Below are 55,053 nucleotides of genomic sequence, written 5' to 3' on the forward strand. Positions count from 1 at the left end.
CAGGCCGGCCTCGTTGGCCATCGGCAGGCCCGGGGTGAAGACGCCGCAGGGCAGGTGGAACAGCTCCGGCTCGGCGCCGACGGCCGCCGCCATGAAGTCGGCCTGGTTGACCGCCGAGAGCACCGCGCGCAGCAGCTTCGGATTGTCGAAGGGCGGGTGGAGGTGGTTGATCGCCAGCATGCCGACGACGCCGACCTTGTCGTGCACGGCGACCTTCACGTTGCGCATCTTCCGCATGCTGGCGAGGAGGTCGTAGTCGGGGCGCTGGATCCAGTCGACCTCGCCATTCTGCAGCGCGCCCATGGCGGTCGCGCTGTCCGGCATCACCAGCCATTCGACGCGGTCGAAATGCGCCACCTTGCCGCCGGCCATGAAGCTCGGCGCGCCGTCGCGCGCGCGATAGGCCGGGTTGCGGCGATAGACGGCGCGCGAGCCGGAGACCCATTCATCAACCGGGAAGGTGAAGGGGCCGCTGCCGATGTATTCGCGGATCTGCTGGAAGGGATCGGTTTTGGCGATCCGCTCGGGCATCATGAAGCAGCTGTCGGCCAGCGCCCGCGGGATCAGGCCATAGGGCTTGTTCAGCCGGATCTCGAAGCGGGTGTCGTCGAGCGGCACCATCGCCTCGGTGCGCGCCAGCAGGGTCTGGCCGAGCGGGCGGCGGCGGGCCCAGCGCTGGATGCTGGCGATGCAATCCGCCGGCCGCACCTTCTCGCCATCGCTGAAGGCCAGGCCGTCGCGCAGGGTGAAGCGCCAGGTCAGCCGGTTGTCCGACAGCTCGTGCCCGGCCAGCATCTGCGGCTGCGGCTCGAACTGCGCATCCAGCCCGAAGAGCGTGTCCCAGATCATCGCGCCGTGGTTGCGGGCGATGGTGGTGGTGGTCCAGACCGGGTCGGGATTGGCCAGGTTGCCCTCAGGCACGAAGCGCAGCACGCGGGCATTGCCCTGCGCCAGGGCGGGGGCGGCCAGGGACGTGGCGAGAGGCCCGGCCAGGGCCAGGGCGGCGCCGCTTCCCAGCAGGCGGCGGCGGGTCAGATCGGATGCGGGCATGGCTTCGCTCTCCTCGACTGCCCCGGATCATGCGCCGGCCTGCGACGGCTGGCGAGGGGGCATGCGGCGGCAGCCTCGCAATCGCCGTGCCACGCATTTGGTATTTGCCGCCGCCTCCGCGCCGAGCGGAGACTGCGCGCCGGCCTGGCGCGCCGACTCGATGCGCCTCCGCAAAGATGAACGAAAGTACAGGGAAGAACGTCATGAGGAAGTCCCAGGGGAAGCGCCTCTGGCTGGCCGCCACGGCGCTCGCGCTGGCCGCCAGCCTGCCGGCGGCGGCGGAGATCGCGGTCTCCGGCAACGACAACAAGCGCGCGCTGGTCGATGGCGTGAACACGGTGGTGCGCGACCCGAAGCCGGACACCATCGCGGTGATCGACCTGGCCGGCGGCGAGCCGCGCGTCATCGGCCAGCTGGCGGTGCCGCATTCGGTGATCGGTCCGCCCAACTCGATCGCCGTCAGCCCGGATGAGCGGCTGGCGCTGGCAAGCTCGGCCGAGAAGATCGACCCCGCCGACCCGGCGAAGACCGTGCCCGACAACCGCGTTTCGGTGATCGATCTTTCCTCGATGCCGCCGAAGCTGCTGGCCACGCTCGAGGTCGGCGCCGGGCCCTCGGGCGTGTCGATCAACCCGGCCGGGACGCTGGCGCTGGTGGCCAACCGCAATGGCGGCACGGTCTCGGTGCTGAAGATCGCCGGGCAGCAGGTCAGCGTCGTCGGCACGGTGACGATCGGGGCGGCGAATACCGGCGCCTCGCATGCGCAGTTCACGCCGGACGGACGGCATGCGCTGGTGACGCGCGACAATGACAGCATCGTCTCGGTGCTGCGCATCGAGGGCGAGACGGTGACCAAGCTGGAGCGCGACCTGACCGCCGGCGTCAGGCCCTATTCGGCGGCGGTGTCGCCGGGCGGCTGGGCGGTGGTCGGCAATGTCGGGCGCAGCGTCAACAACACCGGCGACATGGACACCGTCAGCCTGATCGACCTGTCGCGCGAGCCGTTCCGCACCATCGACACGGTGACGGTGGGACCGACGCCGGAGGGGGTGATGGCCAGCCCCGACGGCGTCCATGCGGTCGCGGTCGTGCACAACGGCTCCGGCCGCGCGCCGGCCGATCCGCTGCGCGGCCGCTCGATGGTGAAGCTGCTGAAGGTGGAGAATGGCCGGCTGTCGGTGGTGGCCGAGGCGCCGGCCGGCGACTGGGTGCAGGGCATGGCCTTCTCGCGCGACGGCCGGACGCTGCTGATCGGCAACATGGCCGACCGGCAGGTGGCGATCTACCGCATCGAGGGCGACCGGCTGGAGGCCACCGGGCGGAGCCTGCCGGTGGAGGGCGGCCCGGCGGCGCTCGGCACGGTGCCGGTGACGTTGCGGCGGAACTGACCGGACCAGGAAGAAGGCAGGGCGGTATTGCCCTGCCTGTTTTCGTGAATTACCGAGGGGTGCGGCGCGCGCCCGACTTGCGCGGGGCCGCCTTGCAGCGTCGAGGGCGGCATTTGACGAAAGGACAAAGTTTAATATAAGGCGGCGGTATCAAAATTACGGAAACGCCGCCATGCCGCATCCCCTTCTGTCGCGCCGACTGCTGCTCGCCGGGATGGGCATGGCCGGAATGGGCATCGGCCAGGCCACCGCCCAGGCGCCGGGACCGCAGCCCTCGGCCGAGCCGCGGCGCGGCGGCACGCTGACCGCCATCGTCCAGCCGGAGCCGCCGACCCTGGTCTCGGCGCTGAATGCCGGCGCGCCGACCGGCGTGGTCTCGACCAACATCTTCGACGGTCTGTTCTCCTACGACTGGGACATGGGGCTGAAGCCGGCGCTGGCGACGCGCTGGGAGGTCGCGGCCGACGGGCTGGCGCTCACCTTCCACCTGCGCCCCGGCGTGCGCTGGCATGACGGCCAGCCCTTCACCGCCGAGGACGTGAAGTTCTCCCTGGAAGAGATCTGGCGGAAGATCCACCCGCGCGGCCGGGCCACCTTCGCCAATGTCGAGGCGGTGGAGACGCCGGACCCGCTGACCGTGGTGCTGCGGCTGAAGCAGCCCTCGCCGGTGATCCTGGGCGCGCTCAACGCCTATGAATCGCAGATCCTGCCGAAGCACCTCTATGCCGGCGGCGATGCGCTGGCCAATCCGCTGAACCTGAAGCCGGTCGGCACCGGGCCCTTCCGCTTCAAGGAATGGGTGCGCGGCGAGCACATCATCCTCGAGCGCAACCCGGACTACTGGGATGAGGGCAAGCCCTATCTCGACCGCATCGTCTTCCGCATCGTGCCCGACGCGACCGCCCGCGCCGCGCTGCTGGAGACCGGCCAGGCGCAATACGCCCCCTACAGCCCGGTGCCGCTGACCGATGTGGCGCGGCTGCGGGCGCTGCCGGGCATCGTCATCGAGACGCGCGGCTATGAGTGGATCTCGCCCTGGCTGTTCCTCGAATTCAACCTGCGCAAGCCCGAGCTCGCCGATGTCCGCGTCCGCCGCGCCATCGCCCATGCGGTGAACCGCGATGTCATCGCCAGGACGGTGTGGCACGGCTTCGGCAAGGCAGCGGTCTCGACCATCCCCTCCACGGTCACCCGCTTCCACAATGCCCAGGTGCCGCAATATCCCTTCGACGTGAAGAAGGCCGAGGCGCTGCTGGACGAGGCCGGGCACAAGCGCGGCGCCGACGGCATGCGCTTCGCCCTCAGCCATGATTTTCTGCCCTATGGCGACGATTACCGCCGCACCGGCGAGTATGTGCGGCAGGCGCTGCGGCGGGTCGGCATCGACCTGACCCTGCGCAGCCAGGATACGCCGAGCTATCTGCGCCGCGTCTTCGGCGAGTATGAGTTCGACATTTCCAGCTCCTGGGCCTCCTCCTTCTCCGACCCGCAGATCGGCGTGCAGCGCTTCTACTGGTCGAAGACCATCAACAAGGGCACGCCCTGGACCAATGCCTCGGGCTATGCCAGCCCGGCGATGGACCAGGTGATCGAGGCGGCGCAGCGCAGCGCCGATCCGGCCGAGCGGACCCGCCTGTTCAACGAGATGCAGCGCCTGGCGGCCGAGGACCTGCCCTGCCTGCCGCTGATCGAGCTGAACTTCTTCACCGTGCACGCGAAGAAGCTGCATGACGTGGCGCTGGGGCCGGACGCGGTCTATGCCTCGCTGAAGCACGCCTGGCTGGAGGGCTGATCCGTCCATGGCAGTGCTGCGGCAGGCGGGCCAGCGCCTGGTCCAGGCGGTGCCGGTGCTGTTCGGCGTGGTCGCGGTGAACTTCCTGCTGATGCAGGCGGCGCCCGGGGACCTGGCCGACGTGCTGGCCGGCGAGCAGGGGGCGGCGACGCCCGAGATGATGGCGGAGCTGCGCGCCCGCTTCGGGCTGGACCAGCCGCTCTGGGTGCAGTTCGCGCATTACATCGGCAATCTGCTGACCGGCGATTTCGGCTATTCGCACCGGCTGGGGCTGCCGGTGCTGACGCTGATCCTGGAGCGGCTGCCGGCAACGCTTCTTCTGATGTTGCCGGCGGTGTTCCTGGCGGCGGGCTCCGGCATGGTTCTGGGCGGTTGGGCGGCGCGCAGGGCAGGGACCTGGCTCGACGGGGTGATTTCAGTCGGCGTGCTCATTGCCTACGCCACGCCGCTGTTCTGGGCCGGGTTGATGGCGATCGTCGTCTTCGCCGTGCAGCTGCAATGGCTGCCGGTGGGGGGGATGCGCGATCCTGCGGCGGCCTCGACCGGGCTGGCGCTGGTGGCCGATGTCGCGCGGCACATGGTGCTGCCGGTCTGCAGCCTGGCGCTGTTCTATGCCGCGCTCTATGCCCGGCTGATGCGGGCCTCGATGCTCGCTGCCCTGCAGCAGGACTATATCCGCACCGCGCGGGCCAAGGGGCTGTCGCCCTTCCAGGTCGAGGCGGTGCATGCCGGGCGCAACGCGCTGCTGCCGGTGCTGACCATGGTGGGGCTGCAGGCCGGCAGCCTGATCGGCGGCGCCGTGCTGGTGGAGACGGTGTTCAGCTGGCCCGGCCTCGGCCGGCTGGCCTTCGACGCCATCCTGCGGCGCGACCTGAACCTGCTGCTCGGCATCGTGCTGGTCAGCTCGATGACCGTCATCCTGGTGAATTTCGTGGTCGACCTGCTCTATGGCCTGGCCGATCCGCGGGTGCGCGCGGCATGAGGCGGCTGGCCCGCCTGCTGCTGCGGCCGCGTGCGCTGGTCGGGCTGCTGCTGGTGCTGGGGCTGGGCGCCATGGCGCTTGGCGCCCCCTGGCTCTTCCCGGACGATCCGATGGACATGGTGGGCAGCCCCAGCCTCTGGCCCGGGGAGGAAGCCGGCTTCTGGCTGGGCACCGACCTGATGGGCCGCGACATCGCCGCCGGCATTTTTCACGGTGCCCGGGTTTCCTTGCTGGTCGGGCTGAGCGCGGCCGGCATCGCGCTGCTGCTCGGCACGCTGGTCGGCGCGCTGGCCGGCTTCTGGGGCGGCGTCGCCGACAGCCTGCTGATGCGGTTCACGGAAATCTTTCAGACGATGCCGCCCTTCCTCTTCACCATCGCGGTCGTCGCGGTGCTGGGGCCTTCGATCGGCAACGTCATCTTCGCCATCGGCATCACCTCCTGGCCCGCCGTCGCCCGGCTGGCGCGGGGCGAGGTGATGGCGGTGCGCCGGCGGGATTTCGTCGATGCGGCGATCTGCTGCGGCACGGCGCCCTCGGGGCTGCTGCTGCGGCACGTGCTGCCCAATGCGCTGTCGCCGATCATCGTCACCGCCTCGGTGCTGATGGCCACCGCCATGCTGACCGAGGCCGGGCTGTCCTTCCTGGGCCTCTCCGATCCGAACCGGGTCTCCTGGGGCTCGATGATCGGCGGCGGGCGGGAGGCGCTGCGCACCCATTGGTACATGGCGGCCATCCCCGGCGTGGCGCTGGCGCTGGCGGTGCTCGGGCTGAACCTGCTGGGCGACGTGCTGGACGACGTCATGGACCCGCGGCGCGGCGCCTAGGCTCCCCAAACGGAAGCCGGGCCGGCGATGGGGGTCGCCGGCCCGGGGCCTTGCCGATCCTTTCCCGGTAGGGAGGGATCAGCTCAGATGGGCGGCCAGGTGCTTGTTCATCTCGAACATGGTCACCTTGTCCTTGCCAAAGATCGGCCGCAGCTTGTCGTCGGCGATGATCTCGCGCTTGTTCTCCGGGTTCTGCAGCGCGTTGGACTTGATGTAGTCCCACATCTTGCTGACCACCTCGCCCCGGGAGAGGGTGCCGCTGCCGACCACGGCGGCGAGCTCGGCGCTGGGCTTCAGCGGCGTCTGCAGCGCGTTCGGCTTCGCCTTGCCGGCGCTCTTCGCGGCGGTCTTGCCGTCGCCCTGGCTGGCACTCTTCGCGGCGGACTTGGTCTCGGTCTTCTCGGCGCTCTTGCCGTCGGCCTTCTTGGCAGCAGCCTTGGCCGGCTCGGCCTTGGCGGCGGATTTCGCGGGCATGCTCTGCTCCCCCTCTCGGCGGCGGGGCGACCGGCCCTCCGGTCTCTGCGCGCCACCCGCAGCAGCAGCGCTTCGCGGGGCGGAAAGTTTCCCGCCGGCCTGGCCAACGAGGTCGGCGCCCTGAACCGCAAGGGAGACCAGTCGGCCCAGTAAAATTTTTTCCCGTTACTGGCGCCTATTTGTCGGATTCGGATTCTATAGAACTCTGAAAATGAACCTATATGTCTTTCAGGAGTTTTCGTGAAAAAGAATAATAATGGGGAGAAAATGGCGGGCGGCGGCCGATTTGCAATGCTTGCCGGACTAAGGCTATAGTGTGAACGGAGTTTAATCCGCCCGGGACAGCCGGCCGGGGCGGATAGCGTTGCCCGCCTGCCCGACCGCCCCCGATCAATCAGGACGGGGCAGGGGACGGCACACAAGGTGACGATCCTGCCGTCGGTGCGGCCTCGCGCCGCCGCCCGCCCGCATCCGCTGCGGCGCCCGGGTCAGGCGGGGAGGCCGAGTTTGGAGAAGCCTATGGCCATTGCCGACCTGTTCCCCGCCGCCGAGGGCATCCTCTCCCTCACCGTGGCCAACAAGACCGACCTGATCGAGCAGCTGGGCGACCGCGCGGCCGACCGCCTCGGCCGGCCGCGCGAGGAGATCGTCGAGGCGCTGCAGGCGCGCGAGCGGCTGGGCTCGACCGCGCTTGGCCGCGGCGTCGCCCTGCCGCATACCCGCCTCGAGGGCCTGACGCGGCCGCTGGCCATCCTGGCCCGGCTGACCCGCGGCATCGAGTTCGACGCCCGCGATGGCGAGCCGGTGGACCTGGTCTTCATGGTGCTCTGGCCCGAGGAGGCCTCGGAGGGCTTCCTGCCGGCGCTGTCCACCATCTGCAAGGTGCTGCGCGACAATCAGCTGCCGCGCCAGCTGCGCCAGGCCGGCTCGGCCGAGGAGGCCCTGGCCATGCTGCAGGCCTCGGACCAGCCAGGAGCCTGACGGGGCGCGCCCCGTGAGACCGCGCCGGGGCGGGGCAGGAGGCCGCGCCTCTCGAGGGTGACCCAGCCATCCTCGTGGAAGACGACAAGACCAGACGAGGAGAGCCCGGCGCCCGATGCCTGACGCCCTGTACCTCTCGGCGGCGATCGCCCTGCCGTTCCTCGGCGCGCTGGTTTCGGCGCTGCTGCCCACCAATGCCCGGCGCTGGGAGGCCTGGCTCGCCGGCGGCGTCGCGCTGGCCGCGCTGCTGATGGTCTGGCTCTGCTACCCGGCGGTGACCGGTGGCGGGGCGGCGCGGGTCGAGATCCCCTGGGTGCCGCAGCTCGGCCTCAGCCTGGTGCTGCGGATGGACGGCTTCGCCTCGGTCTTCGCGGTGATGGTGGCCGGCATCGGCTTCCTGGTGGTGCTCTACGCCCGCTACTACATGTCGTCGGACGACCCGATCCCGCGCTTCTTCGCCTTCCTGCTCGCCTTCATGGGCTCGATGATGGGGCTGGTGCTGTCGGGCAACCTGATCCAGCTGGTCTTCTTCTGGGAGCTGACCAGCCTCTTCTCCTTCCTGCTGATCGGCTACTGGCAGCATTCGGCGGCCGCCCGCGACGGCGCCCGCATGGCGCTGACGGTGACCGCGACCGGCGGCCTGGCGCTGTTCGCCGGCATGCTGCTGCTCGGCCATATCGTCGGCAGCTACGACCTGGACGTGGTGCTGGAATCCGGCGACCTGATCCGCAACCACTCTCTCTATCTGCCGGCGCTGGTGCTGATCCTGCTCGGCGCCCTGACCAAGAGCGCGCAGTTCCCCTTCCATTTCTGGCTGCCGCAGGCGATGGCGGCGCCGACGCCGGTCTCCGCCTACCTGCATTCGGCGACGCTGGTGAAGGCCGGCATCTTCCTGATGGCGCGGCTCTGGCCGGTCATGGCGGGCACCGACGCCTGGTTCTGGATCCTGGGTTCCGCCGGGATGATTACTTTGGTTCTCGGCGCTTACGTCGCAATCTTCCAGCATGACCTGAAGGGCCTCCTGGCCTATTCGACGATCAGCCATCTCGGCCTGATCACCCTGCTGCTCAGCCTGAACAGCCCGCTGGCCATGGTCGCCGCGATCTTCCACACCATGAACCACGCGACCTTCAAGGCCTCGCTGTTCATGGCCGCCGGCATCATCGACCACGAGACCGGCACCCGCGACATCCGTCGATTGTCCGGGCTGAACAAGTCGATGCCCTTCACGGCACGGCTGGCCCTGGTCGCCGCCGCCGCCATGGCCGGCGTGCCGCTGCTCAACGGCTTCATCTCCAAGGAGATGTTCTTCACCGAGGCGCTGACCGCCTCGACCGCGCCGACCCTGCTGCACAGCCTGCTGCCGCTGGCCGCGACGCTCGGCGGCATCTTCGCGGTGACCTATTCGCTGCGCTTCATCCACGGCGCCTTCTTCGGCCCCGATACCGGCGATCTGCCGAAGACGCCGCACGAGCCGCCGCAATTCATGCGCGTCCCCGTGGAAGTGCTGGTCTTCGGCTGCATGGTGGTCGGCATCCTGCCGGCCGCCACCATCGGCCCCTTCCTCGACGTCGCCGTGCGCTCGATCCTGGGCGGCGAGACCCCGGAATACTCGCTGGCGGTCTGGCACGGGGTGAACCTGCCGCTGGTCATGTCGGTGCTGGCGCTGCTCGGCGGCGTGCTGCTCTACCGGCTGCTGCAGCGGCATTTCTCGACCGGGGTCGAGGGCACGCCTCTGCTGCGCGGGCTCGACGGCCGGCGCATCTTCGACCAGGCCATGGTCTTCCTCTCCTGGCGCTTCGCCCGCACGCTGGAGCGGCTGCTCGGCACCGCGCGGCTGCAGATGCAGCTGCGGCTGATGGTGGTGGTGGCCTTCGGCGCCGCGACCCTGGCGCTGCTGCCGCAGGGTCTGGCGCTGGGCGGCGTGCAGCTGACCCGGGTCGACCCGGTGGTGGCGCTGATCTGGGCGGCGGGCGGCGCCTGCGCCATCGGCGCCGCCTACCAGGCCAAGTACCACCGGCTGGCGGCGCTGATCCTGCTGGGCGGCGCCGGCCTCGCCGCCTGCCTGACCTTCGTCTGGTTCTCCGCCCCCGACCTCGCCGTCACCCAGCTGCTGGTCGAGGTGGTGACCACCGTGCTGCTGCTGCTCGGCCTGCGCTGGATGCCCAAGCGCATCGAGCGGCCGGGCAGCGACCGGCTGCTGGCCCGTCTCCGCCGCTACCGCGACTTCGGCATCGCCGTGGCGGCCGGGGCGGGGCTGACCGCGATCTCCTATGCTACCATGACCCGCACCTCGCCGGAGGGCATCTCCCGCCACTTCCTGGAGCGCGCCTATGTCGAGGGCGGCGGCACCAATGTGGTCAACGTCATCCTGGTCGATTTCCGCGGCTTCGACACGCTGGGCGAGATCGCCGTGCTCGGCGTCGTGGCGCTGACCGTCTTCGCCCTGCTGCGCCGCTTCCGCCCGGCGCCCGAGAGCATCGGCACCCCCGACCAGCAGCAGGAAGGCGAGGCGCGCGACTGGCTGGCGGTGCCGGCGGTCATCATGCGGCTGCTGTTCCCGGTGATCTGCCTGGTCGCCTTCTACCTGCTGCTGCGCGGCCATGACCTGCCGGGTGGCGGCTTCGCCGGCGGGCTGATGCTCTCGATCGGCATCCTGCTGCAATACATGGCCGGCGGCACCCGCTGGGTGGAAGACCACCTGCGCGTGCATCCGCTGCGCTGGATGGCGGCCGGGCTGCTGCTGGCGGCCGGCACCGGGACGGCGGCGCTGTTCTTCGGCAAGCCCTTCCTGACCTCCTACTTCGCCTATGCCGATCTCGGCTGGCTGGGCAAGCTGCCGATGGCCAGCGCCATGCTCTTCGACATCGGCGTCTTCGCGCTCGTCTTCGGCGCGACCGTGCTGATGCTGATCGCCATCGCCCACCAGTCGGTGCGCAGCCAGCGCGCCGCGCCGCCGCCGCCGCCTTCCTCTGGCCTGCCGGGAGACGATTGATGGAACTGATCCTGGCCCTCGCCATCGGCATTCTCGGCGGCTCGGGCGTCTGGCTGCTGATGCGGCCACGCACCTTCCAGCTGATCATCGGCCTGTCGCTGCTGTCCTATGCGGTGAACCTGTTCATCTTCAGCATGGGCCGCTTCCCGGTCGGCCGGCCGCCGATCCTGGAGCCGGGCACGCGCGGCGACCCGGCGGTCTTCGCCGATCCGCTGCCGCAGTCGCTGGTGCTGACCGCGATCGTCATCGGCTTCGCCACCACGGCGCTGTTCCTGGTGGTGATGCTGGCCGCGCGCGGCCTGACCGGCGGTGACCATGTCGACGGCCAGGCGGGGCGCGACCGCTGATGCTGGCCGCCCTGCAGAACCACCTGGCGATCCTGCCGATCCTGCTGCCGCTGCTGGCCGGCGCCATCATGATCCCGCTGGACGACCAGCGCAGCCGGCTGCGCGCGGGCCTCGGCATCCTCTCGGCCCTGCTGCTGCTGGGCGTGGCCATCGCCCTGGCGACGCAGGCCCAGACCGGGCCGGCGACCACCGTCTACCGCCTGGGCAACTGGCCGGCGACCTTCGGCATCGTGCTGGTGGTGGACCGCCTCTCGGCGCTGCTGCTGGTGCTGACGGCGCTGCTCGGCCTGGCCGCGCTGGTCTTCTCGCTGGCGCGCTGGCAGCGCATGGGCGCGCATTTCCACGCGCTGTTCCAGTTCCAGCTGATGGGGCTGAACGGCGCCTTCCTGACCGGCGACCTGTTCAACCTCTTCGTCTTCTTCGAGGTGCTGCTGGCCGCCTCCTACGGCCTGGCGCTGCACGGCTCGGGCATCGCCCGGGTCAAGGCGGGGCTGCACTACATCGCCATCAACCTGGCCGCCTCGCTGCTCTTCCTGATCGGCGTCAGCATGATCTACGGCGTCGCCGGCACGCTGAACATGGCCGACCTGGCCGCCCGCATCCCCGCCATCCCGGCCGAGGACCGCCGGCTGCTGGAGGCGGGCGGGGCGATCCTCGGCATGGCCTTCCTGGTCAAGGCGGCGATGTGGCCGCTCGGCTTCTGGCTGGCCAATACCTACACGGCGGCGAGCCCGCCGGCGGCGGCGATCTTCTCGATGATGAGCAAGGTCGGCGCCTATGCCATCCTGCGCCTGTCGATGCTGCTGTTCGGCGATGGCGCCGGCGCCTCGGCCGGCTTCGGCCATGAGTTCCTGCTGGTCGGCGGCATCGCCACCATCGGCTTCGGCGCGGTCTCGGTGCTGGCGACGCAGGACCTGGCGCGGCTGGCCGGGGCCAGCGTGCTGATCTCCTCCGGCACGCTGCTCGCCGCGGTCGGCGCCGGCCAGGTCGCGGTGACGGCCGGCGCGCTCTACTACCTGGCCAGCTCGGCGCTGGCGATCGGCGCCCTGTTCCTGCTGATCGAGCTGCTGGAGCGCGGCCGCGATGTCGGCGCCGACGTGCTGGCGGTGACGCTGGAGGCCTTCGGCGACGGCCATGACGACGAGGACGAGGTGGAGGACGAGGCGGGCGTCGCCATCCCCGCCACCATGGCCATCCTCGGCGCCTGCTTCCTGTGCTGCGCGCTGCTGCTGGCCGGGCTGCCGCCGCTCTCCGGCTTCGTCGCCAAGTTCGCCATGCTCAGCGGCATCCTCAACCCCGAGGGGCTGGGCCGCGGCCCGACCGACGTGGCCTGGGGCGGCTGGCTGCTGCTCGGCGCCCTGGTCTTCTCCGGCCTGGCCACGGTGATCGCCATGACGCGCGCCGGCATCCGCAGCCTCTGGGCGACCTCGGGCCGCGGCGTGCCGCGGGTGCGGGTGATCGAGATCGCGCCGGTGCTGCTGCTGATCGGGCTCTGCCTCGGCATGACGGCCGGCGCCGGCCCGGTGCTGCGCTACATGGAGAACACGGCGCAGGCGCTGCACGCGCCGCAGGACTATCTGCGCCAGGTCAATGGAGGGTCGCGCTGATGCTGCGCTGGATCCTGCCGCATCCGCTGGTCTCCGCGGGGCTCTTCGCCATGTGGCTGCTGCTGGCCGAATCGCTGCAGCCCGGCCCGGCGCTGGTCGGGCTAGTGGTCGCCCTGGTCGGCGGCCGGGCCCTGGCGCTGCTGCAGCCCGAGCCGGTGCGCCTCCGCCGCCCCGGGCTGATGCTGAAGCTGGCCGGCGCCGTGCTGGTCGATGTCGCCCGCTCCAACCTGGCGGTGGCCCTGGTGGTGCTGAAGCCGCGGCCGGAGCGGCATGCCGGCTTCATCCGCATGCCGCTGGCGCTGCGCGACCCGCATGCCCTGGCGATGCTGGCCTGCATCCTCACCGCCACGCCGGGCACCGCCTGGGTCGAGTTCGACGTCGAGGATGGCGAGCTGCTGCTGCATGTGCTGGACCTGGTCGACGAGGCCGAATGGATCCGCATCGTCAAGGAACGCTACGAGCAACCGCTGCTGGAGATCTTCTCATGAGCCCGTCGATGCTCAGCCAGGCGATCCTGGGCTGGTCGCTGCTGGTCGCCCAGGTGATGCTGGGCCTGGCGATGATCGGCCCGCTCTGGCGGGTGCTGCGCGGCCCCCGCGCCCAGGACCGCGTGGTCGGCCTCGACACCCTCTATGTCACCGGCATGCTGCTGCTGCTGACCTTCGGCATCCGCTCCGGCACGGCGCTGTATTTCGAGGCGGCGCTGGTGGTGGCGCTGCTCGGCTTCGTCTCCACCGCCGCGCTGGCCAAGTTCCTGATGCGCGGCGAGGTGATCGAATGAGCGCCGCGGGCGAGCTGCACCCCGCGGTGGCCATCCTGGTCGCCTTCCTGCTGCTGCTGGGCGCGGCGCTGGCGCTGGCCGGCTCGATCGGCCTGCTGCGGCTGAAGAGCTTCTACGAGCGGGTGCACGCGCCGACCATCAGCACCTCCTATGGCCTGGCCAGCGTGCTGCTGGCCTCGATGATCTTCTTCAGCGTGCTGCAGACCCGCCTGGTGGTGCATGAGATCCTGATCGGCATCCTGGTCGTGGTCACCACGCCGGTGACGCTGATGCTGGTGACGCGGGCCGCCCTCCATCGCGACCGGCTGGAGGGCAATCCGGAGGTCCCGCCGCCGGTGCCGCGCGCCGACGCCGGGGACTGATCCGCCGGGCCCCGCGATCGACCAGCAATACCGATCGGTAGTTTTTTCTTCGCAGCCGCAGCAAACCCCTCTTGCAATCGGCCGGGGCGGCGCCCACCCCTTGGGAGGACGGCCGCCACCACGGCCTCTCCCTTCCTGCCTGCCGCGGAGACCCTCCCGATGCCCAGCCTTTTCGATCCCGTGCGGATCGGCGCCTTCGAGCTGCCCAACCGCCTGGTGATGGCGCCCCTGACCCGCGCCCGCGCCACCGCGACGGACCGCGTCCCCACCCCCCTGATGCAGGAATACTATGTCCAGCGCGCCAGCGCCGGGCTGATCCTGACCGAGGCCACCTCGGTGACGCCGATGGGCGTCGGCTATGCCTGCACGCCCGGCATCTGGTCCGAGGCGCAGGTCGAGGGCTGGCGCCGCATCACCGACGCCGTGCATGCCGCCGGCGGCCGCATGGTGATGCAGCTCTGGCATGTCGGGCGGATCTCCGACCCCTCCTTCCTGGACGGCCAGCCCCCCGTCGCCCCCAGCGCCATCGCCGCCCGCGGCCATGTCAGCCTGCTGCGGCCGCAGCGGCCCTTCCCGCTGCCGCGCGCCCTGGCCACCGACGAGATCCCGGGCATCGTCGAGGCCTATCGCCGCGGCGCCGAGAACGCCCAGCGCGCCGGCTTCGACGGCGTCGAGATCCATGGCGCCAATGGCTACCTGATCGACCAGTTCCTGCAGGACGGCAGCAACCACCGCGACGACGCCTATGGCGGCAGCATCGAGAACCGCGCCCGGCTGATGCTGGAGGTGACCGATGCCGCCATCGGCGTCTGGGGCGCCGACCGCGTCGGCATGCACCTGGCGCCGCGCGGCGATGCCCATGACATGGGGGATTCCGACCTGGCCGCGACCTTCGGCTATGCCGCGCGCGAGCTCGGCAAGCGCCGCATCGCCTTCCTGTTCTCCCGCGAGAACGCGCTGGCGCCGCGCCTCGGCCCGGCCCTGAAGCAGGCCTTCGGCGGCGCCTATATCACCAACGAGAAGCTGACCATCGAGCAGGCCGAGGCCGACATCGCCGACGGCACCGCCGATGCCGTCAGCTTCGGCCTGAAGTTCATCGCCAATCCCGACCTGGTCGAGCGCCTGCGCCGCGGCGCGCCGCTGAACGAGGTCGACCCGACCCATCTCTATGCCGGGGGCGCCGAGGGCTATACCGACTACCCGGCGCTGGCCGCGGCGGCCGCCTGAGCGTGCTGGAGCTCGGCCTCGACACGTTCGGCGATGTGACGCAGGGCCCGGACGGCGCCCTGCAGCACCCCGCCCGGGTGATCCGCGAGCTGGTGGAGCAGGGGGTGCTGGCCGACCAGGCCGGCATCGACTTTCTGGGCGTCGGCGAGCATCACCGCGCCGATTTCGCGGTCTCCGCCCCGGAGATCGTCCTGGCCGCCATCGCCGCCCGCACCACGCGGCTCCGCCTGGGCTCGGCGGTGACGGTGCTGAGCTCCGACGACCCGATCCGCGTCTTCCAGCGTTTCTCGACGCTGGACGCGGTGTCGAATGGCCGCGCCGAGGTGATCCTCGGCCGCGGCTCCTTCACCGAATCCTTTCCGCTGTTCGGCTTCGACCTCCAGCAGTACGAAGAGCTGTTCGAGGAGAAGCTCGACCTTTTCGCCGCGCTGCTGCCGCAGCAGCCGGTGACCTGGCGCGGCCATCTGCGCCCGGCGCTGGACGCGGCGGAGATCCAGCCGCCCGTCGAGCATGGCAGGCTGGCCACCTGGGTGGGCGTCGGCGGCAGCCCGAAATCGGTGGTGCGCGCGGTGCATCACGACCTGCCGGTGATGTTCGCCATCATCGGCGGCGACCCGGCCCGCTTCCAGCCCTTCGCCGACCTCCATGGCCGCGCCTGCGACCAGATGGGGCGGCCCAGGCGGCCGCTCGGCGTGCATTCGCCCGGCCATGTCGGCGCGACCGACGCCGCGGCGCGCGAGGAATTCTGGCCGCATTACAAGGTGATGCGCGACCGCATCGGCGCCGAGCGCGGCTGGCCGCCGATGCAGCGCGCCGAGTTCGAGCAGGAGATCGAGCAGGGCTCGCTCTATCTCGGCAGTCCCGAGACGGTGGCGCGCAAGATCGCCCGCACCGCGAAGCTGCTGGGCCTCGGCCGCTTCGACCTGAAATACAGCGCCGGCCCGCTGCCGCATGCCACGATGATGCGCGGCATCGAGCTCTACGGGCGCCGGGTCATGCCGCTGGTGCGGGAAATGCTGGGCTAGCCGCCTTCAGGATCAGCCGCGCGGTGGTGCCGGCGCCGCGGGCGCTTTCCAGGGTCAGCCGCGCCTGCATCGCCTCGGCCAGCGCGCGCGCCAGATAGAGGCCGAGGCCCGGGCCGCCATAGCGCCGGTCATGGCTGCCCTCGAGCTGGACGAAGGCCTCGAAGGCCTGCTCGAGCCGCTCCGGCGCCATGCCGATGCCGTCATCGGCGACGCTGATCTCGACATGCCCGTCGCCGAGGTCGCGGGCGGCCAGGCTGAGGCGCCCGCCGGGCGGCGTGAACTTGATGGCGTTGTTCAGCAGGCTGAGCAGGATCTGCCGCAGCCGGCGCTCCTCCGCCCGGGCGCGCGGCAAGGCGGGCGGCAGCTCGAGGTCCAGCGCCAGCCCCGCCGCCTCGGCCGGGCCGCGCATCTGCCGCGCGATGCCCTCCAGCACGCTCGGCAGGTGCAGCGGCCGGGTCTCCACCTGCAGCCGGCCGCTGCCCATCTGCGCCACCGCCAGCACGGCGTCGATCAGCGCCAGCAGCTCGCGCCCCGCCTCCAGGATGGTGGTGGCGAATTCCTGCACATTGTCCAGGCTGCGCTCGTCGAGCAGCGCCTCGGCGAAGCCGATCACCGCGTGCAGCGGCGTGCGCAGCTCGTGGCTCATGGTGGCCAGGAAGCGGGTCTTGGCGAAGCTCGCCTCCTCGGCGGCGGTGCGGGCCCGCTCGAGATCCGCCATCGCCTGCCGTTCGGCGGTGACGTCGGTATAGACGCGGACGAAGCCGCCATCCGGCGTCGGGTCGGTGCTGACCTCGACGACACGGCCGTCCCGCATGTGGCGGGTGAAGCTGTCATGCCGCGCCACGCCGCCCGCCCGGTCACGGTACAGCGCCGCCCCCTCGACCGGGTCGCCCAGCGCGCCGCGCGCCAGCTGGATCAGGCCGAGATCATCGAGCTGCGCCCCGGGCACCAGCTCCTCACGCGTCAGCCCGGTCAGCGTGCAGGCCAGGGCATTGGCGGCGACGACGCGCCGCCCGGCATCGAACAGGCAGACGCCATGCCGCATGCTCTCCATCATCGCCTGCAGCAGGTCGGCGCGGCGCTGCGCCTCGGCCTCGGCGCGGTGCAGCGCGGTGACGTCGCTGACCACCGAGATATGGCCGCCATCCGGCAGCGGCGCGGTGCGGCCGGTCAGCACCCGGCCATCGGCGCGGCACCGCGTCGTCGGCGCGCGGGCGAAGTCGAACTGGCGGCGGAAGATCTCCTCCGGGTCCTGGCGATCGGCATATTCGCGCTCCGCCTCGCGCCGGCGGATCAGGTCGAGCAGATGCTCGCCGATGCGCACCTCGGAGGTGCCGACCAGCTCGCGGAAGGCGGCATTGGCCAGGCGCAGCCGGCGGTCGGGGCCATAGACGCAGACCCCGTGCGGCAGCGCCGCCAGCACCCCGTCGACCAGGGCGGCGCGCGCCTTGGCCTCCTCCTCCGCCGCGCGCAGCTGCGAGACATCCTCCAGCACGACCAGGAAGCCGCCCTCGGCCAGCGGCTGGCTGGTCCCCAGGACGGCACTGCCGTCCGGCCGCTGCCGCACCAGCTGGCTGCGCTGGCTGCGGTCGAGATGGCGCCGGGACCCGAACAGCGCCCGGCCGGCGGCATCGAGCGGCAGGTTCTCCAGCACCCGGTCGACCAGCCGGTCGAAGCTCATGCCGAGCTGGATGGTCCCGGCCGGCAGGTCGAGCAGCGCCTCATAGGCGTCGTTGAAGAACACCAGGTGATGGTCGCGGTCGTAGATGCCGATGCCCGAGGGGCTCTGCCGCAGCGCCGTGTCGGTCAGCCGCAGCCTCTCGCGCGCCGCGAACTCGGCCCGGCGGTGCTCGGTGACGTCGGTGGTGATGCTGGCCCAGCCGCCGCCGGGCAGTGGCAGGGAGGCCAGCTCGGACCACCGGTCGTCGCCCGTCTGCACCAGGCTGCGGTGCGGCTGGCGCCGGTCCAGGGCGCCGGCCTGCGCGGCCAGCCGCTCCGGGTCGCCGGGTCCGCAATGGCCGCGATCGGCCAGGCGGCGGATCAGCGCCCCGGCCGGCAGGCCGGTCGGCAGGGTGCCGGGCGGCAGCTCCAGCAGCGCGAGCGCCGCGGCATTGGCGACGACCAGGCGGTGGTCGGCGCCGAAGACGAGGACCGGGCCGGGCAGGGCCTGCAGCAGGGCCAGGGCGGCGTCGCGGCCATCCTCGCTCATGGCCAGGCGGCGCGGGGCTGCCGATCGGTCGGGAAGGGGGCGGCGGGGCGGCGCATGTCGACCGGGTGACATACCGCAGGGCCCGCAGCAAGGCGCAACCGGCGACCAGCGCCACTTTGCACCCGGCTGGTGGCGGGGCCGGACGCCGCCGGCCCCGCCACGGTCAGCGGCTCAGGGCATCACCGGCGCGACATAGGTCAGCGTCCGGCCGAGGAACCACAGCATGAACAGCACCAGCGGCGTGTGCACCAGCAGCTGCAGGAAGCTGAAGCCGACGATGTCGCGCGCCTTCAGCGACAGCACGCCGAGCAGCGGCAGCATCCAGAACGGGTTGATCAGGTTCGGCAGCGCCTCGGCGGCGTTGTAGACCTGCACCGCCCAGCCGAGATGCACCTGCAGCTCATTGGCCGCCTGCATCACGTAGGGCGCCTCGATGATCCACTTGCCGCCACCCGAGGGGATGAAGAAGCCGAGCACCGCCGAGTAGATGCCCATCACCACCGGGAAGCTCTCCGTCGTGTTGAAGCTGACGAAGAGATGCGCGATGCGATCCGACAGGCTGATGCCGTCCCAGCCCTTGGCGTTCGTCATGATCGCGGCGATCGAACCGTAGAGCGGGAACTGGATCAGCACGCCGGTGGTCGCCGGCACCGCGCGCGCCACCGCGTCCAGGAAGGAGCGCGGCCGCCAGTGCAGCAGCAGGCCGAGCATCAGGAACAGCAGGTTGTAGGTGTTCAGCCCGGAGATGGCGACCACGGCGCCGACGCGGGTGAATTCCTGCAGCATCCAGCCGGCGGTCATCACCACCAGGATGAGGGTCAGGAAGGGGCTGTATTCCATCCATTCGCCGGGCCGCGTGCGCGGCGGCAGCTGGCCCACCGGCACGCCGGGCTCGATGCCCATCTTCTGCGCCGTCATCGCCTGGTCGCCCTTCGGCGCCGACATCCAGCTGACGATGACCGAGACCACCATCAGCACCAGCGCCATGACGATCGACTGCCACAGGAAGATGGTCTCGCTGAACGGCAGCACGCCGGTGATCTTCAGCAGCGCCGGCGGCAGGCTGGCCGGGTTGGCCTGCAGCTGCGCCGCCGAGGAGGAGAGGCCGAGCGCCCAGGTGGCGCCGAGGCCCAGATAGCCGGCCGCCCCGGCGGCGCGGTAGTCCATCTGCAGCTCGGTCCGCGTCGCCATGGCCCGCGCCAGCAGCCCGCTGAACACCAGGCTGAGGCCCCAGTTCAGGAAGGACGCCGACATGCTGACGAAGGCGATGAAGGCGATCGCGCCCGGGCCGGTCTTCGGCATCATCGCCAGCCGGGTGATCAGCCGCGCCGCCGGCGGCGAGGTGGCGACGACATAGCCGGTGATGGCGACGAAGGCCATCTGCATGGAGAAGACGATCAGGCTCCAGAAGCCGTCGCCGAAGGCCTTGGTGACGGCGACCGGCGAGGAGCCGTTCACCAGCGCGGCAGCAGCGACGAAGACGACGGCGATGGCGGCGAAGACGAAGGTGTCGGGGAACCAGGTCTCGGCCCAGGCGGTGAAGCGCAGCGCCAGACGCGCCATGCCGCTTTGCTGTTCAGAACCTGCTCCGGTCCGGTGGTCAGGTGGCATCACGTGGAACTCCTCGATGTCGGCGGGCTGCGGACCGTGTGCATTTTCTTGTCCGGCAGGGCAGGCGATGCCGGCCCTGTTGTCCAGCCCTTTGACCGGGAAAATCTCAGGCGTCGAGGGTCAGGTCGGTGAAAGGCAGCGCCTGGCAGGTCAGGCAGGTGGCGGGATCCTCCTCGGCCGGCGGCAGGCGGTGATGCGCCTGGCCTTCCAGCACGGCGACGGCGCAGCTCTCGCATTGCCCGGTGCGGCAGCCGCTGGGCAGCGACAGGCCGGCGGCCTCGGCGAGCTCCAGCAGCGTCCCGGCCTCCGGCGTCCAGCGCAGTTTTCTTCCTGATTGCGCGAAGGTGACGGTGCGCGGGGCGGTCGGCGCCGCGGTGGTGTTGCCTGCCGGGCTGACGAAGCTTTCCGAGAAGATCTCGAAGGCAGGGACGCCGCGCGCCTGCAGCCCGGCGCGCATCCCGCTCAGCATCGCCGGCGGGCCGCACAGGAAGAAGCGGGCCCGGGCCTCGATCAGCGCCTGTGGGACATCGCCGGCGCTGACCCGGCCGAGGGCCCCGGCCTCGCCCGGCCGGGGCCGGCTGTAGCGCTCGACCAAAGTGAGGCCGGGCAGCAGGGCGGCCAGCGCCTGCAGCCTGTCGCGGAAGGCGTGGCTGGCGCCGTCGCGGTTGCCATAGAGCAGCAGCACCGAGGGCGGCGTCTGCGGCGCGGTCAGCAGCGCCTCCAGATAGCCGATGAAGGGGGTGATGCCGATGCCGGCGGCGACCAGCACCACCGGGTTGGGATGCGCCACCGGGATGACGAAGCGGCCGGAGGGGGCCGATGCCAGCAGCGTCGCGCCGGGCTGCAGCGCGGTGAAGCGCGTCGAGCCTTCACCCGACTGGCGGCGGATGCTGACGCGGTAATCCTCGCCGGGCGCGGCCGAGAGCGAATAGGCGCGCAGCGGCCCGGCCTCGCCAGGCTTCAGAGTCAGATGCTGGCCGGGGCGGAAGCCGGGCAGGGGGGCGCCGTCCAGCGGGGCCAGGTGCAGCGAGACCACCTCCGCTGTCTCCTCGCGCCGCGCCACCACGCGCATCGGGCGGAAGCCGGGCCAGGCCGGGGCGGGGTCGGGCAGCGCCGCGATGGCGCAGGGAAAGCCGCGATGCGCGACGGAGCCGCTGATCGGGTCGACTTGCCGCGTGTCGATCAGCGCGTTGTAGTTGCTGTCGCGCTCGGCGGGCAGGCCAAGATCGGCGCAGGCCTCCCACCAGCCGTAATCGGCGACCAGCACGTCGGCGGCCAGCGCCGCGCTGAAGCGCGCCTTGAAGCGCGCGCTGCCGGCCCGCGTCGTCAGCCGCAGCCAGCCGCCCTCCGCCACCCCGTGCCGGGCCGCCAGATCGGGATGCAGCTCCACCATCGGCTCCGGCGCGCGGCGGCGCAGCGAGGCGATGCCGCGATGCTGGCTGTGGCAGTAATAGCCGCTCTTCGCCGTGGTCAGCCGCAGCGGGAATCTTTCATCGGGTGCCGGCGGGTCGACATGCAGCGGCAGCGGTGCCTGGCCGATGCGCAGCAGGCGCTCGGAGAAGATCTCGATGCGCTGCGACGGCGTGGCGAAGGCGGGCTGCCCTTGCGCCAGACGCTCGGCGAATTTCTGCTCGACCTGGCGCAGCGGCAGGCGAATGCCTTCGGGCGCCGCCCGCAGCGCCTCGACCGTCAGGCCGGTGGGCGCCAGGATGTGGTTCCAGCCGGCCTCCGGGTCGCCGCCGAAGAAGTCGTCCCCGTGGCCGAGGCGGCAGGCCAGGTCGAAGACCACCTCCATGTCGGAACGCGACTGGCCGAAGGGCGCCACCATGCGCGGGCGCAGCTGCACCAGCTCCTCGGCGGCGGCATCGATCTCGAAGCCGACGCGCAGGCCCTCATGCTCCCAGGGGCTGTTCACCGGCAGCAGGAGATCGGCGAAGCGCGCCGTGGGGTTCTCGAAGAGGTCGCAATGGACGTGGAAGTCCAGCGCCGCCAGCGCCGCCGCCGAGCCCGCCGGATCGGCCTGGGAGACCAGCAGATTGGCGCCGAAGCTCATCAGCGCGCGGACGCGGTAGGGCTTTTCCTCGAGGATCGCCCGGCGCAGATCCTCGGCGGTGACCCAGCCGCGGGCGGCGGGGCCCAGCGGGCGCTCGGCGATCCCCAGCGCCTTGGCCGCCTGGCCGGGCGGCAGCAGCGCGTGATCCGCCACGCCGCGCACCGGCTGGCGGGTGTAGTGACGGTTGCCGCCGATGCGGTCCAGGCTGCCGGTCAGGGCATAGAGGATGGCGATGGCGCGGTCGGTCTGGGTCGCATTGGCGCTCTGCCCGACACCGGTCCAGCAGTAATAGGCGATGCGCCTGGCCGCACGGATCTCGGCGGCGGCCGCGCGGATGTCTGCCGCCGGGATGCCGGTGGTCGCTTCCACCGCCGCGGGCGTCCAGGGGGCCACCGCCTCGGCCAGGCGGTCCAGCACCGGGCGACAGGCGATCCCGCCCAGGCTGACGGCGCCGCGCAGCGCCAGCGCGCCGGGCGGATGGCCGCCGGCGAATTTCCCGGCGTCATAGGCGCGCGGCACCCCGTCGACCAGCACCACCGGCGCCTCCGCCGGGCCGTCCAGCCCGAGGTCGCCGGCGCGCAGCAGCCCGCCGCCATCCTCGCGCACCAGGAAGGGCGCGTCGGTCCAGGCGCGGACGAACTCCGCGTCGAAGCCTTCCTGCAACAGCAGAAAAATCAGGCCCAGGGCGAGAGCCGCATCCGTCCCCGGTCGCAGCCGCAGCCAGCGCTCGGCGCCGGCGGCATGGGCGTTGCGGCGCGGATCGACCACCATCAGCTTCGCGCCACGGCGGCGGCCCTCGGCGATCTCACCCGCCTCCGCCAGCCAGGCATTCGACGGGTTGTGGCCCCAGAGCAGAATAAGCTCGGCCTGGGCATAGTCGGGGGTGCCGATGGCGGCGCCCAGCGTCAGGGCGTGCGCATGGTCCTTGTGCCAGTTGCAGATCTCGGTGGCATAGACGGTGTTCGGGCTGCCGAAGACACGGATGAAGCGCTCGATCCAGTCGATGGCATCCGAGATCGGCGTGCCGGAGGGCGAGGTCACCGCGAAGGCAACGCTCTCCGCCCCGCTTTCGGCGCGGGCACGGCCGAGCTTCCCGGCGACCTCGGACAGCGCCTCCTCCCAGCTGACCGGCACCCAGCCGGGATCGGCCGCGCCCTTCGGCTGCGTGCGGCGCAGCGGCGTCGCCAGCCGGCGCGAGGCATGGGCGATCTCGGGTGCTGCACGCCCCTTGGCGCAGAGGGCGCGGCCGGTCGGATGCTCCGGCCGGGGGGCGACCTTGACCAGCCGGCCCTGCTCGACCGTGTTCCAGGTGCCGCAGCGCGAGCGGCAGAGGGTGCAGTAGCCGGGGATCTGGGTCAGGCGAAGGCTCCGGGGCAGGCAGGACAACCGGCCTAGCATAGCACCGAAGCCGCTGCAGCCATGCGGCCCGCCGCCGCGTTGCTGCTCGACCGGATGAAAGGGGTGGCAGGATGCGGCGACGGGGATGGCTGGCGGCGGGGGCGGGGCTGCTGGGGTCGGCCTGCTCGCCGGCGGCGCTGCTGAACCGCTGGGCGCCCGAGGCGGCGCGGCAGGAGGGCATCGCCTATGGCCCCGATCCGCGGCACCGGCTGGATCTCTACGCCCCGCTCCACCCGGCCCCGGCGGCGCCGCTGGTGGTGTTCTTCTATGGCGGCAACTGGACCGATGGCGAGCGGGCAATGTACCGCTTCGTCGCCGCCAGCCTGGCCGGGGCCGGCTGCCGCGTGGCCATCCCCGATTACCGCCTCTTCCCCGCGGTGCGCTTCCCGGCCTTCCTGCAGGATTGCGCCCTGGCCACCGCCTGGGCCTGCGACCAGCGGGCGGCCGGTGGCACCTGGCTGCTGGGCCATTCGGCCGGCGCCTACAACGCCGCCATGCTGGCGCTGCAGCCGGACTGGCTGGCCGCCGTCGGGCGGCAACCCCGGCGCGACCTGGCCGGCGTCATCGGCCTCGCCGGGCCCTATGATTTTCTCCCCCTGCGCGATGCCGAGCTGGAAGACATCTTCGCCCCCGACCCGGCGGTGGCCCAGCCGATCAACCAGGTGCGCGGCGACAACCCGCCGATGCTGCTGCTGCAGGGGCTGGCGGACGAGACGGTGCGGCCGCGCAATGCCGAAAGCCTCGCCGCCCGCATCGCCGCCGCCGGCGGGCCGGTGCGGACGCGCTTCTATCCGGATATCGGCCATGCGGCGATCCTCGGCGCCCTGGCCGGGCCGCTGCGCTTCATCGCGCCGGTGCGGCGCGACGTGCTGGGCTTCATGGGTCTGGCAGAGGGGGGGCTGGGCGGGACGGCCGCGCAGGGTTAAGCCGCCGGCAGCAACCCTGGCGAGCGGAGCCGCGCATGTCGATCACCGTCTTTGGCATCAAGAACTGCGACACGGTGAAGAAGGCCCGGGCCTGGCTGGACGCCGCCGGCATCGAATACGCCTTCCACGACTACAAGACCGCCGGCATCGATGCCGCCACGCTGGCATCCTGGTGCGCCGAATTCGGCTGGGACGCGGTGCTGAACCGCGCCGGCACCACCTTCCGCAAGCTGCCCGAGCCCGCGCGGGAAGGGCTCGACCAGGGGCGCGCCATCGACCTGATGCTCGGGCAGCCCTCGATGATCAAGCGGCCGATGCTGGTTGACGGGCCGCGCCGCCTGCTCGGCTTCAAGCCGGAAGCCTACGCCGCCTTCTTCAACCGCTAGCGCCGCCGCGCCGCCGGCAAGGCGCGGATCGCCGCCGCCATCTGGTCCGCCAGCTGGCCAAGCAGCGCGCCCTGGGCGGTCACCGCCTCGGCCGTGCCGCCGCCGGCGCCGGTGCCGCGCGCCTCGATGGCGCGGTCGGCCAAGGCCTCCTCCTCGCCGGGGCGGCGCAGCGCGAAGCGGCCCTGCAGCAGCGCGGTGCCGTCCTCCGCCACCTCGAAGCGGGCGACATCGAGGCTGGCGAGCAGGTCGAGCCGGCCGCCCAGCGCGCTGCGCTCCTCCCGCACCACGCTGCCGGGCAGGCGCTGGGTCAGGGCAGCGGCCAGCAGCCGGGTGACCATCTCCTCCAGCGGCTCGGCCCAGCGGGCATTGTCGGCCAGCACCAGCCGGGTCGCGCCGGCGCCGCGGAAGATCTCCGGCCGGTCGAGATAGCGCGCCAGCCGCGCCTGGCGCAGCTCGATCTGCAGCGAGGGTCCAGGCAGCGGCCGGCCCTCGGGGATCGACAGCCGGAAATAGCGCGGCTCGGCCGAGGCGCAGGCGGCGACCCCCAGCGGGGCGAGCAGGAACAGGCGACGGTGCATCTGAAAGGAACTCATTCGGTGCGGCCGCGGATCAGGGCCTCGGGGTGGCGTTCCAGGAAGTCGGCCAGCAGGCGGACCGAGCGCGCCGCCTCGGCGACCTGCTGCAGGGTGCGGTCGAGGTTGCGGTTGAAGGGCGAATCCCCGGCATAGCTGCGCTGCAGGCTGCTGATGGCCCCGTTGGCGCTGCGCACCGCCTGGTCCAGGTTGTCGGCGATCTGCGGCAGGCGGCGCAGCAGCGGCGTCAGCCCGCCATCGACCTTGCGCACCAGCTCCTGCACCTGCGTCAGCGCGCCGGACAGGCTGGCCATGGCCTGGCGCACCTCGGGCCCGCCGGCGAGGTTGTTCACCGCGGCCAGCGCGCCATTCAGGTTGGCGCCGATCTCGTCGAGCGGGAAGCGCTCCAGCTTGCCGGCGAAGGCGCTGGCGGCGGCCATGATGTCGTCGCTGTCGCCGCCCAGGCTCGGCAGCACGATCAGCCCGTCCTCCTGACGGATCTCGGCCGGCGGCGGGTTGTCGGCGCGGTCGAGGGAAATCACCTTCTGGCCGGTCAGCAGGCTGCCGCTGCGCAGCTGCACGCGATGCCCCTGCTGCACCAGCCGGGCGGCGGCGACCATGATCTCCTCCGGTGGCCGGCCGGAGGGGAAGGAGATGTGGCGCGGCTCGATGGCCAGGCGCACCGGCACCACGAAGCGGTCATGCGCCTTGTCATAGGCCAGCTCGACCCGGGTCACCGTGCCGATGCGGATGCCGCGCATCTCGACCGGCGCGCCGGCCGCCAGGCCGCGCACATTGCCGTCCAGATAGGTCAGGAATTCCAGCCGGTCGGCCGAGGTGGCGGAGATCGCCGCCTCCAGGCTCTCATGCACGAAGAAGCGGGCATCGTCGCCCGGCGGCGGCTCGTCGCGCAGCTCGCGCGGGGTGTTGAAGGCGACACCGCCGGAGAGCGCGGCGCGCAGGCTCTCCAGCTCCACCTTCAGCCCGTCGGCACCGAGATTGACGCTGATCCCGGAGGTGTTCCAGAAGCGCGAGCCGGGGCGGACATAGCCCTCGTAGGGCGCGCGGATGAAGGCGCGCAGAGTCACCAGCCCGTCCATCTTCGGCGGCTCGTAGGACAGGATCTCGCCCACCACCACGTCGCGGAAGAACACCGGCGAGCCGGCGCTGAGCGCGCCCAGCCGCGGCGTCTGCAGGGTGAAGACGCGGCCCGGCTCGTCCGAGCGCACCCCCGGCGGGTCGTCGAGCCCCTTGAACGTGCGCTGCTCCTCGGCCTCCGGCGGGCCGGGGTCGAACTCGATATAGGCGCCGGAGACGATGGTCTCGAGGCCGGAGATGCTGCCGGCCGTCAGCCGCGGCCGCACCACCCAGAACTGCGCGCCCTGGGTCAGGCGGTCACCGACGTCGCGCTGCATGCGCACATTCGCCGTGATGCGCGACAGGTCGGCGGTCAGGCGGATCGATTCCACCGTGCCGACGGTGACCGACTTGTAGCGCACCTGAGTCTGGCCGGCGGTCAGCCCGTCGGCGCTGGCGAAGTCGATGGTGACCAGCGGCCCGCGCGACTGCCAGGAATTGTAGCCGAGATAGAGGGTGACGGCCGCCGCCGCGATCGGGATCAGCCAGATCCAGGAGAAGCGGCGGCGATGCGGCCGCGCCTCGGCGATCTCGGGCGGCGGCGCGGGGTCGGTGCTGCTCATGGAGAAGGATCTTTCCGGGGCGCGGCGGCCGCGTCCCACATCAGCCGGGGGTCGAAGCTTTCCGCCGCCAGCATGGTCAGGATGACGACCGCGCCGAAGCAGGCGGCGCCGATCTCGGCATTGATCGAGGCGAGGACGCCGAAGCGCACCAGCGCGATCAGCACGGCGACGACGAAGACGTCGATCATCGACCAGCGGCCCAGCACCTCGATGACGCGGTAGAGCCGGGTGCGGCGCCGCAGCGCGGCCAGGCTGGCCGGCCGGCCGAGCTGCAGCAGCATCACCGACAGGCCGACCAGCTTCAGCATCGGCACCGCGACGCTGGCGGTGAAGACGATCAGCGCCAGCGGCCAGAAGCCGGTGTGCACGAACTCGATCACCCCGCCCATGATGGTGTGCGGCCCGCCCTGGCCCAGGGTGACGATGGTCATCACCGGATAGGCATTGGCCGGGATGTAGAGCACCACGGCGCCGATGATCAGCGCCCAGGCGCGGGCCACGGCGGCCGGCTTGCGGGCATGCAGCGTGCTGCCGCAGCGGGCGCAGGCGGTGCCGGGGGCGGCCTGCGCCACGCGGCGGCAGCAATGACAGCCGATGGGGGCGAAGAGGGGCGATTCCGCGCGGGCCGCCGCCGGGCAGGCCATCACGCCGCGATCCTCCAGCGCGTCCCAGGCGGCCTGCGGCTCGAAGGCGGCGTCGGCGGCGACCATCGCCACCACCACCGCGCCCAGCCCATAGACGGCGGGGCCGAACTCGACCTCCGCCAGATCGGCCAGCCGGGTGTAGGAGACCAGCGCGCCGAACAGGAAGACCTCGAGCATGCTCCAGGCGCCGAGATGCTCGTGCCAGCGCAGCGGCCGGTGCAGCCAGGCGGGCGGCACCGGCGAGACCAGCCCGGCCAGCACCACCAGCCGCAGGCTCAGCCGGGCCAGCGGCACCAGCATGACGGTAGCCACCAGCAGCACCGCCAGGATCAGCAGCCCGTCCTCCAGGAAGGCATGGGCGCCGGATTCCACCATGCTGCCGCGCATCCGGCCGAGCAGGCGGATGGTCAGGAAGGGCGTGGTCAGCGTCACCAGGCAGAGCAGCAGGCTGGTCACCACCAGGGCCAGCGGCGTCGAGATCATGCTCTGCCGATGCCGCCGCAGCACGGCGTCGCAGCGCGGGCAGCGCGAATCAACCCCCGGCGGCAGCGCCGCCAGCCGCACCAGCTGGCCGCAATCGTCGCAGGCGCGCAGCCGCGCCGCCCCGGCCAGGGGAACAGGAAGAGGAAGGGGCGCAGCCTCAGCCATGGGGCGGGATGACGGTCATGATTCCCGCCAGCAACCCGCCAGCCAGGCCAAAGGTTGTCGCCAGGCGAAAGGAAAGCGACATGGCGGTCAAGGCGGCGGCCCCCGCCGCCACTGCTCCGCATCCATCAGCCGGGCGAAGAGGCGCTCCCGCTCCTCCGCCGCCAGCGGGCTGACGCCCAGCAGCATGCCATGCACCAGCCCCTGCGCCGCCAGCCAGCGCAGGGTGGCGAGGTCCGGATCGGCCGCCTCGGCGCGGATCCCGGCCAGGCGTTCGGCGGCGCGGTCGCGGATGACGGAGAGCATGCCCGGCTCCTCGGCGGCGGCGGCCAGGATGGCGAAGGCGACCGAGCGCGGCATGGAGCTCGCCTCCCGCGCGGTCGCCAGATCGGCCGCCAGATGCGTCTCCGGATGGCCATCGCCCATTTCGGCCTGCTGCTCGCGGTGGAAGCCGTCGAAATAGTCCAGCTGGTGCTCGAGCAGCGCCTGCAGCACCGCGGCCTTGCTGCGGTACTGGTGCATCAGCCCGCCCTTGCTCATGCCGGCCTCGCGCGCCAGCGCCTCCAGCGTCAGCCGGCCGGGGCCGTCGCGGGCGATGATGGCCAGGGCGGCCTGCAGCACGGCGCTGCGCGAGCGGCGCGAGCGGGCGGGATTGTCCATCGGCCTTCCAGGGGGGCAGGGGGGGGACAGGGTAGGAGCGGAACCCTAGCCGCGCGGGCCTGCCGCAGCCAGGACAAAACAAGCCGGCCGGTTGGTTTTTTCGTGAGCCGGGAGAGCGGAAGGAAGTCGAACGGTGACATGGCCCCGACATGACTTACACAAGCTTGACAAACGGCTGATTGCTTAATGTCCCGTTGATATTTCTGCCGCTATGCCGCTGGCAACGAACCCAGGCGGGCTGCGTTTCGCCTGTCCATCCGCAAGGCCCGAAGGGACCGTCCGCTCCGATGCTGCATCGTACCGCCGAGGAAAAGCGGCTGGCTGCTTTCAAGGTGACGCAAGAGGATATCCGCACCTTGCAGGGCCTGGCGGAGTTCGCCCGCAACCGCCTGCCGGCGCTGCTGGAGGAGCTGCATGACGGGTTCGCCGACTGGCCGGAGATCCATGCCGCCCTGATGAAGCCGGAGGTGCACCGCGCCCGCGTCGCCCACTGGTGCCGGGTGGTCAGCGGTGATGTCGGTCCGGGCTTCACTGAATCGGCCGAGACGCTGGCCTCCGCCTTCTACGCCCATGGCGTGCCCGGCTATGCGGTGGCCATCTGCCACGCCTCGGTGATGCAGGGCATCCTGCAGGATCTGGGCCTCGAGGAAGCCGGCCGCCCGGCCAGGCGCCGGCTGTTCAGCCGCGGCGCCAAAGGCGTTCGGGCCGATGGCGAGGCGATCCGTGTCGCGCTGAACAAGGGCGCCTGGTTCGATCTGGAGCTGCTGCTGGAGACCTATGCCGCCGCCGAGCAGAAGAGCCGTGCTGCCGCGATGAACCAGATGGCCGAGGCGATCGAGCGCGAGGCCGGCATCGCCGTCGAGCAGGTCAATGCGCTGACCGGCGAGATGTCGGGCACCGCTGCCGACATGGCCGCCACCGCCGCCCGCACCGGGCAGAATGCCAGCGACGCCGCCGCGGCCGCCGACCAGACCCGGCAGACGGCCGAGACGGTGGCCGCCGCCGCCGAGCAGCTCACCACCTCGATCCACGAGATCGTCCGCCAGGTCAGCGGCAGCACCGCCTCGGCGCAGCGCGCCGTGGTCGCCGGCCGCGATGCCCGCAACAGCATCGAGGCGATGTCGCAGCAGGCGGCGCAGATCGGCAGGATCGCCGAGATCATCGCCGACATCGCCGCGCGCACCAACCTGCTGGCGCTGAACGCGACGATCGAGGCGGCGCGCGCCGGCGATGCCGGTAAGGGCTTTGCCGTGGTCGCCGGCGAGGTGAAGCAGCTGGCGACGCAGACCGCGCAATCGACCGCCGACATCACCCGGCAGATCGCCGCCGTCCGCCAGGCGACGCAGCTGGCCGCCGACGAGGTCAGCCAGGTGGTCGGGCTGATCGGCGAGATCGACACCACCACCTCGGCCGTCGCCGCGGCGGTGGAGGCGCAGGGCACGGCCACCGCCGCCATCGCCCGCAGCGTCGTCGAGACGGCCGGCGCCGCCAGCCGCATGTCGCAGCGCACCGATGACGTCCGCGCCGCCGCCGGCGAGGCCGACCGCCAGTCGGAAGCGGTGCGGCAGACCGCCGGCATCCTGGAGAAAGCGGTGCAGCAGCTGCGCCAGACGGTGATCCGCGTCGTCCGCACCTCCTCCCGCAGCGTCGACCGCCGCGAGGGCGACCGCATCGATGTCGATCTGCCCGCGCGCCTGGCGCTCGCCGGCGGCCCACCGCTGCCGGTGCGCCTGCTGAACCTTTCCGACAGCGGCGCCCTGATCAGCGGCGCCGAGGCCGGCCAGGGCCTGGCCGCCACGCTGTCCTTCGACGGGCTGGAGGTCGCGGCGGAGACCGTGGCCATGCGCGACCGCCGGCTGGTGCTGCGCCTGTCGCCCACCCCGCCGCAGCAGGAGAGGCTGGCGGCCCTGCTGAACCGCCAGGCGGCGGCCCGGCCCCTGGCGGCCTAAGGCGGCCGCCCGCGGCGCCGCCGGCCTGTGGCCCGATCACGGACTGGTCAGCAGCGGAGGCCTTCGGCGGCTGCCCGGTTGCATCGGCTGCCGCAAGCTGGCACCTGTCGCGCCATGCCAGATCGTCGTTCCTTCCTGCTCGGCAGCGGCGCGCTGCTCGCCGGCTGCTCCTCTGCCACCCCGCCCGGGGCGGCCCCTGCCGGCACCGCGCCGCTGGCGCCGCCGACACCGCTGGCGGGCCCGGCGCCCGTCGCCCCGCCGCCCGCCACCGAGGCGGCCGCGCCGGTGATCGACGAGGCCAGCTTCAACCGCTTCCTGGCCGGGGTGCGGCAGGAGGCGGCGCGCAACGGCGTCAGCCAGGACATCCTGCAGCGCGCCCTGGGCAATGCGAAGCCGATCCCGCGCGTGCTGGAGCTGGACCGCAAGCAGCCTGAGGGCGTGCTGACCTGGGAGCAGTATCGCGAGCGCATCGTCTCGCAGACCCGCATCACCAATGGCCGCCGCGTCTATGCCGAGAACCGGCCGCTGCTGCAGGCGATCGAGGCGCGCTACAACGTCTCGGCCCGCGTCGTCGTCGCCATCTGGGGGATGGAGACCAACTACGGCAGCAACACCGGCGGCTTCAAGGTGGTCGAGGCGCTGGCGACCCTGGCCTGGGAAGGCCGTCGCGCCAGCTTCTTCCGCAGCGAGCTGATGGCGGCGCTGCGCATCCTGCAGGCCGGCCACGTGGCGCCGGAGCGGATGATGGGCTCCTGGGCCGGCGCCATGGGCCAGCCGCAGTTCATGCCGACCAGCTTCGAGCGGCTGGCCATCGATTTCGACGGCGACGGCCATCGCGACATCTGGGACAACCGCGGCGACGCGCTGGGCTCGATCGCCAACTACCTGGCGCGCAGCGGCTGGACCCCCGGCGCCGGCTGGGCCATCGAGGCGCGGCCGCCTTCCGGCTTCGACATCCAGCGCGCCGACACCGAGACGCGGCGCTCGATGGCCGATTGGGGCCGCATGGGCTGGCGCCGCGCCGATGGCTCGGCGCTGCCGGCCAGCGGCGAGGCCTATGTCGCGGTGCCGACCCGCAGCAGCAGCCAGGTCTTCCTCGGCCTGCCCAACCTGCGGACCATCCGGCGCTACAACTCGCCGATGAATTACGGCCTGGCGGTGGGCCTGCTGGCCGACGCGGTGGCCTGACGTTTCTGCCCGCCCTGGTCGGAAGCCCGGCGATCCGCGAAGATCGCCGGGACCCAACCAGGCGGGAGACCATGCCATGGCCGATCTTTCGGGCTTTCCCATTGCCAGCCGCTGGCCGGCCGCGCATCCGGACCGCATCCAGCTCTATTCGACGCCGACGCCGAACGGGGTGAAGGTCTCGATCGCGCTGGAGGAGCTGGGCCTGCCCTACGAGCCGCATTTCGTCGATATCGGGCAGAACCAGACATGGACGCCGGAATTCCTGTCGCTCAATCCGAACGGCAAGATCCCGGCGATCATCGATCCGGACGGGCCGGGCGGGAAACCGCTGCCGCTGTTCGAATCCGGCGCCATTCTTCTGTATCTGGCCGAGAAGACCGGCCGGCTGCTGCCCGCCGATCCGGGGCAGCGCATCCAGGCCATCCAGTGGGTCTTCTTCCAGATGGGCGGCGTCGGGCCGATCTTCGGCCAGCTCGGCTATTTCCACAAATTCGCCGGGCGCGAGATCGAGGACAAGCGGCCGCTGCAGCGCTACGCCGCTGAATCGAAGCGGCTGCTCGGCGTGCTGGAGACGCGGCTGGCCGGCCGCCCCTGGATCATGGGCGACGAGTATTCCATCGCCGATATTTCCCTGCTGGGCTGGGTGCGCAACCTGATCGGCTTCTATGGCGCCGGCGAGCTCGTCGAATACGACAAACTGACAGAAATACCGCGCTGGCTGGAGGCGGGGCTCGCCCGTCCCGCCGTGCAGCGCGGCCTGACCATCCCGGCGAAGCCCTAAAGCCTCAGCGCCAGGAAGCGGGTGCCCTCGATCGGCGTCGGGTAATAGGCGTCGATCGGGGCGAAGCCCGCCTTGAGATAGAGGCCCTGCGCCGCCGCCATGCCCGGCAGCGTGTCCAGCCGGATTTCTGTCAGCCCACGCCTCCGGGCCTCCGCCAGCAGGGCGTCGAGCAGGGCCTGGCCCAGGCCCTGGCCGCGGCCCGCCGGCGCGACATAGAGGCGCTTCATCTCGGCCACCCCCGGCTGCGCCAGGCGCCGCAGCGCGACGCAGCCGATCGGCTGGCCGGCCTCGCCGCGGGCCAGCAGCAGGGCGCCGGCCGGCGGCGCGTATTTTCCCGGCAGCCCGGCCAGCTCTTCCGCAAAGCCCTGGAAGGCCAGGTCGACGCCAAGCGATTCGACATAGGCGGCGAACAGCGCGCGGATGGCGGCCAGGTCGTCTTCCGTCGTCGCGGGGGCGATGGTGAAGCCGGCCATCCGCGTCGCCCTCAGGCCGAGGCGGCGTCGAAGCCGTCCGGCACCACGCCGCGCGGCCGCGCCAGGGCATAAGGCCCGCGCGCCAGGAAGCGGCCGGAGCCCGGCGGGGCCAGCACCTCGCCATCGCGCACCGCGACCTCGCCACGGCGGATCGTCACCTGCGGCCAGGCCTTGACGGAAAAGCCCTCCCAGGGGGTGTAGTCGATGGCGTGGTGCAGCTCGGCCTGGCGGATGGTGCGCTCGGCATCGGGGTTCCACAGCACCAGGTCGGCATCCGCCCCCGGCGCCAGGCTGCCCTTGCGCCCGCCCAGCCCGAAGAGCTGCGCGGCATTGGCCGAGCTAAGGCGCACGAAGGTCGGCAGGTCGATGCGACCCTTGGAGACGCCCTCGGAGAACAGCACCGGCAGCCGCGTCTCGATGCCGGGCACGCCATTGGGGATGGCGTTGAACATCGGCGTGCCGTCGGGCCGTGCCGCCGCCGTGCCGGTGCCATAGGCGCTGCTGCCCGCCACCCGCTTCTGCGTCGCGAAGGAGAAGCCGCAATGGTCGGAGGTGACGACATCCAGCGTCCCGTCCTGGATCCGCTTCCAGATTTTTTCCTCCTCGCCCTTGGCGCGCAGGGCGGGGGAGCAGACCGCCTTGGAGCCGGCGAAGTCGGGCCCGACTAGGTCGTCATGCGACAGGGTCAGGTATTGCGGGCAGGTCTCGCCCCAGACCTTCAACCCGCGGGCCTTGGCGCGCGCGATCTCGGCGGCGGCCTCCTCGCAGGAGACATGGAAGACCTGGATCGGCTGGTCGACCAGCTCGGCCAGGGCGATGGCGCGATGCGTCGCCTCGCGCTCGACCACCGGCGGGCGCGACCAGGCGTGCTGCAGCGGATCGGTCAGGCCGGCCTTCAGCAGCGCCTCGATCCGCCAGCCGATGGCGTCGAAATTCTCGCAATGGACGGTGACGAAGGCGCCATGGCGCCGCGCCGTCGCCAGCACCTCGATGAACTGCCGGTCGTCGAGCCGCAGCGGGTCATAGGTCAGGAAGACCTTGAGGCTGCGGATGCCGCGGGCGATCAGCGCCGGGACCTCCTTCTCCATCACCTCCGGCGTCGGGTCGGTGATGATCTGGTGGAAGGAATAATCCGCCCGCGACGCCGCGGCGCGCGCCTCGTAGCCGGGGGCGCTGGCGGCCAGGGAATGGCCCTTCCACTGCGGCAGGAAGCAGATGAAGCTGGTGGTGCCGCCGGCCAGCGCCGCCGCCGAGCCGGAGGCGAAGCTCTCCTCCTGCGCCGAGCCGTCCTGGCCGAGTTCTTCCAGGTGGCAATGGGAATCCAGCCCGCCCGGGGTGACGATCATGCCCTTGGCGGCGATCTCTTGCGTGCCGCGCGGCAGGTTGCGGCCGAGCGCGGCGATCACCCCATCCTTGATGCCGATATCGGCCTCGAAGACCTCGGCCGCCGTGGCCAGCGTGCCGCCGCGCACCACCAGATCGTATTCATGCCCGCTCATCGCGCATCCCCACCGCATCGAAGCCGCGATCCCGCCCGGAAGCGGCTGCCCTGTCAACGGGCGGTCCGGCGGGAAAACCGCGGCGCCAGGCGGCCGGCTGCCTGCGGGCGCGGCGGCTGCCGCGCGAAGCGGCAACACCCCCGCTTCCGTACCGGTTAACAGATCATTGCGGTGGCCGGGTTACCGAGAGGCCATGTCCCGCATCGGCGCCCTTGCCCCGGCCCTGCCGTCCCCGGACCCGCGGCCTCCCGACCCGGCCAGGGCGCCAGTCGGGGCCGCGGCCCCGCCGCCGCGCCCGCCTGCCGTCACCCTCGACCTGCGCGGCGACCGGCTCGGCCTGGCGCCGACCCAGCAGGCGCGGCTGGACCGGGCGATCGGGCCGATGCTGCAGGCGCTGGACCCAAAGGACCGCGGCAGCCTGGTGGCCGGGCTCTATGGCCAGCTGGCCGACCGCCGCGCCCAGGGGCAGGACAGCATCGTCATCGGCATCGCCTATCCGGGCGGCACGGTCACCGCCAGCCTGCTGTCACCGGAGGCGCTGCACGAGGCCCTGTTCTCCGACGATCCGCTGTCGCTCGGCCAGGTGATCGACGGGGCGGGCGAGGTGCACAATGTCCGCGACCTGCTGCGCCGCGCGATGGGCCTGGCCGATCCGGGACAGGAGGGCGCGGTCGCCTGGAAGCAGGACATGACCCGGATGCTGGCCGCCATGCTGGCGGGCGAGGCCGTCATCGCCGAGCCGGCGGCGCAGGGCAGCCTCAGCCTGATCTCGGTCACCGCCCGCGGCATCGTCGGCGCCAGCCAGGCGGTGCTGACCTAGGCATCGCCGTATCGGCCGCGATAGAAAGCCGTCGCGGCACGAGGGGGCGGGCTTCATGCGCGTGGTCATCATCGGCATTTCCGGCGCCGGCAAGAGCACCCTGGCGCGGCAGCTCTCGGCGGCCTGCGGCCTGCGCCACATCGAGCTGGACGCGCTGTTCTGGGAGCCCGGCTGGCGCCAGGCCAGCCCCGAGGATTTCCGCGCCCGCGTCGCCGCGGCGACCGCGGGCGACGGCTGGGTGGTCGACGGCAACTACAGCGCCACCCGCGACCTGACCTGGGGCCGCGCCACGCATCTCGTCTGGCTCGACTATGAGCGGCTGCCGGTGATGCGGCGGGTGATCTGGCGCTCGATCCGGCGCGCCGCCACGCGGCAGGCGCTGTGGAACGGCAATCGCGAGCGCTGGCAGAACTTCCTCCATGCCAGCCACCCGATCCGCTGGGCCTGGTCGCAATGGCGCGGCCGGCGGGTGGCGCTGGAGGCGCTGCTGGCCGGCGAGGCCTGGGCCGGGCTGCCGCTGCTCCGCCTGCGCCATCCGCGCGAGGCGCCGGCGGCGCTCGCCACCCTGGTCCGCGCGGCCGGCGGCATCGAGCCGGGTGCCGGCCCGGGGCGCTGACCCGTCAGGCCAGGGCCAGCAGCGCGCCGGCCCCGGCGATCGCCGCCAGCACCGCCAGGCCGTTCAGCCGCCCGCTGACCAGCGCCAGAAAGCCGGCCAGGGCAATCACCGCGTCGCCCGGCCCCCGCAGGCTGGAGACCGCGATCGGATCGACCAGGGCGGCGGCCAGGATGCCCACCACCACGGCATTCAGCCCGAGCAGCCCGCCGCGTGCCGCCGGCTGCGCGCGCAGCCGCGCCCAGAGCGGCAGGGCGCCGTAGAGCAGCAGCAGCCCGGGCAGGAAGATGGCCAGCGTGCCAACGACCGCGCCGCCGACCCCGTCCACCGCCGCGCCCAGATAGGCCGCCAGGGTGAAGAGCGGACCCGGCAGGGCCTGCGCCAGACCATAGCCGGCGAGGAAGCGGTCGGCCGGCAGCAGCGCCGGCACCAGCGATGCCTCGAGCAGCGGCAGCACCACATGGCCGCCGCCGAAGACCAGGGCGCCGGCCTGGTAGAAGATCGCGCTGAGCGACAGCCAGAGCGGTCCGCCGGCCGCGGCCAGCAGCGGCAGGCCGAGCAGCAGCAGCGCGAAGGCCCCCAGCGCCACCAGCGCCGAGAGCGGGATCGGCGCCGCCGCGGGCCCGGGCTGCGGCACCTCGCGGGCCGGCCGCAGCATCGTCAGGCCGAGCACGGCGCCGGCCACCAGGCAAACGAACGGGGCGAGCGGAGTGGGAAAGGCCAGCAGGAACAGCAGCGCGGCCAGGGCGAGCAGGCGTCGCGGCGTGTCGGGGCAGAGGCTCTGCGCCATGCCGCAGACCGCCTGGGCGACCACGGCGACCGCCACCAGCTTCAGCCCGTGCACCAGCGCCGCCCCCGCGCCGCCGGCCCAGAGCCCGCCCGCCAGCCCCGCCGCCAGCATCAGCAGCGCCGAGGGCAGGGTGAAGCCCAGCCAGGCCAGCAGCCCGCCCGGCAGCCCGCCCTGGCGCAGGCCGATGGCGAAGCCGAGCTGGCTGCTGGCCGGGCCGGGCAGGAACTGGCTGAGCGCCAGCAGCTCGGCGAAGGCGGCCTCGGACAGCCAGCCGCGGCGGGTGACGAATTCGGTGCGGAAATAGCCGAGATGCGCGACCGGCCCGCCGAAGCTGGTCAGCCCCAGCCGCAGGAAGATCAGGAACAGCGCGGCGCGCCGCGGGCGGTAGGAAGCGGCAGGCGGCATCGGCGCATCCGGCAAGGATTGGGGAAGCCCGATCCTAGCAGGCTTCCTGGCCGCCTGCCGATGACAGAAGGATGACGGCCGCCGGCTGCCGGCGCGTCAGGGCCGGCCGCGCTGCGCCGCCCATTGCGTGAAGGCCACGACCAGGGCGCGCGCCTCGGGCGGCGCCATGTCGCGCGACAGCACGGTCTCGGCCAGGGCAGGGCGGTTCTGCGCCGCCAGGGCCAGGGCCAGGTTGTGGCGGGCGCGGCGCGGCGCGGCCGGGTCCTGCTCGGCGGCCGCCAGCAGGCGGGCGGCCTCGGCCGGCTGCGCCGCCAGCAGCCGCGACATGGCGTAATTCACCCGCACCGGCCAGTCCGCCGGGGCGGTCAGCAGCGCCGCCTGGTGCCAGCGCTGCGCCTCGGCCGGCTCGCCGGCCAGGTCGTGGCAGACGGCCAGCCCGCTCATCGCCGCGACCAGGCCGGGCTCGGCCAGCAGCGCCGCCTCGAAGCTGCGCCGGGCCAGCGGCAGATCCCCGGCCAGCAGCGCGAGGCGGCCACGCGCCGCCAGCCGGTCGGCCGAGCTGCCGCCCAGGGCGATGGCGCGCTCCTGCGCCGCCAGCGCCTCGGCCGGCTGGCCGGCGCGCTCGGCGGCGCGGGCCAGGCGGTCCTGCAGCGCGGCATCCTCCGGCGCCGCCTCGGCCAGGCGCCGCAGCACCGGATACTCGCCCGGCCCGCCGGCCTCCGGCAGCTGCGCCTCGAGCAGCCGCAGCCGGGCGGCGGCGGACAGTGTCGGCGGTTCGCTGGCGCGCGGCGCCGCGCAGGCGGCCAGCAGGGGGAGCAGCAGGAGAAGCCGGCAGATCTGGCGCATTCTGCGCTCCGGGTCGCGGGTGGGCGATCATCGCGTGAGGCGCAGCGTCACCAGCTCATTGCCGATCTGGGTGAAGGCCTGGCGCAGCGCCGTCTGATTCGGGCTGTTGAAGTAGCCCGTCATGGTGGATGCGCAGTTCCTGTAGAGACTCTGGGTTGCCGCATCGTTGAGATTGAAGGTGATGGTGTAGACGGTGATGCCCTGCGCCTTCAGCAGGGTGCACATCGCCTGCATCCTGTCAGAGATGGCGGCCTTGTTCAGCGCGATGGCGGCGGCGGTGCGCGCGGCGAGGGTGCCGGTGACGGGGGTGACGATCCCCAGCCGGTTCTCCGCCAGGCGGCCATAGCCGGTGTAATCGGCATCGACCGTCTGGCCGTCATAGGGAACGGGGGCGGCGCCCGGCGCGCCGGCCGGATAGTCGAACCAGTTGTTCTGCCCGTCGGTCATCAGCACCACGACCTTGCGGTTGCCCGGCACGCCGTCGTCGCGCGGCAGGCTGGCATCGCCCCAGAGGCCGCGCCAGCGCGGGCTGATGGTGAACCAGGCCGCCTGCAGGCCGAGATTGGAGATGGTGCCGCCGCGGAAGCTGACCTGCAGGGCGGCGATGCGGGCCAGCAGCGTCGATTTCTCGGCGGTCAGCGGCAGCACCGTGTCGACCGGGCAGCCGAGATTGGGCCCGACGGCGAGATTCTGCAGCGAGCGGTCGGCCTCGGTCACCCGCGTCAGCGACCAGTCATTGTCGCCGGCCACCACCGTCGTGCCGCTGTAGTAGCGGTTCAGCGTCGAGGCCCAGCGATAGGGCGTGAAGGGCGCGACCGAGGGCGGCGCATCGGTCGCGTCATGGCCGTTGCCCCGCGCCTCGACGCAGCCGGCCCAGCTGCTGGGCAGGTAGTCGGCGGCGCTGAGCAGCCCGGCCGCCAGCCAGTCGGCGTGTCCGGCCCCCAGATTGACGGTGGCCGCCCAGGGCACGATCGAGACCCGGAGGCCGGGGATGGTTTCCTTGTCGCCGTAGAGGATGCCCACCAGATCGGCCGCCGCCAGGCGCAGCGCCGCAATGCCGTTCGGAAACATCGAGCCGGTGATGTCGAGCGCCATGGCCAGCTCCATCCCGTCGGTCTGCACGGCGGCGGTGGCGCTGGCCCGCAGCGCCATGCTGGACTGGCCGAAGATCCGCATGAAGACCGTGGGCAGGCTGGCCCGGGCGGTGACGCGCAGCGTGTTGACGTCGGGCTGGTCGATCACCGGCGGCTGCGCCACCGCCCCCATGAAGCCCAGCGTGCTGCTGGCGCTGTTGATCTCCTGCCGGCCGAAATTCGCCCAGAACAGGATCAGCGCCGCCGCCTCGCGCTCGGCCGCCGGCCGGCTGAAGGCGCGACCGCCGGCCAGCGCCGCGGCATCGACGGCGGTCGCCAGCCGCGACTGCGCCAGCCAGCCGCGCGCCAGGTCCAGCGCCAGGCCGCAGGCGGCGAGCAGCGGCAGCAGGCTGAGGGCGATCGTCAGCGCCACGCCGCCGCGCCGGTCGCGCCAGCCCCGCCGCCTCATTGCGGCTCGGCCGCCAGCAGGTTGCCGCGCGGATGGTAGATGGCATGGACGGCGATGACAGCGGGCGCGGCGCTGCCGGCGAACAGCCGCCGCCCCAGCACCCAGGGCCCGCCGCTGGTGAAGAGCTCGGCGATGATCACCGTCTCGCCGGCGCGCACCAGCACCTGGCCGGGCAGCACCACCGCCGCGCCCGCCTTGCCGAAGCGGCTGGCGAAGCGGCTGCTGCCGGTGCGCTTCTGCCACAGCATGGTATTGGCCGCGCCGCTGCCCTGCACCGCGGAGATGATGGTGGCGCCCTGGTCGCCGGTGACGTCGATCCCGCCCGCCATGGCCTGACCGGCGGCGACGATGGCGGCCAGCCCGCCGGCATCCAGGCGGTCGCGCCGGGTGATGATGTCGGCGAGCTCGGCCGAGATGCGGTTCAGCCGCGACCAGCCGCGCAGCCAGAGGCCGAGATCGGCCATGCCCAGCAGCAGCAGCAGCAGGAACGGCGCCGCCAGCGCGAATTCGACCGCGGCCACGCCACGGCGGCCCCTAGGGAAAATTCTCATTCTGCACCATCACCACGGCGCGATGCTCGATGGCCTGGCCCCAGCCGGCGCGGCCCAGCGGTGTCAGCAGCGGCGCGCTGTAGCGCAGCCGGTATTCGACGATCGCGCCGGCGCCGCCCATGCCGCTGGTCGCCGTGGCGGCATTGCCGAGGCTGGCGAGGTCGCCCCAGAAGCGCAGCTCCAGCGTGAAGCGGGAGGCCTGCAGCAGCGGCACCCGGTCCAGCACCGCCCGCGTCAGCGCCTGCTGCGGCGTGCCCGCGCCGAGGCTGGCGCCGGTGACGCCGAGCCGCGCGGCGTAGCGGGCGCCGAATTCCAGGCCGGCATTGATCGCCAGCTGCCAGGCGAATTCCAGCATGGCGGTCAGGATCAGCAGCAGCGGCAGGGCGCAGAGCGCGAATTCCAGCGCCGCCGCGCCGCGCCGTCCGTCAGATCGTCCGCCCTGCCGCCGCCGCCTCACAGCGAGGGCAGGATCTGGATGACCGCCGGCCCGGCCAGCACCAGGAAGATGGTGGGCAGGATGAAGACGACCATCGGCAGGGTCAGCAGCACCGGCAGGCGGGCCGCGCGGGTCTCGAAGCGCACCAGCTGCTCCTGCCGCAGCTCGGCGGCGAGGCCGCGCAGCGCCTGGGTCAGCGGCGTGCCGTATTGCAGCGTCTGCACCAGCGTCGCCGCCAGCCGCTTCAGAGGCTCGAGCTGCAGCCGCGTGCCGAGCGACTGCAGCGCCAGCCGCCGGTCGGCGGCGATCCGCAGCTCCTGCGCGGTGACGGCGAATTCCTCGGCGACGGCGCGATGCGCCGGGGCGATCTCCAGTGCCACGCGCTCGATCCCCGCCTCCAGCCCGAGCCCGGCCTCGGCGCAGATCACCATCATGTCGAGCGCATCGGGCAGGCCGCGCTCCACCGCCTGCAGCCGGGCGCGGCGGCGCTGCGCCAGCATCGCATCCGGCAGCAGCAGGCCGAGCGCCGCGGCGGCCAGGGCGCCGAGCAGCAGCATGGCCTCGTCCTGCAGCAGCGGCGCCAGCAGCAGCCAGGCCGCCACCGGCAGAAGCAGCATCAGCAGCAGCTTGGCGCCGGCCAGCAGGGCGAGCGCCCGGTCCTGGCGGAAATGCGCTGCCACCAGCATCGCCTTCCAGGCCGCCAGCGTGTCGCGCGGCAGCAGGCCGGAGCGCAGCAGCAGCAGGCCGAGCCCGGCCAGCGCCCGCTGCGGCAGCGGCGCGGCCGGCGCCACGGCGGCTTCCTGGCGCAGCCGCAGCGCCGCCAGGCGGGCCTTGACCCGCGCCTCCCGCCGCAGCTGCGGCAGCAGCAGCGCGACGCCGCCCAGCAGCAGCAGGAGCAGCAGCAGCGCCAGGCCGAGGGCGAGCGGCGCGCCGGTCGGCATCCCCGTCATTCCAGCGCCTTCCGCAGCATGCCGCGCATCACCAGGATGCCGCAGAGCAGCAGCCCGGCGGCGCTGGCCAGGATGGTGTGGCCGGTCGGATGCTCGACCAGCAGCAGGATATAGCCGGGCGAGACGAGATAGAGCCCGCCCGCTGCCAGCAGCGGCAGGCAGCCCAGCACGATGGCGCTGGTGCGCGCCTCGGTGGCCAGCGCCCGGGCGCGGGCGCGGAGCGCGACGCGGCGGCGGATCACATCGGCCAGATTCTCCAGCGTCTCGTTCAGGCTGCCGCCGGTCTGGCTCTGCAGCACCAGGGCGACGGCGAAGAAGCGGTATTCCGGCAGGCCGGATTGTCGCGCCATGGCGGCCAGCGCCTGGTCCAGCGGCTGGCCGATGGCGACCAGATCGGCCAGGCGGGTGAATTCCTGCGCGGTCGGCGCCAGCGCCTCGCGGGCGACGACGCGCAGCGCCTCGGTCACCGGCACGCCGACCCGCACCGCCCGCACGATCATGCCGAGCGCATCGGGGAACTGGACATAGAGCAGGCGCCGCCGCTGCGCCTCGGCGCGCCGCGCCAGCAGGCGGATTCCGAGCAGCGCCAGCGCCGGCCAGGCCAGCCAGGCCGCGCCGCCCAGCAGCGGCGCCGCCAGCCAGCAGAGCAGCGCCGCCGCGGGCAGCGCCGGCAGCAGCGGCCGCCAGGCCTGCCGCCCCGGCCGGTGCGCCAGATAGGCCTCGAGCCCGAGCAGCGGCGACAGCCATTCCAGCAGCGTGCGCGGCCGCCGCAGCGGGGCCGCTGGCGCCGCCTGGCCGCGGGTCCGGTAGCGGCCGAGCACCGCCTGCCAGCGCCGCGCCTGGCGGCCGCGCCGGCGCGCCACCAGCAGCAGGGCCAGCCCGCCCAGCAGCAGGAGCAGCAGCAGGCCGAGCAGCAGGAGCGGCAGCAACAGGGACGGTCCCGGGAGCGGCGGCGGGCTCACCGCTCGGCCTCCCCCAGCGCGCTGGCCCAGGCGCGCTCCAGCCCGAAATAGGTCAGCCGGTCGTGGAAGGCGGGGCGCGCGCGGCTCACCTTGTAGTGCCCGGTGATGCGGCCATCCGGCGTCTCGCCGCCGAACTCGAACTGGAAGATGTCGTTCAGGATGAAAACATCGCCCTCCAGCCCGCAGACCTCGGTGACCTGCACCAGGCGGCGGACGCCGTCGCGCTGCCGCTCGGCCTGGATCACCAGGTTCAGCGCGCTCGCCATCTGCATGCGGATGGCGCGCGGGGCGAGGCCCAGATTGCCCATCTGCACCATGTTCTCGGCCCGCGTCAGCGCGTCGCGGGTGTTGTTGGCATGGATGGTGGACATGCTGCCGTCATGCCCGGTGTTCATCGCCTGCAGCATGTCGAAGGCCTCGGGCCCGCGCACCTCGCCGATGATGATGCGGTCGGGCCGCATGCGCAGCGCGTTGCGCACCAGGTCGCGCTGCGTCACCTCGCCGCGCCCCTCCAGCGAGGCCGGCCGCGTCTCCAGCCGCACCACATGCGGCTGCTGCAGCTGCAGCTCGGCGGCGTCCTCGACGGTGATGACGCGCTCGCCATGGTCGATCAGCCGGCTCATGGCGTTGAGCAGCGTCGTCTTGCCCGAGCCGGTGCCGCCCGAGATCAGCACGTTCAGCCGGCAGCGCGCGGCGATCTCCAGGATGCGCGCCGCCCCCACCGGCATCGAGCCCAGCTCCACCAGCGTGGCGAAGTCGATGGCGCGGCGGGCGAACTTGCGGATCGACAGGCAGGGGCCGTCGATCGCCAGCGGCGGGAAGACGATGTTGACGCGGCTGCCATCGGCCAGCCGGGCATCGACCATCGGGCTGCTCTCGTCGATGCGGCGGCCGACGCCGGCGGCGATGCGCTGGGCGATGCCGGCGATGTGCTGGTGGTCGCGGAACTGCACCGGCGCCAGCGTCAGCTGGCCGCGCCGCTCGACGAAGACGCGCTGCGGGCCGTTGACCATGATGTCGGCGATGCTGTCATCGTCCAGCAGCGGCTGCAGCGGCCCGAGCCCCAGCATGTCGTCGACCAGCTCCAGGGCGAGCTGGTGCTGCTCCCGCGCATTGAGCTGCAGGCGGCGCTCATTGGCGATCTCGGTCAGCAGGCGCTCGATCTCCGGGATCAGCCGCTCTGGGCTGCTGCCGGCGATCTGCGAGGGGTCGATCCGCGTCATGCAGAGCTGGCGCAGTTCCAGCAGCGGCGTCGCCAGCGGCGGCGGCGCGGCGGCCGGCGCCGCGGCCGCGGGCATGGCGCGGGGAGGGGTGGCGCCGGCGGGTGCCGCTGCCTCGCTGGGGCGGCGGCCGAAGCTGGCGGGCTTCATGGCCGGGCGCGGGCCGGGGTGGCGCCCGGGCCGCCGGCGGCATCGCGCGGCGCGGCGGCCTTCCCCGCCTCCGGCAGGGAGGAGCCCCGGCGGCGGCCGAGCCAGCCCAGCCAGCCCGGCCGGGAGCGTGCCAGGCGCTGCACCGAGCCGGTCTCCTGCGCCAGCTCGGCGATGGCCTCGCGCAGCGGCCCGCAGCGCTGCAGCGCCGGCAGCCCCTCGGCCTCGGCGGCGGCGAGCGGGCGCGGCAGATGCGGGATGACCACATCGGGCGCCTGCTGCAGCACCGCCTCGACCTGGGCGCGCTGCAGGCCGCCCGGGCGATCGGCCTTGTTCAGCACCAGCACCGGGCGGCGCGCCTGGTTCGGGCTGGCCGGCCAGGCGCCCAGCCGCAGCGTCTCGCGCAGCGCCGGCAGCGAGGGGTCGAGCACGATCACCCGCTGGTTCGCCAGCTCGAAGAGGTCGCCGAACAGCGGCTGCGGCCGGAACGGCAGGTCGATGACGATGAAATTGTAGCGCCGCTGCAGCAGCGCCAGCAGCCGCGCCGCGGCGCCCGGCACGGCGGGCAGCGCCTGCTGCAGCGCCTCCTCGGCGGCCAGCAGGCCGAGGCGGGGACCCACCGGCTGCACCGCGCGCTCGACATAGAGCTCGTCCAGCCGCTCCGGATTCTGCAGCGCCTCGCGCAGCGCCGGGCCGGGCTTGCCGCCCAGCAGCAGGGCCGCGGCGCCGCAATGCAGGTCGGTGTCCAGCAGCAGGCTGTGCCGCCGCTCCAGCTGGCCCAGATGCCAGGCGAGGTTGACGGCCAGGGTGCTGGCGCCGCTGCCGCCGCGCGCGCCGGTGACGGTGATGACGCGGCCGCCGCGGATGCCGCCCTCCGCCAGCGGGCTCAGCCCGCCCAGCGCCGTGGCGAAGAGCCGCGCCACGATCTCCGGCACCAGCGGCTTGAACAGGTATTCGTGCACGCCGAGGCCGCGGGTCAGGCGGCGGTAGAAATCCATGTCCTCGCGCTCGCCGACCACCAGCACGCGGACATCGGGCTCCAGCACATGCGCCAGATCCTCGAGCCCGGCCAGCGGCTGCGCCTCGCCGCTGACATCGACCAGCAGCAGCTGCGGCGTCGGCTCCTGCCGCATGGCGGCGATGGCGTCCTGCAGGCTGCCGCGGCGGATGTCGCTGCCGCCCGGCAGCGCCTCGGCGAAGCCCTCGCGCAGCGCCGCCTCGGTGGCGGCGTCGCGGGCGAAGCCGATCAGCGGCTTGCGGGCACGGCTTTCCTCGCCGCCGGAGCCCTCGCCACGCTCGCCGGCCATCAGGGGCTGCCCCCGCCCTGGCGGCCCAGCGTGATCTCCGGCAGCGGCCGCGGCTTGCCCTCGCGCAGCCGCTCGATGGCGGCGCCGGCCAGGGCGCCATCGGTCCCGTCCGCCGCCACGCCCCGGTCGCGATGCGCCGGATCGGCCAGCATCGCCTGCAGATTGGCCTCGTTCACCCGGCCCGGACGCCATGTGCCGGGCCGTTCATAGGGGTCCAGCGCGCCGCAGCCGGCCAGGGCGACCAGCAGCAGGACCAGCAGCGGCACCAGCGGCAGGAAGGGGCGCATGGCCATCGCCTCAGCGCAGCAGGAAGCCGGCATCGCCCGGCGGCGGCAGCACCGCCGGCGCGTCACGTCGGGCGAAATGGCGGAACAGCAGGATGCGCTCGGCATCATCGGCCGGGGTCTGGTCGGCGGCCGGGCCGCGCAGCGCCGCGGGGTCGCTGACCGGGCGCACCAGATAGGGGGTGACGACGATCACCAGCTCGGTCTCGCTGCGCTGGAAACGGTCGGAGCGGAACAGCGCGCCGAGCACCGGCACCTCGCCCAGCCAGGGCACGGCGCGGCCGGTGGTGCGCTGGCTGTCCTGCATCAGCCCGGCGATGGCGAAGCTCTGCCCGCTGCCGAGCTCGATGGTGGTCTCGGCGCGGCGCACGGTCAGCGCCGGGATCTGCAGGCTGGAATTGTCGGCCGACAGCCGGATCGCGCCCTGCTCGGACAGCTCGCTGACCTCGGGGCGGACGCGCAGGCTGATGCGGCCGGGCTGCATCACCGTCGGCACGAAGGCCAGGCTGATGCCGTACTGCTTGAACTCGATGCTGATCTGGTCGTAGCGGCGGCCGACGGGGATCGGGAACTCGCCGCCGACCAGGAAGCTCGCGGTCTCGCCGGAGAGCGCGGTCAGGTTCGGCTCGGCCAGGACATTGATCAGCCGGTCCTGCGCCAGCGCGTCAATCAGGCCGTTCAGGTTGACCGCCCCCGTATAGCCGGCGCCGTAGCGGCCCGGCAGGTTGGTCGGGTCGGCCAGGGAATTGTTGGTCGCCGCGCCGATGGCGAAGCGGCCGATCGCGCCCATCGCCTGCCAGTCCAGGCCGAATTGCCGCGTCACCTCGCGCGAGACCTCGGCCACCCGCACCCGCAGATTGACCTGGGCCGGGCCTTCCACGGTCAGGCGGTTCTCGACGCCCTGCCCGCCGGCGGCGAAGCTGCGCACCAGCGACAGGGCCTGCTCGGCCTCGGCCGGCTGCGCCACGCTGCCGGACAGCAGCAGGCCGCCCGGCCGCGCCTCGACCCGCAGCGCCCGGCCGGGCAGCAGGCGGTGCAGCGCCGCCTGCGCCTCCTCGGCGCCGAAGCTGCCGGGGCGGACCATCACCTGGTACTGCGCCAGCGGCTGGCCGGCGGCATCCATGGCGGCGATGGTGGTGCGGCCCGGCGCCACGCCGAAGACGAAGAGGCTGGTCGGGCTGGCCGGCCGCACCTCCGCCACCTTGGGATCGGCGGCGAAGAGGCTGGCGGCCGGGGCGGGCAGGGTGACCACGCGGCCGCCCCCCGCCTCCAGCAGCAGGGCGCCGGGCTGCGCCGGGACAGTGGCTTCCGGCGGCCGCGGCGCCGGGCCGCGCTGCGCCGCGCCCGGCTGCGGCATCAGCAGCACGACCAGCATCGCGGCGGCGAGGCGGCGGACCGGCGAGGCGGGCATCGGGCGCATCAGAAGCGGATCTCCTCGGTCTTGGCGGGGCCCTGGAACAGGCGCAGCATGGGCCCTGTCTGGTTGCCAGGGTCTTGCAGCGCCGCCGAGACATCGCCGCTCCAGGTCAGCGGCAGGCGCGGCGCGGCGCCGGGCGGCTCCGGCAGGGCGGCGCGCACCGTCAGCGCCAGCCGGCCCAGCCGGCCGGCGACGGCGACGCGCTCGGCCTGGGCCGGGGTGACCTCCAGCGTGACGGTGCGGTTGCCGCGCTCGACGCCGGCGGCGTTGTCCAGGCTGACCGCGCCCTGCACCAGCCGCTGGTCGATGGCGACGACGCGCAGATCGGCCAGCACCGTCTCGCCGGCGACGCGGCGGGTGGCGGGCAGGCTCTGCGCATCCAGCGCCTGGGACAGCAGCAGGTCGACGCGGTCGCCCGGCCAGATCAGCCCGGCGGTGCCGGTGACCGCGTCGACGCCGATGCTGACGGCGCGCATGCCGGGCGCCAGCACCGCCGCCAGGAAGCCGCGGTCGCCGGGGCGGATGACATCCTCGCCGGCGCGCAGCGGCTGCCCGGCCGCCATCGACTGGCGCAGCATGGCGCCGATCAGCTCGGCCCGCTCCGCCGGGGTGTCCGGGCGGGCGCCGGCGGGCAGGCTGGCGGCCGGCAGCTCCAGCCGCGACAGGTCGTCGGGTCCGAGCAGCGCGCCGGCGCGCAGCGGACGGCCGGCGGCAATCACCGCGGCCAGGACGGGCGGCGGCGCGGCGGGGGCCTCCACCAGAATTGGCGGGGCCGCGGGTTCCGGGCGCAGCGCCAGCCAGGCCAGGCCGCCCAGGCAGGCCAGCGCCAGGGCAGCGATCAGGCCGAGCAGGGCGCGCAGCATCAGGGCAGCCTCCCGCCGGCATGCAGCAGCGGCAGCAGCGCGCCGGCGGCGATGGCCACCGCATAGGGCAGCGGCCCGCCGCGGCGCAGCCGCCGGCATTCGGCGCGCCACAGCCGGTCCGTCAGGCTGGTCCGCGACCGGCCCGGCAGCGCCGCCGGCAGGGCCAGCCGCCGCCGCGCCAGCCAGTAGGGCAGGGCCAGCACGCCGCCGGCCAGGGCGATGGCCAGCAGCAGCCCGGGCAGGGCGTCCGGGGCAGCGAGGGGGATGATGGCGGGCAGCAGCTTGGCATCGCCGCCGCCGATCAGGCCCATCCGCCAGAGCAGCAGCGCCGGCAGGGCGACCAGCGCCGCCAGCGCCAGGGCCTGGCCGGCCTGGCCCTCGCCCAGCCGCAGCGCCAGGCCGATGCCCAGCAGCCCCAGGCTGGCGCTGTCGGGGATGGTGCGGAGCGCCAGATCGTGCAGCGCCACCAGCAGCAGCAGCAGCAGGGCCATGCAGACCAGCGGCGTGTTCATCGCCCGCATTTCCTTGTCACGCCGTCCCCGTCATGCCGGCCCGCCTGGCGCCGGCGGCGGCCGCACCCTCAGGACCCGCCGATGGCGGTCGCCACATCGTTGAACTTGGCGGCGATGTTGGTGCCGAGCAGGCGCACGCTGACGATGATGGCCACCGCGATCAGTGCGGCGATCAGCCCGTATTCCAGCGCGGTGACGCCCTGGCGGTCCTGGCGCAGCCGCCGCAGCCCGCGGCCGAGGCGCCGCACCGCCGGGCGAAGCCAGGAGGGGGAGGGAAAACGCATGGGTCTCGGCTCCTCGCGAAGGGGACGAAGCGCGGCCAAGGCGCCAGCGCGCCGACAGCCTGGACCAGAAGGGTGGATTTTTTACGAAGCCCGCCGCTCAGGGCCGCACCAGCCGCGGCAGGCGGGGCGGCGCCTGCAGCCAGACGACCACCGCCGCCGCCTGTCCCGGCCGCTGCACGGCCAGCGGCCGGGCCGTCGCCGCCAGGGCCGGCGGGGTGGCGGGCGGCAGCGTGCCCAGCCAGGCGGCGACACGGGCGCGATAGGCGGCGCCGCGCTGCGGATCGCCGGAATGGTAGCGCGCCACGGCCTGCATCCAGTCGCCGGTCTCGGCCTGCAGCCGGCGCAGGAAGCGCGCGGCATAGGCGGCGTTCAGCGCCGGGGAGAAGCCGTCCTCGGGGGTGGGAAAGGCCTGCGGATGGTGCTGCAGGTTCACCTGCAGGCAGCCGATGTCGATGCTGCGATGGCCGGCGGCCTGCAACTGCCGCAGCCGGGCCAGGGCCTCCTCGCGGCTCTCCAACAGAAAACCGGCGCCGCCGGCATTCAGCGCCCAGGGCCAGGGCTCGACGCCCATGGCGGTGCGGCGGCCGCTTTCCACCCGGCCGATGGCGCGCAGCAGGCCGGGGGGCAGGGCCTCCGCCCGCTCCGCCGCCTCGATGGCGGGGCCGCAGTCTTCCGCGGCCGCCGCGCTGGCCATGAGCAGGAAAACGGCAAGGAGGCGGGCGTGCATGCCCGCCTGCTTGCCGCAGGGTGGGTTAAGATCCCGCCTGCTGCCGCCTCAGATCGGCGAGCCCGGCGGCACCGGCAGCGTCGCCGGGTCGCGGAAGCGGGCCGGATCGACCATGAAGATGGCGAGGGCAGCGAGCGCCGCCTCGCGCTCGGCGGCGCCCAGGGCATCGGCCGGGGGCGGCGCCGTCTCCAGCCAGGCGGCCAGGCGGCGCAGCGTGGCGCGGACCACGGCGCGGACGCTGAAGGACGCCTCGGGCGAGGCGCCCAGCGCCATCAGGTGGCGCAGCGCGACCTGGGCGATGCGCAGCTGCACGGCGCGGGCCAGGCCGGTTTCCGCCGGCGCCTTCCAGACCTTCTCCAGCGTGGTGTCGAAGATTTCTTCCAGGGACGGCAGGGAGGCGTCGCGGTGGTGGTGCTCGATCAGCCGTGCCGCGCGCTGCGGATGGAAGACGAAGAAGAAGCCGTGGGTGGCGGCGGCCTCGGCGGCGCCCAGCGGGTCGAAGGCGGCGCCGGCCTGGCCGGGCAGCAGGTCGCGGGTGGCCAGGAATTCCGGCGGGCGCGGCGGGATGGCGCGCAGGATCGCCTCCGGCAGGGTCAGCGCGGCGGGCGACAGCGCGGCCAGCACGACGTCCAGCGCGCGGCGCTGGTCGGCGGCCGGGACCAGGGCGGTCGGCACCTGGCCGTCGCCGCGCAGGGCATAGCGCCAGTCGAGCCCGCCGATCAGCTTCACCGCCGCCTCCAGCTGGTAGCGGTGCAGCAGGAAGAGGCCGGTCAGCCGGTCGCCGAGCTCGGCCATCGGCCGGCCGGGCTTGATGACGCGCTCGCCGAAGCGGGACAGGGCGGCGGCGCGCACCGTCATCAGCCGGGTCAGCTCCTCGGCGGCATCCGATCCGGTGTCCCAGTGGTGGCCCTTGGGATGCATGCCGTTCTCGGGCAGCGCGTCCTGCTGGGCGAGGGTGTAGAGCCCCTCCTCGTGGAACGCCTTCTCGAGGATCGCGTCCAGGCCACGCTTCTCTTCCTCGGGCGTCGTGCCGGGCGGGAATTCGGAATAGCCCCAGGTGATGGAAATCTCGTCCCAGCGGCCGACGTCTGTCCCGTAGGCGGCGTCGAGCCTGACCTCGCCCGCCTCGTCCAGCGTCAGCAGCGGCGCCGGATAGTCGCAGACCGACATGTCCTGGCCGTGGTTGCTGGCGATGTGGTTGTGATCGAGCCCCAGCGTGTGCGAGACCTCATGCGCCGAGAGCTGCCGCAGCCGGGCCAGCATGAACTCCTCGACCGCCTTGCACGGCTTCGCGTCGTCATAGGGGGCGAGCAGCGCCTCGGCCAGGCCGCGCAGATGGCGGTCGCGCAGCGCGGTCAGCGTCACCTCGCCCTTGATGATCTCGCCGGTGCGCGGGTCCCAGATCATGGTGCCGTAGGAGAAGCCGCGGCTGCCGCGCGGCACCCAGGTGATGGTGTTGAAGCGGATGTCGAGCGGATCGGCATCCTCGGGCAGCAGCTCGACGCGGAAGGCGTCGATGAAGCCGGCGGCCTCGAAGGCGCGGTTCCACCAGCGGGCGCCATCCAGCAGGGCGCTGCGGATCGGCTCCGGCGCGCCGCGATCGACGTAATAGACCAGCGGCTTGACCGGGCGGCTGCGCGCGGCGGTCGGGTCGGCCTTCTGCAGCCGGTGGCGGATGGCGTAGTGGACGTCGAAGGGTTCTTCCAGCGAGCGGCCGAAATCGTGGAAGACGACGCTGTTGAAGAAGGAGCCGCGCGGATCGAATTCGCGCGGGCGGTAGCCGGGCTCGGGCAGGGCGATGAAGCAGTGGCGCAGCCGGATGCTGATGGCGCGCGGATCGGGGGCCAGCGCCGCCAGCCCCTCGCGCTGGCCATTGCCGTTCCAGAAGGGCAGTGTCTCGGCATCGGGGTTGGCGAAGGTCAGGATCGCCTCGGCCTGGCTGTTGCGCGGGAAGGCGCGGTGGCCTTCCTCCGCCAGCGCCGAACGGCGGGCATCCAGCGTGTAGCGGCCGCGCGTCGCGGCGCGCGACAGGGTGCCGGCGATGTCGCGGGCGTCGTGCAGCAGGAAGGCGGTCGCATCGACCAGCAGGGTGCCGCCGGCCTCTTCCAGGATGTCGAAGCCCCAGAGGATCGAGTCGGGAAAGGCCTGGCGCAGCGCGAGTTCCTGGGCCGGCTCGCCGCTGGAATTGCGCCAGGCATAGTTGACGGCGATCAGGAACAGGCGCGGGCCGCGCCGCTCGAAGCGCACCACCTGCGGCCGGCTCATGCCGCCGCGCTCCAGCCGCAGGTCGCCGATGCCCTGCGCCAGGCGGGTGATGTACAGAAATTCCTCGCCGAGGCGCGGCAGCTCCAGCAGCACGCGGCCGCCGGCCGCGTCCCAGTGCAGGGTGACGAAGCCCTCCATCCGGGCGAGGCCCGTGGTGGCGGCAAAGGCGGGGGCGGGGGCGGCGGTGGCCGGCAGGGCGGTCCGGGTCATCTCGGGCGGTGTCATGGCGGCGCGGACTGTTCTGCCGCGCGCGCGCCGCGTCAACCCGGGCGCCGCAGTCCCGTCTCGCGGCAGGCGGCGGCGGTCGCCGCCCCGAGCCGCTGCGCGGCCCGCTTCAGCGCGGCCGGCGGATGGCCGGAGAAGCCCAGGACGAAGCCATCCGGCTCGGCCGGCGCCATCCGGGTGTCGGAGAGCAGCCAGCCCTCCACCCCGGCGGCGGCGCGGATCGCGGCCGCGCTGCCCGGTGGCAGGCCGGCGGGCAGGGGGGTCAGCAGATGCAGCCCCTGGCCGGGCACCGCCGGGCGCAGCCAGCCCGCCGAGGCCTGCGCCAGGGTCGCCGCCAGCAGGTCGCGCGCGGCGCGGTAGCGCGGCCGCATCCGCCGCAGATGCGCGGCGTAGAAGCCGCCGGCGATGACGCCGGCCAGCGCCCCGGCGGTCAGGCTGGGCGGGAAGCGGTCGGTCAGCAGGCGGGCGGCGACGACGCGCTCCAGCAGCGCCGGCGGCAGCACGGCGAAGCCGATGCGCAGGCCGGCGAAGAGCGTCTTGGAGAAGGTCCCCAGATAGATCACGCGGCCGCCGCCATCGATCCCGGCCAGCGCCGGCAGGGGCGGGCCGGCATAGCGGAACTCGCTGTCGTAGTCGTCCTCCAGCACATAGGCGCCGGCCGACTGCGCCCAGTCCAGCAGCGCCAGCCGCCGCGCCATGGCCATGGCGGCCCCGGTCGGGAACTGGTGCGAGGGGGTGACATAGGCGAGCCGCGCCCCGGGTTCGCAGGCGATGCCGGCGGCGACGTCGATGCCGGCGGCATCCACCGGCACCGGCACCAGCCGGGCGCCGGCGGCCGAGAGGATGCGGCGCGCGGTGGGATAGCCGGGATCCTCGATCCAGGCGGCGTCGCCCGGCGCCAGCAGCGCTTCGGCGCAGAGCCGCAGCCCCTGCTGGGTGCCGCTGGTCAGCAGGATGCGCGCCGGATCGCAGACCACGCCGCGGCTGGCCGCCAGATGCACCGCGATCGCCTGGCGCAGCGCCAGGCTGCCGCGCGGATCGCCATAGCCGAAATGCTCGGCGGACGGGTTCTTCAGCTGCTGCCGCAGCAGCCGGGAGAAATGCCCGAGCAGCGCGGCATCGGGCAGGGTGCGGCCGAGCGCGAAGGGGATCTGGCCGGGCAGGGAAAGTGCCGGCGGCGGCGCTGTCTCGGCCGGGCCGCGCGGCAGCCGGGCCGCGACATAGGTGCCGGCGCCGCGGCGGCCCTCGGCCAGGCCCTCTTCCAGCAGCTGCTCATAGGCGGTGACCACGGCGTTGCGCCGCAGGCCGAGCTGGGTCGCCAGCGCCCGGCTCGACGGCAGCCGCAACCCGGCCGCCAGCCGCCCGCCCAGGATGGCGGCGCGCAGCGCGGCCAGCAGGCGCTGCGCCTGGCTGCCGGGGCCGTCCAGCTTCAGCGGCAGGTCGAGCAGCCCGGGAGAAGTGGTCGGCAAGATGCGCTCCGGATTGGTCCTCGCACCGACCACTTTTCCGGCGCCAGATGGCCGCGTCAATGGCCCGCCGCCCCGGGCCAGGCCGCCAGGAGATCCCCGCACCATGTCCGAGAGCTATCCCGTCGACGCCGTGAACCGCGTCAAGCGCCGCCACGATCGCGGCTTCTACGACCATGACACCGTGCATGCGCTGCTGGACACGGCGGCGCTGTGCCACGTCGCCTATGCCATCGACGGCCAGCCCTATTGCACGCCGACGCTGTTCTGGCGGGAGGGGACGCGGCTCTACTGGCATGGCAGCAGCGCCAGCCGGATGCTGCGCAACCTGTCAGCGGGCGAGCCCGCCTGCCTGACGGTGACGCATCTGGACAGCCTGGTGCTGGCCCGCTGCGGCTTCAACCATTCGGCCGACTACCGCTCGGTGATGGCGTTTGGCCTGGCCAGGCTGGTGACCGATCCGGCGGAGAAGGAACGCGCCCTGGTGATGATGGTCGACCGCTTCTTCCCCGGCCGCACCGCCGGGCTGCGGCCGAGCACGGCGCAGGAGATCAAGGCCACCGCGGTGATCTCGATGCAGATCGACCGGGCATCGGCAAAGATCCGCGCCAAGGGCGTCGCCGATGACGACGAGGATTACGAACTGCCGATCTATGCCGAGCGGCTGCCGGTGCGCACCATACTCGGGCCCGCGGAGCCCTGTCCGCGGCTGATGCAGGCGGTGGCGCGCGGCGCCGACCTCGCCCCCTATGCGCCCGGCCGCAGCCTGGACGAGGCGCTGACCGAGGCCTATGCCCTGGCCTATCCGCGCGGCTGACCTTCGGCCAGCAGACCCTCGGCCATGCGGCGGAAGGCGTCCACCGCGCGGGCGAGGGTGGCGGGCGGGTCGTCGCTGGCGGCGATCCACAGCGCGGCGTTCAGCGCGGCGCCGTTGATCAGCCGCGCCGCCGCCTCCGGGTCGACCGGCGCCAGGGTGCCATCGGCGACCAGCGCCTCGACCATCGCAATGCTGGTGCGCAGGCAGGCATTCTGGTTCGGCCAGCGCGACGGATCGCCCAGCACCGCCGGCCCGTCCAGCAGCATGATCCGCTGGATCTCGGGGTCCAGCGCCAGCTCGATATAGCCGATGCCCTCGGCCAGGAAGCCGAGCCAGGGGGTCGCCGCCGCGGCGCGCAGGCGGGCGGTATGGGCCAGCATCTCGGCGTCGATCTCGGCGATCACCGCCTGCAGCAGCCCCTTCTTGTCGCCGAAATGATGGTAGAGCGCGCCACGGGTCAGGCCGACCTCGGCGGTCAGCTCATCCATGGCGGCGGCCGCATAGCCTTTCTCGGCGAAGGCGCGGCGGGCCGCCCGGATCAGCGCGGCCCGGGTTTCTTCCATCTTCTCGGCTCGGCGGCCCGTGGCCATGCGCGCGGCTCCTGTTCACATACGTCGCGTATGTGAGTTGACATACATCGTGTATGCGACCACTTTCCTCACATACGCGGCGTATCTGAAATAGGCGCTGCGTCCCCGGAAAGGAACCCCCGCCATGCGTGACGCCATCTTCCCCGCCGGCCGCCAGGATCTCTACGAGATCAACAGCTATTCCGCCGCCATCCGCTCCGGCGATTTTCTGTTCATCTCGGGGCAGGTGGGCAGCCGGGAGGACGGGTCGCCCGAGCCCGACTTCGCCAGGCAGGTGGAGCTGGCCTTCGCCAATCTGGAGGCCGTGCTGAAGGCCGCTGGCGCCGGCTTCGACGACATGGTCGACGTGACCAGCTTCCACACCGACCCGAAGACCCAGTTCGAGACGGTGAACCGGATCCGCACCAAGGTCTTTGCCCGGAAGCCTTATCCGAACTGGACGGCGGTGGGCGTCACCTGGCTGGCCGGCTTCGACTTCGAGATCA

At 72.8% G+C, this 55,053-nt stretch carries 51 protein-coding genes (2 of these 51 running past the window's edge); 22 read left to right on the plus strand and 29 right to left on the minus strand.

All coding sequences use genetic code 11. The annotated features are described in order from the left end of the window. Positions 1-1,050, minus strand: the 5' portion of a protein-coding gene (locus WFI16_RS15405; RefSeq protein WP_419898710.1) for an ABC transporter substrate-binding protein. 555 nt of this gene lie to the left of the window's left edge; 1,050 of the gene's 1,605 nt are visible here — the first part of the coding sequence; it begins with the start codon at positions 1,048-1,050; its stop codon lies beyond the left edge, outside the window. Positions 1,051-1,253: 203 nt separating this feature from the next. Between WFI16_RS15405 and WFI16_RS15410 the strand changes: the two genes are divergently transcribed. The 4 genes from WFI16_RS15410 to WFI16_RS15425 all read left to right on the plus strand — a co-directional run bounded on the left by WFI16_RS15410 (position 1,254) and on the right by WFI16_RS15425 (position 6,036). Beyond that, positions 1,254-2,438: a lactonase family protein gene (locus WFI16_RS15410; protein ID WP_419898711.1), complete on the plus strand. Its 1,185-nt coding sequence runs from the start codon at positions 1,254-1,256 to the stop codon at positions 2,436-2,438. Between the two features lie 172 nt (positions 2,439-2,610). Further along, a complete protein-coding gene (locus tag WFI16_RS15415) occupies positions 2,611-4,230 on the plus strand; it encodes an ABC transporter substrate-binding protein (RefSeq protein ID WP_419898712.1) in 1,620 nt (539 codons plus the stop codon). 7 nt (positions 4,231-4,237) lie between these two features. Further along, positions 4,238-5,212: an ABC transporter permease gene (locus tag WFI16_RS15420; RefSeq protein ID WP_419898713.1), complete on the plus strand. Its 975-nt coding sequence runs from the start codon at positions 4,238-4,240 to the stop codon at positions 5,210-5,212. Then, positions 5,209-6,036 (plus strand): ABC transporter permease, encoded by an 828-nt coding sequence (locus WFI16_RS15425; RefSeq protein ID WP_419898714.1) that lies wholly within the window; start codon positions 5,209-5,211, stop codon positions 6,034-6,036. The genes WFI16_RS15420 and WFI16_RS15425 overlap by 4 nt, the downstream gene beginning before the upstream one ends. A gap of 78 nt (positions 6,037-6,114) precedes the next feature. On the opposite strand, the gene WFI16_RS15430 is transcribed toward WFI16_RS15425, so the two are convergent. After that, complete coding sequence (locus tag WFI16_RS15430; protein ID WP_419898715.1) at positions 6,115-6,510, minus strand: SWIB/MDM2 domain-containing protein; 396 nt, start codon at positions 6,508-6,510, stop codon at positions 6,115-6,117. A 519-nt stretch (positions 6,511-7,029) separates the two neighbouring features. On the opposite strand from WFI16_RS15430, the gene WFI16_RS15435 reads away from it, so the two are divergent. From WFI16_RS15435 to WFI16_RS15475, 9 genes are all read left to right on the plus strand, one after another. Next, positions 7,030-7,491 carry a PTS sugar transporter subunit IIA gene (locus tag WFI16_RS15435; RefSeq protein WP_419898716.1) on the plus strand — a complete coding sequence of 154 codons (462 nt, stop codon included), beginning with the start codon at positions 7,030-7,032 and terminating at the stop codon, positions 7,489-7,491. Between the two features lie 115 nt (positions 7,492-7,606). Beyond that, positions 7,607-10,486, plus strand: a complete 2,880-nt coding sequence (locus WFI16_RS15440; protein ID WP_419898717.1) for a monovalent cation/H+ antiporter subunit A — start codon at positions 7,607-7,609, stop codon at positions 10,484-10,486. Next, the gene (locus tag WFI16_RS15445; RefSeq protein ID WP_419898718.1) at positions 10,486-10,833 is read left to right on the plus strand and encodes a Na+/H+ antiporter subunit C; all 348 of its coding nucleotides are present in this window, start codon (positions 10,486-10,488) and stop codon (positions 10,831-10,833) included. Before WFI16_RS15440 ends, WFI16_RS15445 begins: the two co-directional genes overlap by 1 nt. Next, complete coding sequence (locus WFI16_RS15450) at positions 10,833-12,440, plus strand: monovalent cation/H+ antiporter subunit D (protein WP_419898719.1); 1,608 nt, start codon at positions 10,833-10,835, stop codon at positions 12,438-12,440. The genes WFI16_RS15445 and WFI16_RS15450 overlap by 1 nt, the downstream gene beginning before the upstream one ends. After that, the gene (locus WFI16_RS15455; RefSeq protein ID WP_419898720.1) at positions 12,440-12,928 is read left to right on the plus strand and encodes a Na+/H+ antiporter subunit E; all 489 of its coding nucleotides are present in this window, start codon (positions 12,440-12,442) and stop codon (positions 12,926-12,928) included. Before WFI16_RS15450 ends, WFI16_RS15455 begins: the two co-directional genes overlap by 1 nt. Continuing rightward, complete coding sequence (locus WFI16_RS15460) at positions 12,925-13,221, plus strand: K+/H+ antiporter subunit F (RefSeq protein WP_419898721.1); 297 nt, start codon at positions 12,925-12,927, stop codon at positions 13,219-13,221. Before WFI16_RS15455 ends, WFI16_RS15460 begins: the two co-directional genes overlap by 4 nt. Further along, positions 13,218-13,583: a monovalent cation/H(+) antiporter subunit G gene (mnhG, locus tag WFI16_RS15465; RefSeq protein ID WP_419898722.1), complete on the plus strand. Its 366-nt coding sequence runs from the start codon at positions 13,218-13,220 to the stop codon at positions 13,581-13,583. The genes WFI16_RS15460 and mnhG overlap by 4 nt, the downstream gene beginning before the upstream one ends. 159 nt (positions 13,584-13,742) lie before the next feature. Continuing rightward, a complete protein-coding gene (locus WFI16_RS15470) occupies positions 13,743-14,810 on the plus strand; it encodes an alkene reductase (protein ID WP_419898723.1) in 1,068 nt (355 codons plus the stop codon). A gap of 2 nt (positions 14,811-14,812) precedes the next feature. Further along, complete coding sequence (locus WFI16_RS15475; protein ID WP_419898724.1) at positions 14,813-15,835, plus strand: LLM class flavin-dependent oxidoreductase; 1,023 nt, start codon at positions 14,813-14,815, stop codon at positions 15,833-15,835. Here WFI16_RS15475 and WFI16_RS15480 read toward each other — a convergent pair. The 3 genes from WFI16_RS15480 to WFI16_RS15490 form a co-directional block, all read right to left on the minus strand. Further along, positions 15,804-18,044 (minus strand): PAS-domain containing protein, encoded by a 2,241-nt coding sequence (locus WFI16_RS15480; protein WP_419898725.1) that lies wholly within the window; start codon positions 18,042-18,044, stop codon positions 15,804-15,806. The genes WFI16_RS15475 and WFI16_RS15480 overlap by 32 nt on opposite strands. A 171-nt stretch (positions 18,045-18,215) precedes the next feature. After that, positions 18,216-19,607 carry a short-chain fatty acid transporter gene (locus WFI16_RS15485; protein WP_419898726.1) on the minus strand — a complete coding sequence of 464 codons (1,392 nt, stop codon included), beginning with the start codon at positions 19,605-19,607 and terminating at the stop codon, positions 18,216-18,218. Positions 19,608-19,761: 154 nt separating this feature from the next. Then, positions 19,762-23,094, minus strand: a complete 3,333-nt coding sequence (locus tag WFI16_RS15490) for a molybdopterin-dependent oxidoreductase (RefSeq protein WP_419898727.1) — start codon at positions 23,092-23,094, stop codon at positions 19,762-19,764. Between the two features lie 83 nt (positions 23,095-23,177). Here WFI16_RS15490 and WFI16_RS15495 point away from each other — a divergent pair, with 83 nt between their 5' ends. Further along, positions 23,178-24,032, plus strand: a complete 855-nt coding sequence (locus WFI16_RS15495) for an alpha/beta hydrolase (protein WP_419898728.1) — start codon at positions 23,178-23,180, stop codon at positions 24,030-24,032. Between the two features lie 35 nt (positions 24,033-24,067). Further along, positions 24,068-24,418, plus strand: a complete 351-nt coding sequence (locus WFI16_RS15500) for an ArsC family reductase (protein WP_419898729.1) — start codon at positions 24,068-24,070, stop codon at positions 24,416-24,418. Here the strand turns inward: WFI16_RS15500 and WFI16_RS15505 are convergent. The 4 genes from WFI16_RS15505 to WFI16_RS15520 all read right to left on the minus strand — a co-directional run bounded on the left by WFI16_RS15505 (position 24,415) and on the right by WFI16_RS15520 (position 28,639). Next, positions 24,415-24,996 carry a PqiC family protein gene (locus WFI16_RS15505; protein ID WP_419898730.1) on the minus strand — a complete coding sequence of 194 codons (582 nt, stop codon included), beginning with the start codon at positions 24,994-24,996 and terminating at the stop codon, positions 24,415-24,417. The genes WFI16_RS15500 and WFI16_RS15505 overlap by 4 nt on opposite strands. 11 nt (positions 24,997-25,007) lie before the next feature. Next, positions 25,008-26,690, minus strand: a complete 1,683-nt coding sequence (locus WFI16_RS15510; RefSeq protein ID WP_419898731.1) for a PqiB family protein — start codon at positions 26,688-26,690, stop codon at positions 25,008-25,010. Then, a complete protein-coding gene (locus WFI16_RS15515) occupies positions 26,687-27,982 on the minus strand; it encodes a paraquat-inducible protein A (RefSeq protein WP_419898732.1) in 1,296 nt (431 codons plus the stop codon). Before WFI16_RS15515 ends, WFI16_RS15510 begins: the two co-directional genes overlap by 4 nt. An 87-nt stretch (positions 27,983-28,069) precedes the next feature. Beyond that, positions 28,070-28,639 (minus strand): TetR/AcrR family transcriptional regulator, encoded by a 570-nt coding sequence (locus tag WFI16_RS15520; RefSeq protein WP_419898733.1) that lies wholly within the window; start codon positions 28,637-28,639, stop codon positions 28,070-28,072. 287 nt (positions 28,640-28,926) lie between these two features. On the opposite strand from WFI16_RS15520, the gene WFI16_RS15525 reads away from it, so the two are divergent. The 3 genes from WFI16_RS15525 (at position 28,927) to WFI16_RS15535 (ending at position 32,557) form a co-directional block, all read left to right on the plus strand. Beyond that, positions 28,927-30,588 (plus strand): globin-coupled sensor protein, encoded by a 1,662-nt coding sequence (locus WFI16_RS15525; RefSeq protein ID WP_419898734.1) that lies wholly within the window; start codon positions 28,927-28,929, stop codon positions 30,586-30,588. A 114-nt stretch (positions 30,589-30,702) separates the two neighbouring features. Beyond that, the gene (locus WFI16_RS15530) at positions 30,703-31,776 is read left to right on the plus strand and encodes a lytic murein transglycosylase (protein WP_419898735.1); all 1,074 of its coding nucleotides are present in this window, start codon (positions 30,703-30,705) and stop codon (positions 31,774-31,776) included. A 76-nt stretch (positions 31,777-31,852) separates the two neighbouring features. Further along, the gene (locus WFI16_RS15535) at positions 31,853-32,557 is read left to right on the plus strand and encodes a glutathione S-transferase N-terminal domain-containing protein (RefSeq protein ID WP_419898736.1); all 705 of its coding nucleotides are present in this window, start codon (positions 31,853-31,855) and stop codon (positions 32,555-32,557) included. Here the strand turns inward: WFI16_RS15535 and WFI16_RS15540 are convergent. Beyond that, positions 32,554-33,030: a GNAT family N-acetyltransferase gene (locus tag WFI16_RS15540; RefSeq protein WP_419898737.1), complete on the minus strand. Its 477-nt coding sequence runs from the start codon at positions 33,028-33,030 to the stop codon at positions 32,554-32,556. The genes WFI16_RS15535 and WFI16_RS15540 overlap by 4 nt on opposite strands. 11 nt (positions 33,031-33,041) lie before the next feature. Next, positions 33,042-34,529: a dihydropyrimidinase gene (hydA, locus tag WFI16_RS15545; RefSeq protein ID WP_419898738.1), complete on the minus strand. Its 1,488-nt coding sequence runs from the start codon at positions 34,527-34,529 to the stop codon at positions 33,042-33,044. 193 nt (positions 34,530-34,722) lie between these two features. On the opposite strand from hydA, the gene WFI16_RS15550 reads away from it, so the two are divergent. Further along, complete coding sequence (locus WFI16_RS15550; RefSeq protein WP_419898739.1) at positions 34,723-35,349, plus strand: hypothetical protein; 627 nt, start codon at positions 34,723-34,725, stop codon at positions 35,347-35,349. A 55-nt stretch (positions 35,350-35,404) separates the two neighbouring features. Next, positions 35,405-35,965, plus strand: coding sequence for an adenylate kinase (locus WFI16_RS15555; protein WP_419898740.1), 561 nt, complete (start codon positions 35,405-35,407; stop codon positions 35,963-35,965). Between the two features lie 4 nt (positions 35,966-35,969). Here WFI16_RS15555 and chrA read toward each other — a convergent pair whose 3' ends face one another. From chrA to pdxR, 17 genes are all read right to left on the minus strand, one after another. Continuing rightward, on the minus strand, positions 35,970-37,157 hold the full coding sequence (gene chrA / locus WFI16_RS15560; protein ID WP_419898741.1) for a chromate efflux transporter: 1,188 nt from the start codon (positions 37,155-37,157) through the stop codon (positions 35,970-35,972). 96 nt (positions 37,158-37,253) lie between these two features. Then, positions 37,254-38,003 (minus strand): hypothetical protein, encoded by a 750-nt coding sequence (locus WFI16_RS15565; protein WP_419898742.1) that lies wholly within the window; start codon positions 38,001-38,003, stop codon positions 37,254-37,256. Between the two features lie 27 nt (positions 38,004-38,030). Continuing rightward, on the minus strand, positions 38,031-39,545 hold the full coding sequence (locus tag WFI16_RS15570) for a vWA domain-containing protein (RefSeq protein WP_419898743.1): 1,515 nt from the start codon (positions 39,543-39,545) through the stop codon (positions 38,031-38,033). Beyond that, complete coding sequence (locus WFI16_RS15575) at positions 39,542-40,066, minus strand: TadE/TadG family type IV pilus assembly protein (protein ID WP_419898744.1); 525 nt, start codon at positions 40,064-40,066, stop codon at positions 39,542-39,544. The genes WFI16_RS15570 and WFI16_RS15575 overlap by 4 nt, the downstream gene beginning before the upstream one ends. A gap of 13 nt (positions 40,067-40,079) precedes the next feature. Then, positions 40,080-40,553 (minus strand): TadE/TadG family type IV pilus assembly protein, encoded by a 474-nt coding sequence (locus WFI16_RS15580; protein ID WP_419898745.1) that lies wholly within the window; start codon positions 40,551-40,553, stop codon positions 40,080-40,082. Beyond that, the gene (locus WFI16_RS15585) at positions 40,550-41,482 is read right to left on the minus strand and encodes a type II secretion system F family protein (protein ID WP_419898746.1); all 933 of its coding nucleotides are present in this window, start codon (positions 41,480-41,482) and stop codon (positions 40,550-40,552) included. Before WFI16_RS15585 ends, WFI16_RS15580 begins: the two co-directional genes overlap by 4 nt. Further along, positions 41,479-42,411, minus strand: coding sequence for a type II secretion system F family protein (locus WFI16_RS15590; RefSeq protein ID WP_419898747.1), 933 nt, complete (start codon positions 42,409-42,411; stop codon positions 41,479-41,481). Before WFI16_RS15590 ends, WFI16_RS15585 begins: the two co-directional genes overlap by 4 nt. 29 nt (positions 42,412-42,440) lie before the next feature. After that, positions 42,441-43,814 carry a CpaF family protein gene (locus WFI16_RS15595; protein WP_419898748.1) on the minus strand — a complete coding sequence of 458 codons (1,374 nt, stop codon included), beginning with the start codon at positions 43,812-43,814 and terminating at the stop codon, positions 42,441-42,443. Beyond that, entirely contained in the window at positions 43,811-45,118 is a 1,308-nt protein-coding gene (locus WFI16_RS15600) for an AAA family ATPase (RefSeq protein WP_419898749.1), read from the minus strand. The genes WFI16_RS15595 and WFI16_RS15600 overlap by 4 nt, the downstream gene beginning before the upstream one ends. Further along, on the minus strand, positions 45,118-45,405 hold the full coding sequence (locus WFI16_RS15605) for a hypothetical protein (RefSeq protein ID WP_419898750.1): 288 nt from the start codon (positions 45,403-45,405) through the stop codon (positions 45,118-45,120). The genes WFI16_RS15600 and WFI16_RS15605 overlap by 1 nt, the downstream gene beginning before the upstream one ends. Before the next feature lie 10 nt (positions 45,406-45,415). After that, positions 45,416-46,822 (minus strand): type II and III secretion system protein family protein, encoded by a 1,407-nt coding sequence (locus WFI16_RS15610; RefSeq protein WP_419898751.1) that lies wholly within the window; start codon positions 46,820-46,822, stop codon positions 45,416-45,418. Then, entirely contained in the window at positions 46,822-47,682 is an 861-nt protein-coding gene (gene cpaB, locus WFI16_RS15615) for a Flp pilus assembly protein CpaB (RefSeq protein ID WP_419898752.1), read from the minus strand. The genes WFI16_RS15610 and cpaB overlap by 1 nt, the downstream gene beginning before the upstream one ends. Beyond that, positions 47,682-48,194 carry a prepilin peptidase gene (locus WFI16_RS15620; protein WP_419898753.1) on the minus strand — a complete coding sequence of 171 codons (513 nt, stop codon included), beginning with the start codon at positions 48,192-48,194 and terminating at the stop codon, positions 47,682-47,684. Before WFI16_RS15620 ends, cpaB begins: the two co-directional genes overlap by 1 nt. Before the next feature lie 68 nt (positions 48,195-48,262). Then, positions 48,263-48,478: a Flp family type IVb pilin gene (locus WFI16_RS15625; protein ID WP_419898754.1), complete on the minus strand. Its 216-nt coding sequence runs from the start codon at positions 48,476-48,478 to the stop codon at positions 48,263-48,265. A gap of 97 nt (positions 48,479-48,575) precedes the next feature. Next, a complete protein-coding gene (locus tag WFI16_RS15630) occupies positions 48,576-49,205 on the minus strand; it encodes a lytic transglycosylase domain-containing protein (protein ID WP_419898755.1) in 630 nt (209 codons plus the stop codon). Positions 49,206-49,253: 48 nt separating this feature from the next. Further along, on the minus strand, positions 49,254-51,680 hold the full coding sequence (locus WFI16_RS15635; protein ID WP_419898756.1) for a zinc-dependent metalloprotease: 2,427 nt from the start codon (positions 51,678-51,680) through the stop codon (positions 49,254-49,256). 50 nt (positions 51,681-51,730) lie between these two features. Further along, positions 51,731-53,164: a MocR-like pyridoxine biosynthesis transcription factor PdxR gene (gene pdxR / locus WFI16_RS15640; RefSeq protein WP_419898757.1), complete on the minus strand. Its 1,434-nt coding sequence runs from the start codon at positions 53,162-53,164 to the stop codon at positions 51,731-51,733. A gap of 103 nt (positions 53,165-53,267) precedes the next feature. On the opposite strand from pdxR, the gene WFI16_RS15645 reads away from it, so the two are divergent. Continuing rightward, the gene (locus WFI16_RS15645; protein ID WP_419898758.1) at positions 53,268-53,978 is read left to right on the plus strand and encodes a pyridoxamine 5'-phosphate oxidase family protein; all 711 of its coding nucleotides are present in this window, start codon (positions 53,268-53,270) and stop codon (positions 53,976-53,978) included. Here the strand turns inward: WFI16_RS15645 and WFI16_RS15650 are convergent. Continuing rightward, positions 53,963-54,568, minus strand: a complete 606-nt coding sequence (locus WFI16_RS15650) for a TetR/AcrR family transcriptional regulator (RefSeq protein ID WP_419898759.1) — start codon at positions 54,566-54,568, stop codon at positions 53,963-53,965. The genes WFI16_RS15645 and WFI16_RS15650 overlap by 16 nt on opposite strands. 124 nt (positions 54,569-54,692) lie before the next feature. Between WFI16_RS15650 and WFI16_RS15655 the strand changes: the two genes are divergently transcribed. Next, positions 54,693-55,053: the 5' portion of a RidA family protein gene (locus tag WFI16_RS15655; protein ID WP_419898760.1), read on the plus strand. Its footprint extends 23 nt past the window's final position; 361 of the gene's 384 nt are visible here — the first part of the coding sequence; it begins with the start codon at positions 54,693-54,695; the stop codon falls past the right edge of the window.

This window comes from Roseomonas sp. USHLN139, from assembly GCF_037145735.1.
GTDB lineage: Bacteria > Pseudomonadota > Alphaproteobacteria > Acetobacterales > Acetobacteraceae > Pseudoroseomonas.

What these genes read in the sequence shown, in the direction of transcription:
- WFI16_RS15410 (WP_419898711.1), top strand. Translation starts at nt 1,254, where the DNA reads ATGAGGAAGTCCCAGGGGAAGCGCCTCTGGCTGGCCGCCACGGCGCTC.
- WFI16_RS15415 (WP_419898712.1), top strand. Translation starts at nt 2,611, where the DNA reads ATGCCGCATCCCCTTCTGTCGCGCCGACTGCTGCTCGCCGGGATGGGC.
- WFI16_RS15420 (WP_419898713.1), top strand. Translation starts at nt 4,238, where the DNA reads ATGGCAGTGCTGCGGCAGGCGGGCCAGCGCCTGGTCCAGGCGGTGCCG.
- WFI16_RS15425 (WP_419898714.1), top strand. Translation starts at nt 5,209, where the DNA reads ATGAGGCGGCTGGCCCGCCTGCTGCTGCGGCCGCGTGCGCTGGTCGGG.
- WFI16_RS15430 (WP_419898715.1), bottom strand. Translation starts at nt 6,510, where the DNA reads ATGCCCGCGAAATCCGCCGCCAAGGCCGAGCCGGCCAAGGCTGCTGCC.
- WFI16_RS15435 (WP_419898716.1), top strand. Translation starts at nt 7,030, where the DNA reads ATGGCCATTGCCGACCTGTTCCCCGCCGCCGAGGGCATCCTCTCCCTC.
- WFI16_RS15440 (WP_419898717.1), top strand. Translation starts at nt 7,607, where the DNA reads ATGCCTGACGCCCTGTACCTCTCGGCGGCGATCGCCCTGCCGTTCCTC.
- WFI16_RS15445 (WP_419898718.1), top strand. Translation starts at nt 10,486, where the DNA reads ATGGAACTGATCCTGGCCCTCGCCATCGGCATTCTCGGCGGCTCGGGC.
- WFI16_RS15450 (WP_419898719.1), top strand. Translation starts at nt 10,833, where the DNA reads ATGCTGGCCGCCCTGCAGAACCACCTGGCGATCCTGCCGATCCTGCTG.
- WFI16_RS15455 (WP_419898720.1), top strand. Translation starts at nt 12,440, where the DNA reads ATGCTGCGCTGGATCCTGCCGCATCCGCTGGTCTCCGCGGGGCTCTTC.
- WFI16_RS15460 (WP_419898721.1), top strand. Translation starts at nt 12,925, where the DNA reads ATGAGCCCGTCGATGCTCAGCCAGGCGATCCTGGGCTGGTCGCTGCTG.
- mnhG (WP_419898722.1), top strand. Translation starts at nt 13,218, where the DNA reads ATGAGCGCCGCGGGCGAGCTGCACCCCGCGGTGGCCATCCTGGTCGCC.
- WFI16_RS15470 (WP_419898723.1), top strand. Translation starts at nt 13,743, where the DNA reads ATGCCCAGCCTTTTCGATCCCGTGCGGATCGGCGCCTTCGAGCTGCCC.
- WFI16_RS15480 (WP_419898725.1), bottom strand. Translation starts at nt 18,044, where the DNA reads ATGAGCGAGGATGGCCGCGACGCCGCCCTGGCCCTGCTGCAGGCCCTG.
- WFI16_RS15485 (WP_419898726.1), bottom strand. Translation starts at nt 19,607, where the DNA reads ATGGCGCGTCTGGCGCTGCGCTTCACCGCCTGGGCCGAGACCTGGTTC.
- WFI16_RS15495 (WP_419898728.1), top strand. Translation starts at nt 23,178, where the DNA reads ATGCGGCGACGGGGATGGCTGGCGGCGGGGGCGGGGCTGCTGGGGTCG.
- WFI16_RS15500 (WP_419898729.1), top strand. Translation starts at nt 24,068, where the DNA reads ATGTCGATCACCGTCTTTGGCATCAAGAACTGCGACACGGTGAAGAAG.
- WFI16_RS15505 (WP_419898730.1), bottom strand. Translation starts at nt 24,996, where the DNA reads ATGCACCGTCGCCTGTTCCTGCTCGCCCCGCTGGGGGTCGCCGCCTGC.
- WFI16_RS15510 (WP_419898731.1), bottom strand. Translation starts at nt 26,690, where the DNA reads ATGAGCAGCACCGACCCCGCGCCGCCGCCCGAGATCGCCGAGGCGCGG.
- WFI16_RS15515 (WP_419898732.1), bottom strand. Translation starts at nt 27,982, where the DNA reads ATGGCTGAGGCTGCGCCCCTTCCTCTTCCTGTTCCCCTGGCCGGGGCG.
- WFI16_RS15520 (WP_419898733.1), bottom strand. Translation starts at nt 28,639, where the DNA reads ATGGACAATCCCGCCCGCTCGCGCCGCTCGCGCAGCGCCGTGCTGCAG.
- WFI16_RS15525 (WP_419898734.1), top strand. Translation starts at nt 28,927, where the DNA reads ATGCTGCATCGTACCGCCGAGGAAAAGCGGCTGGCTGCTTTCAAGGTG.
- WFI16_RS15530 (WP_419898735.1), top strand. Translation starts at nt 30,703, where the DNA reads ATGCCAGATCGTCGTTCCTTCCTGCTCGGCAGCGGCGCGCTGCTCGCC.
- WFI16_RS15535 (WP_419898736.1), top strand. Translation starts at nt 31,853, where the DNA reads ATGGCCGATCTTTCGGGCTTTCCCATTGCCAGCCGCTGGCCGGCCGCG.
- WFI16_RS15540 (WP_419898737.1), bottom strand. Translation starts at nt 33,030, where the DNA reads ATGGCCGGCTTCACCATCGCCCCCGCGACGACGGAAGACGACCTGGCC.
- hydA (WP_419898738.1), bottom strand. Translation starts at nt 34,529, where the DNA reads ATGAGCGGGCATGAATACGATCTGGTGGTGCGCGGCGGCACGCTGGCC.
- WFI16_RS15550 (WP_419898739.1), top strand. Translation starts at nt 34,723, where the DNA reads ATGTCCCGCATCGGCGCCCTTGCCCCGGCCCTGCCGTCCCCGGACCCG.
- WFI16_RS15555 (WP_419898740.1), top strand. Translation starts at nt 35,405, where the DNA reads ATGCGCGTGGTCATCATCGGCATTTCCGGCGCCGGCAAGAGCACCCTG.
- chrA (WP_419898741.1), bottom strand. Translation starts at nt 37,157, where the DNA reads ATGCCGCCTGCCGCTTCCTACCGCCCGCGGCGCGCCGCGCTGTTCCTG.
- WFI16_RS15565 (WP_419898742.1), bottom strand. Translation starts at nt 38,003, where the DNA reads ATGCGCCAGATCTGCCGGCTTCTCCTGCTGCTCCCCCTGCTGGCCGCC.
- WFI16_RS15570 (WP_419898743.1), bottom strand. Translation starts at nt 39,545, where the DNA reads ATGAGGCGGCGGGGCTGGCGCGACCGGCGCGGCGGCGTGGCGCTGACG.
- WFI16_RS15585 (WP_419898746.1), bottom strand. Translation starts at nt 41,482, where the DNA reads ATGACGGGGATGCCGACCGGCGCGCCGCTCGCCCTCGGCCTGGCGCTG.
- WFI16_RS15595 (WP_419898748.1), bottom strand. Translation starts at nt 43,814, where the DNA reads ATGAAGCCCGCCAGCTTCGGCCGCCGCCCCAGCGAGGCAGCGGCACCC.
- WFI16_RS15600 (WP_419898749.1), bottom strand. Translation starts at nt 45,118, where the DNA reads ATGGCCGGCGAGCGTGGCGAGGGCTCCGGCGGCGAGGAAAGCCGTGCC.
- WFI16_RS15605 (WP_419898750.1), bottom strand. Translation starts at nt 45,405, where the DNA reads ATGCGCCCCTTCCTGCCGCTGGTGCCGCTGCTGGTCCTGCTGCTGGTC.
- WFI16_RS15610 (WP_419898751.1), bottom strand. Translation starts at nt 46,822, where the DNA reads ATGCGCCCGATGCCCGCCTCGCCGGTCCGCCGCCTCGCCGCCGCGATG.
- cpaB (WP_419898752.1), bottom strand. Translation starts at nt 47,682, where the DNA reads ATGCTGCGCGCCCTGCTCGGCCTGATCGCTGCCCTGGCGCTGGCCTGC.
- WFI16_RS15620 (WP_419898753.1), bottom strand. Translation starts at nt 48,194, where the DNA reads ATGAACACGCCGCTGGTCTGCATGGCCCTGCTGCTGCTGCTGCTGGTG.
- WFI16_RS15625 (WP_419898754.1), bottom strand. Translation starts at nt 48,478, where the DNA reads ATGCGTTTTCCCTCCCCCTCCTGGCTTCGCCCGGCGGTGCGGCGCCTC.
- WFI16_RS15630 (WP_419898755.1), bottom strand. Translation starts at nt 49,205, where the DNA reads ATGCACGCCCGCCTCCTTGCCGTTTTCCTGCTCATGGCCAGCGCGGCG.
- WFI16_RS15635 (WP_419898756.1), bottom strand. Translation starts at nt 51,680, where the DNA reads ATGACCCGGACCGCCCTGCCGGCCACCGCCGCCCCCGCCCCCGCCTTT.
- WFI16_RS15645 (WP_419898758.1), top strand. Translation starts at nt 53,268, where the DNA reads ATGTCCGAGAGCTATCCCGTCGACGCCGTGAACCGCGTCAAGCGCCGC.
- WFI16_RS15650 (WP_419898759.1), bottom strand. Translation starts at nt 54,568, where the DNA reads ATGGCCACGGGCCGCCGAGCCGAGAAGATGGAAGAAACCCGGGCCGCG.